The 57,269-nt window shown below is 72.7% G+C and carries 48 protein-coding genes, 1 pseudogene and 1 riboswitch (2 of these 50 only partly in view); of the genes and pseudogenes, 17 read left to right on the top strand and 32 right to left on the bottom strand.

Annotated features, from left to right (window positions below; genetic code table 11):
* Window positions 1-85: the 3' portion of a M23 family metallopeptidase gene (locus tag M6G08_RS12250; protein ID WP_272587172.1), read on the top strand. The gene continues 1,541 nt to the left of window position 1, outside the view; only the last 85 of its 1,626 coding nucleotides appear in the window; its start codon lies off the left edge, out of view; its stop codon occupies window positions 83-85.
* 77 nt (window positions 86-162) lie between these two features.
* On the opposite strand, the gene pcrA is transcribed toward M6G08_RS12250, so the two are convergent.
* Window positions 163-2,658: a DNA helicase PcrA gene (gene pcrA / locus M6G08_RS12245; RefSeq protein ID WP_272587171.1), complete on the bottom strand. Its 2,496-nt coding sequence runs from the start codon at window positions 2,656-2,658 to the stop codon at window positions 163-165.
* A gap of 230 nt (window positions 2,659-2,888) precedes the next feature.
* Window positions 2,889-3,068, top strand: a riboswitch (cyclic di-AMP (ydaO/yuaA leader).
* Window positions 3,069-3,075: 7 nt separating this feature from the next.
* Here pcrA and M6G08_RS12240 point away from each other — a divergent pair.
* Both M6G08_RS12240 and M6G08_RS12235 read left to right on the top strand, forming a co-directional pair.
* Window positions 3,076-4,266 carry a C40 family peptidase gene (locus tag M6G08_RS12240; RefSeq protein WP_272587170.1) on the top strand — a complete coding sequence of 397 codons (1,191 nt, stop codon included), beginning with the start codon at window positions 3,076-3,078 and terminating at the stop codon, window positions 4,264-4,266.
* Between the two features lie 27 nt (window positions 4,267-4,293).
* Entirely contained in the window at window positions 4,294-5,325 is a 1,032-nt protein-coding gene (locus M6G08_RS12235) for a tellurite resistance/C4-dicarboxylate transporter family protein (protein WP_272587169.1), read from the top strand.
* Here M6G08_RS12235 and M6G08_RS12230 read toward each other — a convergent pair.
* A complete protein-coding gene (locus M6G08_RS12230; protein ID WP_073724938.1) occupies window positions 5,303-5,656 on the bottom strand; it encodes a hypothetical protein in 354 nt (117 codons plus the stop codon). The genes M6G08_RS12235 and M6G08_RS12230 overlap by 23 nt on opposite strands.
* A 312-nt stretch (window positions 5,657-5,968) precedes the next feature.
* On the opposite strand from M6G08_RS12230, the gene M6G08_RS12225 reads away from it, so the two are divergent.
* Window positions 5,969-7,024, top strand: a complete 1,056-nt coding sequence (locus M6G08_RS12225) for a C40 family peptidase (protein WP_272587168.1) — start codon at window positions 5,969-5,971, stop codon at window positions 7,022-7,024.
* A 53-nt stretch (window positions 7,025-7,077) separates the two neighbouring features.
* Here the strand turns inward: M6G08_RS12225 and M6G08_RS12220 are convergent, their stop codons facing one another.
* Both M6G08_RS12220 and M6G08_RS12215 read right to left on the bottom strand, forming a co-directional pair.
* Window positions 7,078-7,821: a LuxR C-terminal-related transcriptional regulator gene (locus M6G08_RS12220; RefSeq protein WP_272587167.1), complete on the bottom strand. Its 744-nt coding sequence runs from the start codon at window positions 7,819-7,821 to the stop codon at window positions 7,078-7,080.
* Window positions 7,818-9,110 carry an ATP-binding protein gene (locus M6G08_RS12215; protein ID WP_272587166.1) on the bottom strand — a complete coding sequence of 431 codons (1,293 nt, stop codon included), beginning with the start codon at window positions 9,108-9,110 and terminating at the stop codon, window positions 7,818-7,820. Before M6G08_RS12215 ends, M6G08_RS12220 begins: the two co-directional genes overlap by 4 nt.
* A gap of 180 nt (window positions 9,111-9,290) precedes the next feature.
* On the opposite strand from M6G08_RS12215, the gene M6G08_RS12210 reads away from it, so the two are divergent.
* The 3 genes from M6G08_RS12210 (at window position 9,291) to M6G08_RS12200 (ending at window position 11,652) form a co-directional block, all read left to right on the top strand.
* Entirely contained in the window at window positions 9,291-10,718 is a 1,428-nt protein-coding gene (locus tag M6G08_RS12210; RefSeq protein WP_272587165.1) for a PspC domain-containing protein, read from the top strand.
* Window positions 10,705-10,947 (top strand): hypothetical protein, encoded by a 243-nt coding sequence (locus M6G08_RS12205; RefSeq protein WP_272587164.1) that lies wholly within the window; start codon window positions 10,705-10,707, stop codon window positions 10,945-10,947. The genes M6G08_RS12210 and M6G08_RS12205 overlap by 14 nt, the downstream gene beginning before the upstream one ends.
* Before the next feature lie 186 nt (window positions 10,948-11,133).
* Window positions 11,134-11,652, top strand: a complete 519-nt coding sequence (locus M6G08_RS12200) for a DoxX family membrane protein (protein ID WP_272587163.1) — start codon at window positions 11,134-11,136, stop codon at window positions 11,650-11,652.
* 31 nt (window positions 11,653-11,683) lie between these two features.
* On the opposite strand, the gene M6G08_RS12195 is transcribed toward M6G08_RS12200, so the two are convergent.
* Window positions 11,684-12,979, bottom strand: coding sequence for a hypothetical protein (locus M6G08_RS12195; RefSeq protein WP_272587162.1), 1,296 nt, complete (start codon window positions 12,977-12,979; stop codon window positions 11,684-11,686).
* 362 nt (window positions 12,980-13,341) lie between these two features.
* On the opposite strand from M6G08_RS12195, the gene M6G08_RS12190 reads away from it, so the two are divergent.
* Window positions 13,342-13,851, top strand: a complete 510-nt coding sequence (locus M6G08_RS12190; RefSeq protein ID WP_272587161.1) for a pyridoxamine 5'-phosphate oxidase family protein — start codon at window positions 13,342-13,344, stop codon at window positions 13,849-13,851.
* Between the two features lie 10 nt (window positions 13,852-13,861).
* Here the strand turns inward: M6G08_RS12190 and guaA are convergent, their stop codons facing one another.
* Window positions 13,862-15,442, bottom strand: coding sequence for a glutamine-hydrolyzing GMP synthase (gene guaA / locus M6G08_RS12185; protein ID WP_272587160.1), 1,581 nt, complete (start codon window positions 15,440-15,442; stop codon window positions 13,862-13,864).
* A 389-nt stretch (window positions 15,443-15,831) separates the two neighbouring features.
* Here guaA and M6G08_RS12180 point away from each other — a divergent pair, with 389 nt between their 5' ends.
* Window positions 15,832-16,119, top strand: a complete 288-nt coding sequence (locus M6G08_RS12180; protein ID WP_272587159.1) for a chorismate mutase — start codon at window positions 15,832-15,834, stop codon at window positions 16,117-16,119.
* Window positions 16,120-16,738: 619 nt separating this feature from the next.
* Entirely contained in the window at window positions 16,739-17,977 is a 1,239-nt protein-coding gene (locus M6G08_RS12175; protein ID WP_272587158.1) for an ICP22 family protein, read from the top strand.
* A gap of 84 nt (window positions 17,978-18,061) precedes the next feature.
* Here M6G08_RS12175 and M6G08_RS12170 read toward each other — a convergent pair whose 3' ends face one another.
* The 8 genes and pseudogenes from M6G08_RS12170 to M6G08_RS12135 all read right to left on the bottom strand — a co-directional run bounded on the left by M6G08_RS12170 (window position 18,062) and on the right by M6G08_RS12135 (window position 33,267).
* On the bottom strand, window positions 18,062-19,879 hold the full coding sequence (locus M6G08_RS12170; RefSeq protein WP_272587157.1) for a GMC family oxidoreductase: 1,818 nt from the start codon (window positions 19,877-19,879) through the stop codon (window positions 18,062-18,064).
* Window positions 19,880-19,930: 51 nt separating this feature from the next.
* Window positions 19,931-21,544 (bottom strand): succinic semialdehyde dehydrogenase, encoded by a 1,614-nt coding sequence (locus M6G08_RS12165; RefSeq protein WP_272587156.1) that lies wholly within the window; start codon window positions 21,542-21,544, stop codon window positions 19,931-19,933.
* A gap of 213 nt (window positions 21,545-21,757) precedes the next feature.
* Window positions 21,758-23,515, bottom strand: a complete 1,758-nt coding sequence (locus tag M6G08_RS12160; protein WP_272587155.1) for a serine/threonine-protein kinase — start codon at window positions 23,513-23,515, stop codon at window positions 21,758-21,760.
* An 82-nt stretch (window positions 23,516-23,597) separates the two neighbouring features.
* Window positions 23,598-24,624: pseudogene (locus M6G08_RS12155) on the bottom strand (serine/threonine-protein kinase).
* Window positions 24,625-24,749: 125 nt separating this feature from the next.
* Window positions 24,750-26,477 carry a serine/threonine-protein kinase gene (locus M6G08_RS12150; RefSeq protein ID WP_272587154.1) on the bottom strand — a complete coding sequence of 576 codons (1,728 nt, stop codon included), beginning with the start codon at window positions 26,475-26,477 and terminating at the stop codon, window positions 24,750-24,752.
* Between the two features lie 155 nt (window positions 26,478-26,632).
* The gene (locus M6G08_RS12145; RefSeq protein WP_272587153.1) at window positions 26,633-29,227 is read right to left on the bottom strand and encodes a serine/threonine kinase C-terminal domain-containing protein; all 2,595 of its coding nucleotides are present in this window, start codon (window positions 29,225-29,227) and stop codon (window positions 26,633-26,635) included.
* Between the two features lie 152 nt (window positions 29,228-29,379).
* Window positions 29,380-31,416, bottom strand: coding sequence for a serine/threonine-protein kinase (locus tag M6G08_RS12140; RefSeq protein ID WP_272591318.1), 2,037 nt, complete (start codon window positions 31,414-31,416; stop codon window positions 29,380-29,382).
* Window positions 31,417-31,560: 144 nt separating this feature from the next.
* On the bottom strand, window positions 31,561-33,267 hold the full coding sequence (locus tag M6G08_RS12135) for a glycerol-3-phosphate dehydrogenase/oxidase (RefSeq protein ID WP_272587152.1): 1,707 nt from the start codon (window positions 33,265-33,267) through the stop codon (window positions 31,561-31,563).
* Between the two features lie 303 nt (window positions 33,268-33,570).
* Between M6G08_RS12135 and M6G08_RS12130 the strand changes: the two genes are divergently transcribed.
* Window positions 33,571-34,779, top strand: a complete 1,209-nt coding sequence (locus tag M6G08_RS12130) for a nucleotide sugar dehydrogenase (protein WP_272587151.1) — start codon at window positions 33,571-33,573, stop codon at window positions 34,777-34,779.
* Window positions 34,780-34,847: 68 nt separating this feature from the next.
* Here the strand turns inward: M6G08_RS12130 and M6G08_RS12125 are convergent, their stop codons facing one another.
* The 4 genes from M6G08_RS12125 to M6G08_RS12110 all read right to left on the bottom strand — a co-directional run bounded on the left by M6G08_RS12125 (window position 34,848) and on the right by M6G08_RS12110 (window position 39,208).
* Window positions 34,848-35,972, bottom strand: coding sequence for a GuaB3 family IMP dehydrogenase-related protein (locus tag M6G08_RS12125; RefSeq protein WP_272587150.1), 1,125 nt, complete (start codon window positions 35,970-35,972; stop codon window positions 34,848-34,850).
* A 115-nt stretch (window positions 35,973-36,087) separates the two neighbouring features.
* Window positions 36,088-37,593: an IMP dehydrogenase gene (gene guaB, locus M6G08_RS12120; protein ID WP_272587149.1), complete on the bottom strand. Its 1,506-nt coding sequence runs from the start codon at window positions 37,591-37,593 to the stop codon at window positions 36,088-36,090.
* Between the two features lie 140 nt (window positions 37,594-37,733).
* Window positions 37,734-38,321: a sigma-70 family RNA polymerase sigma factor gene (locus M6G08_RS12115; RefSeq protein ID WP_019329587.1), complete on the bottom strand. Its 588-nt coding sequence runs from the start codon at window positions 38,319-38,321 to the stop codon at window positions 37,734-37,736.
* Between the two features lie 275 nt (window positions 38,322-38,596).
* The gene (locus M6G08_RS12110; RefSeq protein WP_003948568.1) at window positions 38,597-39,208 is read right to left on the bottom strand and encodes a response regulator transcription factor; all 612 of its coding nucleotides are present in this window, start codon (window positions 39,206-39,208) and stop codon (window positions 38,597-38,599) included.
* Window positions 39,209-39,596: 388 nt separating this feature from the next.
* Between M6G08_RS12110 and M6G08_RS12105 the strand changes: the two genes are divergently transcribed.
* Window positions 39,597-39,935 carry a WhiB family transcriptional regulator gene (locus M6G08_RS12105; protein WP_272587148.1) on the top strand — a complete coding sequence of 113 codons (339 nt, stop codon included), beginning with the start codon at window positions 39,597-39,599 and terminating at the stop codon, window positions 39,933-39,935.
* 78 nt (window positions 39,936-40,013) lie between these two features.
* On the opposite strand, the gene M6G08_RS12100 is transcribed toward M6G08_RS12105, so the two are convergent.
* Window positions 40,014-40,934 carry a LysR family transcriptional regulator gene (locus M6G08_RS12100; RefSeq protein ID WP_272587147.1) on the bottom strand — a complete coding sequence of 307 codons (921 nt, stop codon included), beginning with the start codon at window positions 40,932-40,934 and terminating at the stop codon, window positions 40,014-40,016.
* 81 nt (window positions 40,935-41,015) lie between these two features.
* Here M6G08_RS12100 and M6G08_RS12095 point away from each other — a divergent pair, with 81 nt between their 5' ends.
* The 3 genes from M6G08_RS12095 to M6G08_RS12085 all read left to right on the top strand — a co-directional run bounded on the left by M6G08_RS12095 (window position 41,016) and on the right by M6G08_RS12085 (window position 44,076).
* Complete coding sequence (locus tag M6G08_RS12095; RefSeq protein ID WP_272587146.1) at window positions 41,016-41,684, top strand: MOSC domain-containing protein; 669 nt, start codon at window positions 41,016-41,018, stop codon at window positions 41,682-41,684.
* A gap of 108 nt (window positions 41,685-41,792) precedes the next feature.
* Window positions 41,793-42,566, top strand: a complete 774-nt coding sequence (locus M6G08_RS12090; RefSeq protein WP_272587145.1) for an SDR family NAD(P)-dependent oxidoreductase — start codon at window positions 41,793-41,795, stop codon at window positions 42,564-42,566.
* Window positions 42,567-42,981: 415 nt separating this feature from the next.
* Complete coding sequence (locus M6G08_RS12085) at window positions 42,982-44,076, top strand: hypothetical protein (RefSeq protein WP_272587144.1); 1,095 nt, start codon at window positions 42,982-42,984, stop codon at window positions 44,074-44,076.
* A gap of 303 nt (window positions 44,077-44,379) precedes the next feature.
* On the opposite strand, the gene M6G08_RS12080 is transcribed toward M6G08_RS12085, so the two are convergent.
* The 5 genes from M6G08_RS12080 to M6G08_RS12060 all read right to left on the bottom strand — a co-directional run bounded on the left by M6G08_RS12080 (window position 44,380) and on the right by M6G08_RS12060 (window position 48,888).
* Entirely contained in the window at window positions 44,380-44,691 is a 312-nt protein-coding gene (locus tag M6G08_RS12080) for a cold-shock protein (RefSeq protein WP_272587143.1), read from the bottom strand.
* A gap of 149 nt (window positions 44,692-44,840) precedes the next feature.
* Window positions 44,841-46,466, bottom strand: a complete 1,626-nt coding sequence (groL, locus tag M6G08_RS12075; RefSeq protein WP_272587142.1) for a chaperonin GroEL — start codon at window positions 46,464-46,466, stop codon at window positions 44,841-44,843.
* A 118-nt stretch (window positions 46,467-46,584) separates the two neighbouring features.
* Window positions 46,585-46,893, bottom strand: a complete 309-nt coding sequence (gene groES / locus M6G08_RS12070) for a co-chaperone GroES (RefSeq protein WP_010986397.1) — start codon at window positions 46,891-46,893, stop codon at window positions 46,585-46,587.
* A 337-nt stretch (window positions 46,894-47,230) separates the two neighbouring features.
* Entirely contained in the window at window positions 47,231-47,950 is a 720-nt protein-coding gene (locus tag M6G08_RS12065) for a polysaccharide deacetylase family protein (RefSeq protein ID WP_272587141.1), read from the bottom strand.
* Window positions 47,947-48,888 carry a polysaccharide deacetylase family protein gene (locus M6G08_RS12060; RefSeq protein WP_272587140.1) on the bottom strand — a complete coding sequence of 314 codons (942 nt, stop codon included), beginning with the start codon at window positions 48,886-48,888 and terminating at the stop codon, window positions 47,947-47,949. The genes M6G08_RS12065 and M6G08_RS12060 overlap by 4 nt, the downstream gene beginning before the upstream one ends.
* Window positions 48,889-48,978: 90 nt before the next feature.
* On the opposite strand from M6G08_RS12060, the gene M6G08_RS12055 reads away from it, so the two are divergent.
* Window positions 48,979-50,172, top strand: coding sequence for a class I SAM-dependent methyltransferase (locus M6G08_RS12055; RefSeq protein WP_272587139.1), 1,194 nt, complete (start codon window positions 48,979-48,981; stop codon window positions 50,170-50,172).
* Here the strand turns inward: M6G08_RS12055 and M6G08_RS12050 are convergent.
* The 8 genes from M6G08_RS12050 to tsaB form a co-directional block, all read right to left on the bottom strand.
* Window positions 50,169-51,428, bottom strand: coding sequence for an RNA polymerase sigma factor (locus M6G08_RS12050; RefSeq protein ID WP_272587138.1), 1,260 nt, complete (start codon window positions 51,426-51,428; stop codon window positions 50,169-50,171). The two genes, M6G08_RS12055 and M6G08_RS12050, sit on opposite strands and share 4 nt — an antisense overlap.
* Window positions 51,429-51,472: 44 nt before the next feature.
* Window positions 51,473-51,829, bottom strand: coding sequence for a YciI family protein (locus M6G08_RS12045; protein ID WP_272587137.1), 357 nt, complete (start codon window positions 51,827-51,829; stop codon window positions 51,473-51,475).
* Window positions 51,830-51,948: 119 nt separating this feature from the next.
* On the bottom strand, window positions 51,949-52,983 hold the full coding sequence (locus M6G08_RS12040) for an LCP family protein (RefSeq protein ID WP_272591317.1): 1,035 nt from the start codon (window positions 52,981-52,983) through the stop codon (window positions 51,949-51,951).
* A gap of 140 nt (window positions 52,984-53,123) precedes the next feature.
* Window positions 53,124-54,176, bottom strand: coding sequence for a LacI family DNA-binding transcriptional regulator (locus M6G08_RS12035; protein WP_272587136.1), 1,053 nt, complete (start codon window positions 54,174-54,176; stop codon window positions 53,124-53,126).
* Window positions 54,177-54,288: 112 nt separating this feature from the next.
* Window positions 54,289-54,546 (bottom strand): hypothetical protein, encoded by a 258-nt coding sequence (locus M6G08_RS12030; RefSeq protein WP_272587135.1) that lies wholly within the window; start codon window positions 54,544-54,546, stop codon window positions 54,289-54,291.
* Window positions 54,543-55,652, bottom strand: coding sequence for a tRNA (adenosine(37)-N6)-threonylcarbamoyltransferase complex transferase subunit TsaD (tsaD, locus tag M6G08_RS12025; RefSeq protein WP_272587134.1), 1,110 nt, complete (start codon window positions 55,650-55,652; stop codon window positions 54,543-54,545). The genes M6G08_RS12030 and tsaD overlap by 4 nt, the downstream gene beginning before the upstream one ends.
* Window positions 55,645-56,130 (bottom strand): ribosomal protein S18-alanine N-acetyltransferase, encoded by a 486-nt coding sequence (gene rimI, locus M6G08_RS12020; protein WP_336299030.1) that lies wholly within the window; start codon window positions 56,128-56,130, stop codon window positions 55,645-55,647. Before rimI ends, tsaD begins: the two co-directional genes overlap by 8 nt.
* Window positions 56,131-56,177: 47 nt before the next feature.
* Entirely contained in the window at window positions 56,178-56,831 is a 654-nt protein-coding gene (gene tsaB, locus M6G08_RS12015) for a tRNA (adenosine(37)-N6)-threonylcarbamoyltransferase complex dimerization subunit type 1 TsaB (RefSeq protein ID WP_272587132.1), read from the bottom strand.
* A 181-nt stretch (window positions 56,832-57,012) separates the two neighbouring features.
* Between tsaB and M6G08_RS12010 the strand changes: the two genes are divergently transcribed.
* Window positions 57,013-57,269, top strand: partial view of a hypothetical protein gene (locus tag M6G08_RS12010; RefSeq protein ID WP_272587131.1) — the 5' portion only. Its footprint extends 298 nt past the window's final position; the window shows 257 of its 555 coding nt (coding positions 1-257); the start codon lies at window positions 57,013-57,015; its stop codon lies beyond the right edge, outside the window.

Below are 57,269 nucleotides of genomic sequence, written 5' to 3'. Positions count from 1 at the left end.
CCTGCACTTCGAGGTGCGCCCCTCGGGCGGTTCGGCCATCGACCCGCTCTCCTGGCTGCGCAGCCACGGCCTCAACCCGACGTAGCGGAGTAACGTCTCAGCAGCCCCGCCGAGCGGGGTCCGAGCCCTACGGCCCGGCCCCCCTGACCCGGACGCGACACCTCAGAGCTTCTCCACCGGCGCGTACCGCAGCAGCAGCCGCTTCGGCTTGGTGTCCCCGAAGTCGATCGTCGCCTCGGCGTTGCTCCCCGTGCCCTTGATCCCGACCACCGTGCCCAGCCCGAACTGGTCGTGCGTGACCCGGTCGCCCACGGCCAGCGACACCGCCGGCTGGTCGGCCGCGGCGGACCGGCGGGTGGCGAAGCCGGAGGCGCCCGACGCCGAGGAGCGGGAGCGGGACGACGACAGCGAGGCGGCCACCGCGGAGACCGGCGCGGCGGGCGCGGGCCCGTTCGCCCCGGTCCGCTTCCACTCCAGGTGGGGCGTGGGAATCTCCTCCAGGAAGCGCGAGGGCGGGTTGTACGACGGCTGGCCCCAGGCGCTGCGCAGTGTGGACCGGGTCAGGTACAGCCGCTCACGGGCACGGGTGATGCCGACGTACGCCAGGCGGCGCTCCTCCTCCAGCTCCTTGGTCTGGCCGAGGGCGCGCATGTGCGGGAAGACGCCGTCCTCCATGCCGGTGAGGAAGACGACCGGGAACTCCAGGCCCTTCGCGGTGTGCAGGGTCATGAGGGTGACGACGCCGTCGCCGTCCTCCTCGTCGGGGATCTGGTCGGAGTCGGCGACGAGGGCGACCTTCTCCAGGAAGTCCGCCAGGGTCCCGGTCTCCTCGCCCTCACCCTCACCCTGCTCCTGCTCGAACTCCAGAGCGACGGCCGCGAGTTCCTGGAGGTTCTCGATGCGGGTCTCGTCCTGCGGGTCGGTGGAGGCCTGCAGCTCGGCGAGGTAGCCGGTGCGCTCGAGGATCGCCTCCAGCACGGTCGCCGGTCCGGCGCCGGACTCGACGACGGTGAGGAGGTCCTCCATGAGGGTGTTGAACCGCTTGACGGCGTTGGCGGAGCGCGCGGCCATGCCGTACGCCTCGTCGACGCGCCTGAGTGCCTGCGCGAAGCTGATCTTCTCGCGCTGGGCGAGGGCGTCGATCATCGCCTCGGCGCGGTCGCCGATGCCGCGCTTGGGAACGTTGAGGATGCGGCGCAGCGGCACCGAGTCCTCGGGGTTGGCCAGCACCCGCAGGTAGGCCAGGACATCCCGGACCTCCTTGCGCTCGTAGAAGCGGACACCGCCGACGACCTTGTAGGGCAGGCCGACGCGGATGAAGACCTCTTCGAAGACGCGGGACTGCGCGTTGGTGCGGTAGAAGACGGCGACGTCTCCGGCCTTGGCCTCACCCGCGTCCGTGAGGCGGTCTATCTCGTCGGCGACGAACTGGGCCTCGTCGTGCTCGGTGTCGGCGACGTACCCGGTGATCCGCGAGCCGGCGCCCTGGTTGGTCCACAGGTTCTTCGGGCGTCGGGACTCATTGCGCTCGATGACCGCGTTGGCGGCGCTGAGGATGGTCTGGGTAGAGCGGTAGTTCTGCTCCAGGAGGATCGTGGTCGCGTCCGGGTAGTCCTCCTCGAACTGGAGGATGTTGCGGATGGTGGCGCCGCGGAAGGCATAGATCGACTGGTCGGCGTCGCCCACCACGCACAGCTCGGCGGGCGGGACCTCGGCCTCGGGCGGCACGTCGACGGGGTGTTCGGCGGGGGTGCCGACCAGCTCGCGCACCAGGGCGTACTGGGCGTGGTTGGTGTCCTGGTACTCGTCGACCAGGACGTGCCGGAAGCGGCGGCGGTAGTGCTCGGCGACGTCCGGGAAGGCGCGCAGCAGGTTGACCGTCGTCATGATCAGGTCGTCGAAGTCGAGGGCGTTGGCCTCGCGCAGCCGCGACTGGTACATGGCGTAGGCCTGGGCGAGCGTCTTCTCGAAACCGTCGGCCGCCTGGGCGGCGAAATCCTCCTCGTCGATCAGCTCGTTCTTCAGGTTGCTGATCTTGGCGCTGAAGGACTTGGGCGGGAAGCGCTTGGGGTCCAGGTCGAGGTCGCGGCAGACCAGGGCCATCAGGCGCTTGGAGTCGGCGGCGTCGTAGATCGAGAAGGACGACGTGAAGCCGAGCCGCTTCGACTCGCGGCGCAGGATGCGGACACAGGCGCTGTGGAAGGTCATCACCCACATCGCGTTCGCCCGCGGGCCGACGAGCTGCTCGACACGCTCCTTCATCTCACCCGCGGCCTTGTTGGTGAAGGTGATCGCGAGGATCTGGCCGGGGTGGACGCCGCGCTCGGCGAGCAGGTGGGCGATGCGGTGGGTGAGCACGCGCGTCTTGCCGGAGCCGGCACCGGCCACGATGAGCAGCGGGGAGCCGGAGTGGACGACGGCGGCGCGCTGGTTCTCGTTCAGCCCCTCCAGGAGCGCGGCCGGGTCCAGGGCGGGGCGGGGGGCGCCGTCCCGGTAGTACTGGTCCCGGTCCGGAGGCACGTCGAACTTCCCGCCGAACAGATCGTGCGGGACCGGCTCCGGTCCGTGATCGTCCTCGGGCGGCGGCGGAGGTTCTTCCTCGTGACCGCGGGGGGTCTGGAGGCTCGCCAGGAAGCTGTCGTCAAAGAGGCTGCTCATCGCTCTCCGAGTCTAGGGCGCCCCACCGACAACCGGTCCCCGCCCCGGAGAATGGCCGCGATCCCCGCACCGGACACGCGCCGCGACCGAACGGCACACCATGCGTGACCCTCTCACCGAAGGTCACGAAAATGTATCGGGCATATCACCCACCAACCTTCACAGCCGCCACACGAGTTGGCTACGGTGCGGGCAGGCCGCACGCCCCCTCCGGCGAACCTCGCCGGGCCGCGCGGCCTCCGCCGAGTCCGGCGTGCCCGCACGGCGCCCGGAGCCGGGGACCCAACCGAGAACCTCGGGGTGAATCGGCACACGCCCCCTCGTCGGGGCGCACGCCGTAGGGCAACCCTTCCGGATCCACTCCGCCCGAACCCGACAGCTAACCCGGTAGGCGGATCTTTGGAAGGAGTCGCCTCCTTGGCGTCGCACCGCAGGCCGCGCCCCACGGGTACGCGCGTCGCAGGCATACGGACCCCCGCCCTCGCCACGGCCGCCCTCACCTCCGTGGCCCTGCTGTCCCAGACGGCCGACGCCACGCCGTCGGACGAGGACAGACCGAGCCTCGAAGAGGTCGAGAAGAAGGTCGACGACCTCTACCGGCAGGCGGGGTCGGCGACCGAGAAGTACAACGCGGCCAAGGAGAAGACCGCCAAGCAGCGCAAGCGCGTCAACAACCTCCTGAACGACGTCGCCCAGCGCACCCAGAAGCTCAACGAGGCGCGCGAGGAGCTGGGGTCCTTCGCCTCCGCCCAGTACCGCACGGGCGCCGCGGTCCCGCAGACCGCGACCTTCCTGCTCGCGGACTCGCCGCAGGACTACTTCGACCAGAACCAGCTGATGAGCCGGCTCACCGGCCGCCAGAAGGACGCGGTCGACGACTACGTCACGCAGCAGTCCGAGACGATGAAGAAGCGCCGGGAGGCCACCGAGAGCCTCCAGACGCTCACCGATTCGCAGAACGACCTGAAGACGGCCAAGGCCACCGTCCAGAAGAAGCTCGCCAACGCCCGTGAACTGCTGTCGGAGCTGACCGCCGAGGAGAAGGTCCGGCTCGCGGCGATCGAGAAGAAGAAGCAGGAGGAGGCCGCCCGCAAGGCCGCCGAGCTCGCGAAGCAGCAGGCGGAGGAGCGGGAGCGGCAGCAGCGGGAACGGGAGCAGGCGGACCGGCAGGAGAGCGGGTCCGGTGGTTCCGGCGGCACCTCCTCGGGCACCGGCGCGACCGAGCCCTCCGCACCGGACGCCTCCCACGGCACCAAGGCGGAGAAGGCACTCGCCTTCGCCCGCGCCCAGATCGGCAAGCCGTACGTCTGGGGCGCCACCGGCCCCGGTTCCTACGACTGCTCGGGACTGACCCAGGCCGCCTGGAAGGCCGCGGGCGTGACCCTGCCGCGCACCACCTACGACCAGGTGGACGCCGGCACGACCGTCCCCGTCTCCCAGGCGCAACCCGGTGACCTGGTGTTCTTCTACGACGACCTCAGCCACGTGGGCCTCTACATCGGCAACGGCATGATGATCCACGCCCCGAAGCCGGGCGCTTACGTGCGCGAGGAGTCGATCTACTACGACGGCGAGGGGTCGATCCACAGCGTGGTGCGCCCGGCCTGACCCGCCGCGCTCTCTAGCATCGGCTGCATGTCATCCGGCGCCGCTCCCACCTCCCCTGCCGCCCTCCACCCTCTGCGCGCCTGGTGGGCGCAGCGTCCGCCGGCGGCCGGTGCCGCGGTGATGGCGACCGGCATCCTGTCGGTCGGCCTGCACCTCACCGGCCACGAGATCCTGTCCCGGCTCGCCCTGGTCCTGGCCGGCACCGCCTGGTTGACCCTGGCGGCGAACTTCGTCTACCTGCTGCTGGTCGAGCGTGCGCAGTGGTTGACGCGGGCGGGGACACCGGGCGCGCTCACCGCCGTGGCCGCGACGACCGTGCTCGGCACCCGTATCTCACTGCTCGGCTGGACGCCCATGGCTGCGGTGCTGCTGGCGCTGGCGGCACTGCTGTGGCCGGGACTGCTGTTCCTCGTCGTGCGGCACTGGGGGCGCCGGATGCCCGGCGCGGTGTTCCTGGGCTGCGTCGCCACGGAGGGGCTCGCCGTGCTCGGTGCCACGCTCGCGGCGGCGACGACCACGCCGTGGCTGGCGCACGCGTCCCTGGTGCCGTTCTGGCTGGGCATCGTGCTCTACCTGATCGCGCTGTTCCGCTTCGATCTCCGGCAGGTGGCCCGAGGCTCGGGGGACCACTGGGTGGCGGGCGGCGCGCTCGCCATCTCGGCCCTCGCCGGCGCCAAGCTGCTCGCCGCCGCCGGGACGGGCATGTACCTGTGGAACGCGGACGACCAGGCCGTACTGCACGACGTGACCGTCTTCCTGCTCGTCCTCGACCTGGCCTGGTACGCCGTCCTGCTCGCCGCCGAGATCGCGTGGCCGCGGCTCCGCTACGACGTGCGCCGCTGGTCGACCGTCTTCCCGCTCGGCATGACGGCGGCGGCGACGCTGTCCGTCGCCGCCGCCGTCGACGTGCCGTGGCTGGACGCCCCGGGTCAGGCGCTGCTGTGGGTCGCGGTCGCCGCGTGGCTGGCGGTCGCGGCGGGGGCACTCCTCCAGGGCCGGGCCGGGCTGCGGTCGGCCGGCGCGGGCCCGGCGGCTGTCAGGTCCACAGCACGGCGATGAAGATGTTCGCCACGGTCAGCAGCCCCACCAGCCCGAACAGCGGCTTCTCCACCTTCTCGTCGTCGCGCTTCACGTAGACCAGTCCGAGGATCACGATCAGCAGGGCGAGCTTCACACCCATCTTGATGTTGTCGACGGACTGGTCGTCGGCCTGGTTGAGGCCGATCAGGACGACACCGGTGACCAGCATCGTCAGCGCGCCGTGCAGCATCGCGGGAACGAAACGGGCCGTGCCCTGGCCCATGGCCTTCATCTGGGTCAGGAAGCCGCCCAGGAGCGACGCGATGCCGATGATGTGCAGACCGACGAAGATGTGGATGAGTACGTCCATGAGGCCGGAGCCTAATCAGGGGGCCGGACACGCTCCGACACCGGCCCGTCCGGACCGCGGCGCCGCACTCCGCGCTCCGGCGCATATATGCGTCCCCTAGCACCTCGCCTGCCCCTCCCGCCCCTGATCCGGCACATCGGTCATCACCCAGCGTGAAGACGACGGCCGCGGGACGGGCCCACGTTCACATACGGTCGCCCACCGGACCGGTACCGCCAGTTCCGCACAACCCGTCACCGGACCGTTACCGTCACGCCTAGCGTCCTCCCCCGGGCAGGCCCAGCCGAGTCGTACGGAAGGACGTGGAGCGCAGTGGGAAGGCACCGCAGGCCGCGACAGCGCATGACGGGCGGCGGAAGAGCCCGTACGGCGGCCACCATCACCCTGGCCGGTGCGGCCACCGCGACCGGCCTGGGCGGCGGCACCGGCCACGCCGAGCCGGAGCAGACACCGGCTCAGGTCAAGGCCGAGGTGGACAAGCTCTACCAGGAGGCGGAGGTCGCCACCGAGAAGTACAACGGCGCCAAGGAGAAGGCGGACGCCGCCGAGCAGCGCCTCGAGGAACTGCGGGACGAGGTGGCCCGCAAGGAGGACCGGCTGAACTCCGCGCGCGAGGATCTCGGCACGGTCGCGGCGGCCCAGTACCGGAGCGGAAGCCTCGACCCGGCGCTGCGACTCATGCTCTCCGCCGACCCCGACCGGTACCTCGACGGCGCCGCCTTCGCCGAGCGGGCGGGCAGCCGGCAGCAGGCCACCGTGGGCCGGGTGCGCAAGGAACTGCGGGAGATCAAGCAACTGCGCGGCGCCGCACGCGTCGAGGTGGCGTCGCTGAAGTCACGCCGGGAGGAGCTGAAACGTCACCGCGAGACGATCACCGGCAAGCTGGCGACGGCCCGCCGCCTGCTGTCCCGGTTGACCGCCGAGGAACGCGCCCGCCTCGGCGACGGCACCGGTGACCGTGCCTCCCGCTCCTCGCCCGGCCCCCGGGACGGCATCTCCGGCCCATCCCAGGCGCCCAACTCCCGTGCGGCGGCGGCCGTCGCCTACGCCTACCAGAAACTGGGCAGCCCTTACGTCTGGGGCGCGACCGGCCCCGACGCCTTCGACTGCTCGGGTCTCACCCAGGCCGCCTACCGCGCCGCGGGCGTCTCCCTGCCCCGCACGACCTACGCCCAGATCGACGCCGGCCGCCGCGTCGCCCGCTCGGAACTGCTCCCCGGCGACCTGGTCTTCTTCTACTCCGGCATCAGCCACGTCGGCATCTACGTCGGCGACGGCAAGATGATCCACGCCCCCAACCCGTCGGCGCCGGTGCGTGTGGCGCCCGTGGACCAGATGCCGTTCGCGGGCGCCGCGCGGGTGGCGTGACGCCCGGACGACGGTGGCGGCGTGCCCGTGCCGGGCCGGAGCGCCGAGGACGGTCAGACCAGCCGCCGCGCCGTCGCCCACCGCGTCAGCTCGTGCCGGTTGGACAGCTGGAGCTTGCGCAGCACCGCCGAGACATGGGACTCGACCGTCTTCACCGAGATGTACAGCTGCTTGGCGATCTCCTTGTACGCGTAGCCGCGGGCGATCAGGCGCAGTACCTCGCGCTCGCGCTGGGTGAGGCGGTCGAGGTCCTCGTCGACCGGCGGGGCGTCGGTCGACGCGAACGCGTCGAGGACGAACCCTGCCAGGCGCGGGGAGAAGACGGCGTCGCCCTCCTGCACGCGGAAGATGGAGTCGACGAGGTCCGTGCCGGTGATCGTCTTGGTCACATAACCCCGGGCGCCACCACGGATCACGCCGATGACGTCCTCCGCCGCGTCCGAGACGGAGAGGGCGAGGAAGCGGACGGGCCGCTCCGTGTCGCTCATCAAGGGGGTGCAGCGGCGCAGCACTTCGACGCCGCCGCCACCGGGGAGGTGGACGTCGAGCAGCACCACTTCGGGCCGGGTGGCGGTGATGACGGTGACGGCCTGGTCGACGTCGGCGGCCTCACCGACGACCTCCACACCGGTCTGCGCGGTCTGACCGATCTCGGCCTGGACGCCGGTGCGGAACATACGGTGGTCGTCGACGAGCACCACGCGCACGTGACGCTCCCCCGCGCCCGCGTTCGCCGGCTGTGCGGGCTCGGCCGCCTCTCCCGCCGCCGTTGCGTTCGCCTCGATCGGGTCGCTCATGACGTCTTCTCCGCCCTCTCCATCTCCAGCTCGACCTCCGTGCCGCCGTCCGGCACCGCGCGCAGCCGCGCCGTGCCGCTGTTGCGCTCCATGCGGCCGATGATCGATTCTCTGACACCCATCCGGTCGGCGGGTATCGAGTCGAGGTCGAAGCCGGGACCGCGGTCCCGGACGGACACGAAGACCGTCCTGCCCTCGACCTCGGCGTAGACCTGTACGGCGCCGCCCTCGCCACCGTACTTGGCGGCGTTCACCATGGCCTCGCGGCCGGCCTGCATCTGTGCCCCGATCCTCTCGTCGAGCGGGCAGTCGCCGACGACCACCACCTCGATGGGGACGCCGTGCTTGTCCTCGACCTCGGCCGCGTTGCGCTTGACGGCCTCGGCGAGGGTGGTGGGCTCGTCGTCCTCGTCCTTGCCGTTGCCCTCCGGTTTGTAGAGCCAGGCGCGCAGGTCCCGCTCCTGGGCACGGGCCAGGCGGCGCACCTCCCCCGCGTTCTCCGCGTTGCGCTGGATCAGGGTCAGGGTGTGCAGCACCGAGTCGTGGACGTGGGCGGCGACCTCGGCCCGCTCCTGCGCGCGGATGCGCATCAGCCGCTCCTCGGAGAGGTCCTGGGTCATGCGCACCAGGTAGGGGCCGGCGAGGAGCGTTATGCCGACGAGGACGGCGAGCGCGGCCTGGAGCACGGAGCCGAGGTGGGCGGCGGACCCCTGGAGGACGAAGATGCCGGTGACGCCCGCGGTCACCAGCAGGACGCCGGCCACGGAGCGCAGCAGGGTGACGGTCCGCCGGTGGCGTCCCACCTCGGCCCAGCGGGCCCGGCGGGCGTTGTCCGCCTGGCGCCAGACGAGGGCGACACCGGCACCGACGAGCACGGTCGGCCAGAGATAGGCCTTCGCTCCGCCGCCGAGGTCGACATTGCCCACGAAGACCAGTGCCACGACGACCATGAGGAGCAGGGCGACGATCTGGCCCTTGTCCGGCTTGCGGGCGACGAGTCTGCGCCGGCCGTCCGGCGCGGTCTCCGCGGCGACGAGGGACGACGGCTTCTGGGAGTCGACGCCGCCGACGCCCAGCGGCACGAAGAACCAGAAGGCCGCGTACAACAGCGCGCCGAGCCCGTCGGCCATGAACAGGCCGACGAAGGCGAACCGCACCCAGATGACGGGCAGCCCGAGATGTCCGGCGAGCCCCCGCGCCACCCCGCCGAGCCAGCGTCCGTCGCTGCTGCGGTAGAGCTTGCGCGGCGGCCGCGGTTCGACGAGGGGCGCTGCTGCGGCTTCCGGCATGACACTGATGGTCACACGGCCCCGGGAGTCGGAGCATCAGGGTCGGCCCCCTAGACTCCCCTGATCTTCGGACCGCGAGCCCTTCGAACGCTCCCCCGGCGCCGGCTCAGGGCCGATATCAGGGTCCGACCAGGGTCGAACCGACTGCCGCCCCGGCGCCGCGCCCGTCACCATGGACCCATGACAGATCACGAGCACGCCGCGACGGGTCCGGGACCCGGCCCCGGCCCGCGCCCACCGCAGGGCACCGGGCCGCAGGACGCCGCGCCCGCCGCGGATGCCACGGGTGCCGGAGCCGCCCCGGGCGCCACTGCCGGAGCCGAGGGCGACGCCCCCGGGCCGCCCCACCGGTTCCGGCGCGACCGGCGGCACAAGACGTTCGGCGGCGTGTGCGCCGGCCTCGGGCGTCAGTGCGACATGGACCCGGTGATCTTCCGGATCACGCTCGCGGTGCTCTCCGCGACCGGCGGCATCGGCCTCATCTTCTACGGCTTCGCCTGGCTCTTCGTCCCGTACGACGACGAGGAGGAGAACGAGTTGCGCAAGCTGCTCACCGGCCGAGTCGACGGCCAGGCCCTGGCGGCCGTGCTGTTCGCCCTGGTCGGCTGCGGGGTCTTCCTGACGATGCTGAACAACGGCGGAGTGCTGACCTTCGCCGTGGTGCTGTCCCTGGTCCTCGCGGGCGCCGGGTACTGGTCACGGCACCGGCGCACTCCCGACCCCGACCCCCTGGCCACCCAGGCCGTCGCCGACGCCCCGCCCGAGGCTCAGGCACCGCCGATCATGTACACCTGGCCCTCCTGGTGGCGCGACCCCATAGTCAAGGACGGCAGCCACGTCGGCGGGACCGGATATCTGTGGGGCCCGCCGGAGTCCGAGGACCGTGACATCGCGGCGGCCGTCAACATCGGCCGCGGTGTTCCGGGCGACCGCGCCCCGGTGGCCGACCGGCGCCCTCGTACCCCGCAGCCGCGCGGCCCTCGCGGCATCGGCGGCTGGGTCTTCCTCCTCGCGCTGCTCGCCGGATTCCTCGGCACCCGCCTGACGTGGGACGAGCAGCCGCTCGGCACCAGCCTGCAGACCGGCCTGGCCTGCGCGCTCGCGGTCTTCGGCGTCGGCATCGCGGTCAGCGCCTTCCTGGGGCGCACAGGGGCGGGTTCCATCTTCCTGGCGATCATCACGGCCGGCCTGCTGGCCGGCTCCGCCACCCTGCCCGAGGACGTCGGCACCGACTGGGTCCGAAGGACTTGGGAGCCCACGACCGTGGCCGGCGTGCACGAGCAGTACGACATCGGGGCCGGCACCGGGACCCTGGACCTGTCCCGGCTGGATCTGGCCGAGGGACAGACGGTGACCACCCGGGCCGACGTGGGGATGGGCCGAATACAGGTCGTGGTGCCGCCGGACGTAACCGTGCGGCTGAGCGTCGAGGTGGGCGTGGGCGACATCCAGTTGCCCGGCGACGACAAGAAGGACGTGGACGTGGCACCGGGCAAGCACAAGGAGGTCACCCTGCCCCCCACGGAGGGCGGCGAGAACGCCGGCACCCTCGACCTCGATCTCCAGGTCGGCGTCGGACAGGCGGAGGTGACCCGTGCTGCGTCATAGGTTCCAGCCCGGACGGCTGGTCGCGGGCTTCTTCCTGACCCTGGCGGGCGTCGTCTACGCGGGCGATGCGGGCGGGCTCTGGGAGACACCGTGGTTCGTCGTGATCCCCCTCGTGCTGGGCGGCCTCTGCACCGCGGGAGCGGTCGGCGTCCTGGCCCGGTCCGTGCACCGGCGCCGGGGAAGGCTCCGAGCCAAGGCGGACGGGCCGCGGGCGGACCTGCCCGGCTGACGGCCACCGACCTGCCACCCCGGCCGGTGCCGGCACCGGCATCCCGCCGGACGGCGATCTGTCGAAACCGACAGGAAGAAACCGGCCGAAGGAGGGTTGAGCGGCGTCTCGGCGTCGTACGTATGGACTGATGAGGGGGTCTCGGCACACGCGGGCGAGAGGCGGCTGGCAGTGATGACTCACGGCATGCGGACGGATGCGTACACCTCGCAACCGGACGGCGGCGGAGGCTGGCGGGACCAGGCCACGCGCTACGCCCTCCTGCCTCTGCGGATCTTCCTGGGCGTCACCTTCGTTTACGCCGGTCTCGACAAGCTCACCGACAGCGCCTTCATGAAGGACTCCGGGGCCGGCTCCGTCGGCGACATGATGCGGACGGTCCGCGACTCCTCGGCCGTCCCCGGGCTGGTCGACCTGGCCCTGAAGAGCCCCTCCGGGTTCGGTTACGCCATCGCCCTGGGCGAGCTGGCCGTCGGCATCGGCACGCTGCTCGGGCTGCTGACCCGGCTCGCCGCGCTCGGCGGCGCCCTGATCTCGCTGAGCCTCTGGCTGACCGTCAGCTGGGCCTCCGACCCCTACTACTACGGCAACGACCTCGCCTACCTCATGGCCTGGATCCCCCTCGTACTGGCGGGCGCCCCGCTGCTGTCACTGGACGCCGCGTTGCGCTCCCGGCGACACCGGAGGACGGGCGGGTACCGATAGCGCCATCCTCCCCTGCCCACGCCCGCGTCGGTCAGTCCGTCACGTCGATCGCGTACCGGTTGGTCTCCACCCCCGCGCTCGTGACGACCTGGACATCCACCCGGCCCGGTTCGACGTCCGCCGGGACGGGGACCGTCAGCAGGTCGTCCGTGGGGTTGCTGAAGCCGCCGGTGACCGGGACCAGGGGCACGTGGACGTTGACCGCGCCGATGCGGACGACCATGCGGGACAGGCGGTCCGCGCGCTGGGCACCCGGCGGTACGAAACCGGCACCGCGGATCTCGATGTCGTCGCCCGTGCGGATCGGCGCGTCCAGGTCGCCCGCCTCCCGGGCCCGGACCACGGAGAGGATCACGGGGCGCCCTCCCTCCGCGTACTTGCCGGCCACGTACGTCGCGGCCGACACCAGCACCACGACCGCCAGACCCCAGGGCAGGTCGGGCAGCTGGTCCGGACGCCGGGCCAGCCGTACCGCCGCGAAGACGAGGGCGACCGAGCTGATCACGACGTACTGGATGTCGGCGAAGGTGCCGCGTCCGGCGTCGTCCGTCAGGAGGTCACAGGCGCGCGGCCGGTCCGCCCGGACCTTCTGCAGTCGCTGGCCCAGGACCCGCAGCCCGACCACCCGCCGTACGAGGACGGCGATCCCGCACACCACCGCGAGCACCGTCACCGCGCCGGCTCCGCGGGCCAGGTCCAGCCCGGAGACCAACGCGTCGCGCCGGGCGTGCCCCGAGGCGAGGGCCAGTTGCCCGGCCAGGACGAGCACGGCGTAGGCGACGAACAGGACCCAGGCCGCCGCCACGGCGCGGGACGTGGAGAGGCGGTTGTCCTCACCGATCACCGGGGCCAGCGCCCCGCCCCGCGCCCGATGGAACCACGACGCAGCCGTCAGCGCCGCCGCCACCACCAGCGCCGCCGAGAGCCCCGCGGTCCGCGCGGCCGTCCAGCCGCCGCCGACGGCGGTGAGCGCCTGCACGAGGAGCAGCAGCACGACCGCGGCCCACACGACGGTCGCCGTGCGACGCCCGAGGCCCGCGAGCCACGCCTCACCCTCGGCACGGCCGCGTTCGGCGACTTGTTCCGCGGACTGGGTCAGCTCCTCCGAGACCCACTGCCGGGAGGCGGAGGGCGAGTGGGCCACCGCGGCGGGCAGCCCTTGCCCGGTCGCGAACTCGTCCCGCCGCGACAGGAACGCCGCGACCGCCCGGCGATGCCCCTCCCGGGCGCCGTGCGGGCAGCCCCCGCAGGTGCAGCCGCCCCCGTGCGCAGCCCCGTACGCGTCCCCGCCCGGGCCGCTCCCGTGTCTCGCCTCCTGCACCGCCACGCCCGACGCCCGCCTTCCCCGACCCCTGCGACAACCCCGCGCACACCGCGGTGGAACCCAGCAACGACACCCGCACGCCATGCGCGCGACGTCCGCACGACACCGGTCCGGGCGGCCACCGCACCGGCCGCGGCGGAAGCCCTAAGTCCCGTGGGACGAAAGCGAATTGTGCCGCACGGAGCCCCCTGCGCGCCCGCCGCCCCGGCCCGCACTGCCCAGCGCGGGTGACATGCGGCCCCGCCGTGTTGACCCGGCCGGGCAGGCAGGCGACCGGGCGACGCTGACGGGCGGACGGCGACAGACGAGGAGCCCGGGTGCGATAGCGGACACAGGATGTCGCCTTTCGGGGTCACACTCGCCGTATGACTGACAGCGCCGCACCGGCCGCCTCACCCGGCCCCACCGTGAACTGGTCGCACTTCGCCACCGCCGAACCCGCGCTCGCCGCCACCGTCGAGGCGCGCTTCGGCGCGTACACCCACCACGTCCTCGCCACCCTGCGCAAGGACGGCTCGCCGCGCACCACCGGCCTGGAGGTGCGCTTCCTGGGCGGTGAGCTGTGGCTCGGCATGATGCCGGGCTCGGTGAAGGCGCTCGACCTGCGCCGTGACCCGCGGTTCGCGTTGCAGGCGAACCCGGGGGACGGGACCGGGATGGGCGGCGGGGACGTGCGGATCGGCGGGCGGGCGGTAGAGGTCGAGGACGCCGCGACGCGGGCCCGGTACGTGAAAGAGGTGGAACCGCCGGAGCCGTTCCACCTCTTCCGAACCGAGCTGACGGAGGTCGTGCGGACCTACGTGGAGGACGACGCGTACCTCGCCGTCCAAGTCTGGCAGCCCGGCAAGCCCCTGCGTACCGTCCGGCGCGCCTAGCGGCTCTCGGTCACTCCCACTCGATGGTGCCCGGCGGCTTCGAGGTCACGTCGAGGACGACGCGGTTGACGTCCTTGACCTCGTTGGTGATGCGGGTCGAGATCTTGGAGAGCACGTCGTACGGCAGCCGCGACCAGTCGGCCGTCATCGCGTCCTCGGAGGAGACGGGCCGCAGCACGATCGGGTGGCCGTAGGTGCGGCCGTCGCCCTGGACGCCGACGGAGCGGACGTCGGCGAGCAGCACCACCGGGCACTGCCAGATGTCGCGGTCGAGGCCGGCCGCGGTCAGCTCCTCGCGGGCGATGGCGTCGGCCTCGCGGAGCAGGTCGAGCCGCTCCTTGGTGACCTCGCCGACGATGCGGATGCCGAGACCCGGACCCGGGAAGGGCTGGCGCTGGACGATCTCGTCCGGCAGGCCCAGCTCCTGGCCCACCATCCGGACCTCGTCCTTGAACAGCTTGCGCAGCGGCTCGATGAGCTTGAACTCGAGGTCCTCGGGGAGCCCGCCGACATTGTGGTGGGACTTGATGTTGGCGGTGCCGGTGCCACCGCCGGACTCGACGACGTCCGGGTAGAGGGTGCCCTGGACCAGGAACTCCACGGCCGGGCCCTGGTCGGCGATGATCTCGGCCTGGGCCTGCTCGAAGACCCGGATGAACTCGCGGCCGATGATCTTCCGCTTCTCCTCGGGGTCGGAGATCCCGGCCAGCGCCTCCAGGAACCGCTCCTCGGCGTCCACGACCTTCAGCTGCACGCCGGTCGCGGCGACGAAGTCCTTCTCGACCTGCTCGGTCTCGCCCTTGCGCATCAGGCCGTGGTCGACGTAGACGCAGGTCAGCTGGGAGCCGATGGCCTTCTGGACGAGGGCTGCGGCGACGGCGGAGTCGACGCCGCCGGACAGGCCGCAGATGGCGCGCTTGTCGCCGACCTGCTCGCGGATGGCCGCGACCTGCTCGTCGATCACGCTGCCCGTGGTCCAGTCGGGGGCGAGGCCCGCGCCGCGGTACAGGAAGTGCTCCAGCACCTGCTGCCCGTGCGTGGAGTGCATCACCTCGGGGTGGTATTGGACGCCGTAGAGCTTCTTCTCGTCGTTCTCGAAGGCGGCGACCGGGACGACGTCCGTGGAGCCGGTGACGGTGAAGCCCTCGGGGGCGGCGGAGCAGGCGTCGCCGTGGGACATCCACACGGCCTGCTCGGCCGGGGTGCCCTCGAAGAGGGTGGAGGAGTTCTTGGAGACGTGCAGATCCGTACGGCCGTACTCGCGGGCGCCGGAGTTGTCGACGGTGCCGCCGAGGGTCTGCGCCATCAGCTGGAAGCCGTAGCACATGCCGAAGACGGGAACGCCCGCCTCGAACAGGGAACGGTCGAGGGTGGGGGCGCCCGGCTCGTACACCGACGAGGGGCCGCCGGAGAGGATGATGGCCGCCGGGTTCTTGGCGAGCATCTCCTCGACCGGCATGGAGCTCGGCACGATCTCGCTGTAGACCCGCGCCTCGCGGACACGGCGGGCGATGAGCTGGGCGTACTGCGCGCCGAAGTCGACGACCAGGACGGTGTCGGGGGCGGCGGCAGCGGGAGTCGCTGATGACACGGGGTGCCTTCCGGCGGTCGGGCGGGGGTCTTGTGCTCCCGATTCTACCGAGGCGGACGGCCGCCCCGTCCCGGCCGCGGTGCCCGGCGCCGCCCCGGTGGCACGTCTCACCATGCGGATCACCTTCGGGTCAGCCTCGGATCACCATGCGAACCGGGTTGGCCACGGACCGTTCGCAGGGCATACTGGCGCCATGCGCAAGTACCAGGTGTTCAGCTTTACCTATGGCAACCGGCCCACCGGCTGCCATGGTCGTGCTGCTTGAGCAACTGACGAGCGACAACTTCCCAGGCGCCCCGGGCCGACAAGGCCCGGGGCGCCTGTCGTTTTCCGGGTCCTGCCGCCCCGGGGCACCGCCACCACCCCCTTCCCGGCGAGGAGCCCCCGACGTGACCGTCACCACCGCAGACAAGACCGGCGCCCGCACCGCAGAGGCCGCCGACGTGATCACCGGCGCCCGGGAGCGCATCGACGCGCTCGACGACCGGATCATCGGCCTGATCCAGGAACGGATGGCCGTGTCCGCCGTCATCCAGCAGGCCCGGATCGCCTCCGGCGGCCGGCGCGTGAATCTCTCCCGCGAGATGGAGGTCCTCGCCCACTACAGCGACGCGCTGGGCAAGCCGGGTACGTCGCTGGCGATGACGCTGCTGGAGCTGTGCCGGGGGCGTGTCTGAGCGTCGCATGCGAGTTCGGGCCACTTCTCACCCGTACGGCGCGTGACCGCCGCGCGGGACGCTTCGTTGGTCCCGGTGTCCGTGCCAGCCAGGGGCGGGCCCGAGAGAACCACGCGTGGCTCGCTGGGGCGATGAGACGTACGGATCGTGCCGTACGTCGTGGGACCTCGCCCCAGGAAGTGACCGGACGGCAGGGGACAGCAGCCCGGTCACCCATGAGAACGGCCGGCTCCGGGGACGCCCGGGGCCGGCCGACGGGAGATGCCCGGGCCCGGGACGCCCCTCCCCCGACAACCGCATGCTCGACAGACCAGCGGCGCACCCCCCCGGCGCCGCTCCGAGGCACCGGCGCAGCCCTGACGCCGGTGCTGGCTGAGGAAGGGCCCCGCGGCTGCAGAGCCGCGGGGCCCTTCGCGTTCGTCCGGAGCCGCTCTGCCCGGCGAGTGACGCAGGGCACATAAAGAAGACATCAGTTCGGGACAACCATTCACAGGCTTCACTGATCAAACACAGCGACTCTTCACCGAGACGCACGGGCACCCGCGCCCCACACGCGGAGGCCTCCCGCAAAACCTCCGTACTGCGGCAGAGCAGTACGCCCGAATTTGTCGAGGTCTTCATGAAGCTTCGCCGCGCCATGGTCACGGCCGCCGCCGCCACCGTCCTGGCACCGCTCGCCCTCGTGTCGGCACCCGCCGCGTTCGCGGCCGACGAGCCGTCCACGAGCACCTCGTCCGAGGAGCAGGCCTCCACCACGACGGATGCCGACCAGGACGCCGCGTCCGGCGAGAACACCACCGCCCCCGCGCCCCCCGGCGACTCCTCCTCCGAGGAGAAGCCCGCCGACGAGAAGCCGGCCGGGGATGACGCGTCCTCGGGCGACGAGAACGACCCGAGCACCCCGGCCGAGGGCCAGAACCCGCCCTCCGGGGACGGTGACACCACGTCCGGCGAGGAAAACCCGTCCGAGGGCCAGCAGCCTCCGGCTGAGGGCGACACCAAGCCCTCCGAGGACGGCACCAAGCCGTCGGAGGACGACACGAAGCCCTCGGACGACGCCGGCGAGCCCTCCGAGGACGAGGAGCCCCCCGCCGACGACGCCGTCTTCGACCCCTTCGAGGACTGCGCCGAATTCGACCTGGACGAGAAGCTCACCGCTTCCGTCTCCGGGCTGCCGAACAAGATCGTGGCCGGCTCCGGCTGGCACGACTTCGAGTTCGTCATCGACAACGACTCCGACAAGAACCTCAAGAACGTCTGGATCAACGCCTTCGCCGAGTACAGCGGCGAAGTCAACTCCGACGTCCTCCTCTCGCAGGACCTGGCCGAGCTGCAGGTGAAGCAGGACGGCAAGTGGACCAGCGCCTACCAGGAGACCTACGGAGAGGGCGAGGACGCGCTCACGTTCACCGGAAGCATCGTCGCCCTCCTGCCGACCCTGGACAAGAACTCCACGGCCACGCTCGACCTTCGCGTAAGGATCGCCGCCGACGCCCCGGCGGGCTCGGCGTTCTCCATGAGCCAGGCGGTGTACGCGGGCGAGGGACAGTCCTGCTACGGCAACGGTGAGTACTACGACTTCACCGTGCTCGCCGCGAACAGCGACCTCCCGGACGACGTCAACGACGTCAAGCCGAACGGCGAGAAGCCCAAGGGCATCGACAAGGACCTGCGTCCGCAGGGCGTCGACAGGGACCTGAAGCCGCAGGGCGGTGTCAAGCCGGTCACCGGCAGTCTCGCCGCCACCGGTTCCAGCTCCGCGCTGCCGACCATCGGTCTCGTCGGCGGACTCGCCGTCGTCGTCGGTGGCGGCGCGATGTACCTCGTCCGCCGCCGCAAGGCCGGTGCCCAGGCGTAACGACTGACCGGCACGGCCTGCCACAAGACGAGAAGGACCTGCGCTCGGAGGGGGGCGCAGGTCCTTCCCTTGTTTCGCGGGCCGTTACTTCTTCGGCGGCACCGCCGGCATCCCGAGGAACGGCAGCCGCAGCGCGCCGAAGGCCTCCGCCGGGACCGCCGGGGACTTGGGCTCGACGGGCGTCAGGCGCCGGTACTCCGTGCCCTGCGCCGGGCGCGGGTCCTCCTCGCCCTTGTTGGGCCAGTACGACATCGCGCGCTCGGCCTGCGCCGTGATGGTCAGGGACGGGTTGACGCCCAGGTTGGCGGAGACCGCGGCGCCGTCGACGACGGAGATGCCGGGGTGGCCGTAGAGGCGGTGGTACGGGTCTATGACGCCGGTATCGCGGGAGGCGCCGATGGGGCAGCCGCCCAGGAAGTGGGCGGTGAGCGGGGTGCCCATCAGTTCGCCGACGTTGGAGCCGGCGAAGCCGTTGATCTCGGCGGCGAGCGCGGCGGCGCCCTCGGTGGCGGCCTTGATCTGCTTGGGGTTGGGCGAGCCGTGGCCCTGGCGGGCGGTGAGCAGGCCCTTGCCGACGCCCGTCGGTTTCAGGTGGGTGGTCAGGGAGTTGTCCAGGGACTGCATCACCAGGCCGATGATGGTGCGCTCCGACCACTTGCGGTTGGAGAGCGAACGCAGGACCAGGAGAGGGTGCTTGGCCGCGTGCCCAAGGAAACCCAGGACGCGGGAGGTGCCGGAGGCGGTGTGGCCTGCGTAGGGGACCTGGAGGATGGACAGGCCGCCCATCGAGTTGGAGCCCTTGCCGTAACGGACCGGCTCGATGTGGGTGTTGGCGTCCGGGTGGATCGAGGACGTGATGGCGACGCCGCGCGTGAAGTCGGCGCGGGGTTCGCCGGTCGCCTTGCGGTAGCGCCGGTCGTCGGTCTGGGCGCCGACCAGGGCCTCGGAGTTGGTGCGGGTCAGCTCGCCGAGCCTGTCGGAGAGGTGCGGGAGCTGGCCGTTGGCCTTCATGCGGTGCAGCAGGGTCTGGGTGCCGTAGGTGCCGGCCGCCATGACGACGCGGCGGGCGGTGAAGGTGCGGCCCGCGCCCTTCTTCTTCCGGTCGGTGGGGAGCGTGGCCACGGCGAAGCCGCCGCGCGAGTCCTCGGTGACCGACACGACCGACGTCATGGGGTGCACGACCGCTCCCGCCTTCTCGGCGAGGTACAGGTAGTTCTCGTTGAGGGTGTTCTTCGCGCCGTGCCGGCAGCCGGTCATGCACTCGCCGCACTCGTTGCACGCCTTGCGGTCGGGTCCCGCGCCGCCGAAGTACGGGTCGGGTATCTCCTCGCCCGGCTTCGCCCTCGCCGTGCCGTCGGCGTCCTCGCCGTCGCCGAAGAAGACGCCGACCGGCGCCATGTGGAAGGTGTCGCCGACTCCCATCCGCTGGGCGGCGGCCTTCAGGTGGACGTCGGAGGGGGTCATGGTCGGGTTGAGGCGGACCCCGAGCATGCGCTTGGCCTGGTCGTAGTACGGCGTCAGCTCGTCCTGCCAGTCGGTGATGTCCCGCCACTGGGGGTCGTCGAAGAAAGGCTGCGGCGGTACGTAGAGGGTGTTGGCGTAGTTGAGGGAACCGCCGCCGACGCCCGCGCCCGCCAGGACCATGACGTTCCCGAGCAGGTGGATGCGCTGGATGCCGAACATGCCGAGCTTGGGGGCCCAGAGGTAGTTCTTGAGGTCCCAGGAGTTCTTCGGCAGCGACTGGCGGGTGAAGCGGCGGCCCGCTTCCAGGACGCCGACCCGGTATCCCTTCTCCGTCAGGCGGAGGGCGGACACCGAGCCGCCGAAGCCGGAACCCACGACGAGGACGTCGTAGTCGTACCCGTTCTCGTCCCGGGTCTGGACGGAGTTCTCCTGCGACACGTGCTCTCCTCGTTGAGAACGGGCGGTGGTCTCGGGGGTTGCGCGGGCGGGTCAGCGGAAGCGGAATGCCTTCATCAGTCGCAGGCTCCGGCTCATGAACGCCGCGTACTTCTCGTCGTCCATGCCGAGCGACGGCGCCATCGGCAGCAGCCGCTGGTGGGCGACCGTCTGGGCCTCGGTGTACTTGAGGATGCCCTCGGAGCCGTGCCGGCGGCCGAGGCCGGAGTCCTTCATGCCGCCCATCGGTGACTGGGCGCTGCCGTAGGCGGGGGCGTATCCCTCGTTGATGTTGACGGTGCCGGTGCGCATCCGGGCGGCGACCTCGTGGCCGCGCCGGGCGTCCTTCGTCCAGACCGAGGAGTTCAGGCCGTACGGCGTGGAGTTGGCCTGCTCGACCGCCTCGTCCTCGGTCTTGAAGCGGTAGACGGAGACGACCGGGCCGAAGGTCTCCTCGGTGCACACGGTCATGGGGGCCACGACGCCGTCGAGGATGGTCGGCTCGTAGAAGTACGGGCCGATGTCCGGGCGGGCGACCCCGCCCGCGACGAGCTTCGCCCCCCGCGCAACGGCGTCCGCCACGTGCGCCGTCACGGTCTGGAGCTGCCGCTCCCCCACCAGCGAGCCCATGTCGGCGCCGTAGGAGAGGGAGGTGCCGAGCCGCATGGCCCTGGTGCGGGCGGCGAAGCGGTCCAGGAAGGCGTCCGCGACCGACTCGTGGACGTAGAGCCGCTCGATGGAGATGCAGAGCTGGCCGGCCGAGGAGAAGCAGGCCCGCACGGCGCCCGCGGCGGCCTTCTCGATGTCGGCGTCCTCCAGGACCAGCATGGCGTTCTTGCCGCCGAGTTCGAGGGAGACGCCGACCAGGCGGGCGGCGGCGCCCTGGGCGACCTCGCGGCCGGTGCGGGTGGAGCCGGTGAAGGAGACGTAGTCGGCGTGCTTGACGACCTCGGGGCCGACGACCGGGCCCTCGCCGAGGACGACCTGGAAGACCTCGGCGGGCAGGCCGGCCTCGATGAGCAGGTCACGGGCCCACAGGGCGGTCAGGCAGGTCTCGGTGTCGGGCTTCATGACGACCGCGTTGCCCGCGACGAAGGCGGGGAGCGCGTCGCCGACGGACAGCTCCAGCGGGTAGTTCCACGGGGCTATCTGGCCGACGACGCCGCGCGGGTGCCGCAGTTCGGTGACCTTGGTGAGGGTCGGTACGGCGCCGGTGTGCCGCTTGGGGCGCAGGTACGCCGGGGCCTTGCGGCCGTAGTGCCGGGCGGCGACGGCGACGGCCTGGACCTCCTCGTGGGCGTGCAGGCGGGCCTTGCCGGTCTCCAGCTGGATGAGGTCGAGGACCTCGGCCTGGCGTTCCAGGACCAGGTCGTGGAAGCGGAGCAGGACGGCGGCGCGCTGCCGTACCGGTGTGCGCTCCCACACGGCCTGTGCGGCGCGGGCCCGCTCGAAGGCGCCGGCCACGTCCTCGGGCGTCGACTCGGGCAGGTCGGCGAGCTTCTCGCCGGTGAACGGCGTGTGGTTGGCGGTCCGCCCGGAACCGGCCACGCCCTTGGCGAGCTGGGCGACCAGCTCGGGCGTGACCACGTCCGCAGCGGTGCGGGCGCCCGCCGGGCTGGGGGCGAGGGGGTTGGTGCCGGTGAGTTCCGGGGCCTGCGCGTCCGTCATGAGCCGCAGGGTATGACGCCGCGACGGCTTTGTGTACCCGTCGGTAATCGGGATTCACCGAGTGCTCACACAATGCCAGTGATCGCTGGCAACAAACCCGCTGATCAGGGCGTTACGCGGATGGGTTGCACCTGACTGTTTCTTTTGGCGACAGGCCGCTCCCTGCGGCGCGCCCCGGGCCGCGGGCCCCCCGCACTCTGGTCGCGCGCCCCGTCAGGACTCCGCGACCTCCCAGTTGGTGATCACCGTGCGGGCGATCTCGCGTCCCTCGTCGGCGAAGTAGCCCTTGCGGGGGTAGTCGATCCACAGTCGGTACATGTCGCCGTTCGCGGCCCGGTAGTAGACGATGTGGATCTCGCGCTCGCGTGGCTCCCGCGCGTCCGTGGTCGTGTACGCGATGACGTTCTCGGCGGCCTTCTCGCCCCGGTACTCGGTCTCCTTCGGCTCCCCTTCGGGCGCGGGCTCGTCGGCGAGGTCCCAGGAGTACTCGCCGTCCTTGAGCGTGTCCCAGTCCGCCCAGGCGCCCGCGATCGCGGTGCCCGGCATGTCCCCGTCCTCGTCCTCGGCCTTGATGTCCCGGTCGACGTGGACGGTCACGGCGCCGCTCGGGTCGGCGAACGTCTCGTTGGTGCCGTCCCAGTCGTCGGGGTGCTCCTCCTCCTTCACGAACGAGGCCGGCAGGCCGACGCTCACCCCGGTCTTCCCGCTCAGCCGGTGCGTCTTCCACCCCTCGGGCAGCGGCCCTGCGAAGGGCTCCGCGATCACCAGGTACGACGCCGCGGCCGCCGCGACGACCGCCGCGCCCAGGGTGATCCACGCGTTGCGGCCCAGCCGCACGCCCCACTTGGAGCCGGCACCGGACGACCTGGCAAGACCCTCCGGACCGTCCGCTCCGCCGCCCCCGGCCACGCGGGTGGGTGCGGGTTCGGGCGGGTTCGCGGCGGCCTCCAGCAGGGCGCGGGTGCGGGCCGCGTCCGGGCGGCGGGCCGGGTCCTTGTCCAGCAGGCCGGTGACGAGCTCGGCGAGCGGCCCCTGCGCGGCGGGCGGCGCGGGCGCGGCGTTGAGCACGGACTGGAGCGTGGCGGGGGTGTTGCTGCGACGGAACGGCGAGACGCCCTCCGTGGCCGCGTACAGCACCACGCCCAGCGACCACAGGTCGCTCGCCGGGCCGGGGCGCCGGCCCAGCACCCGCTCCGGTGCGATGTACTCGGGCGAGCCGACGAATCCGCCGGTGTCGGTGAGGCTGGTCTCGCCCTCGATCTGTGCGATGCCGAAGTCGGTGAGGACGACCCGGTCGTGCCGGCCGAGCAGGACGTTGTCCGGCTTCACGTCCCGGTGCAGGATGCCGGCCGCGTGCGCGGCCTCCAGCGCGCCGAGCACCTCCAGGCCGATCCGGGCCGCCTCGCGGGCACCGAGCGTGCCCTCCTGCAACGCGTCGCCCAGCGAGCGGCCCCGCACCAGCTCCATCACGATCCACGGCTGGTCGTCCACCACCGCCACGTCGTACACGCCGACGACGGCGGGATGGTCGAGCCGGGCGGCGGCGCGGGCCTCGCGGCGCATCCGCTCGAAGGCGTTGGCCCGTTCGCGTTCGGGAAGGTGGTCGGGGACGCGGGGCTCCTTGACGGCGACCTCGCGGTCCACGGTCTCGTCCTTGGCCCGCCACACCGTGCCCATGCCGCCGTGCCCGAGCCTGGCGATCAGCCGGTAGCGGCCGGCGATGAGCCGACCGGCACCCGGCTCCGGCGTGCCCGTGGAGCGGGGCGGCCGCGGTGCCTGGTTCTCCGGCTCCCCCTGGACCTCCGGCTGCCCCTGAATCTCCGGCCGGGCCTGCGTCCGCGGCGGCACGACCTGGGTGGGCGCCGCGTACGGGTTGCCGGGACGGGGCACGGCCACGGGCGGGTTGGGTGGTTGCAGGCCGAAACTCGTGGGCTCGTCCGGCCCGTTGTGCGGCCCCCCGTTGCTGTTCATGGGTCCATGCATACCGCGCCGGCCGTGCCCGCATCCACCACCCGTGCGCGGCGGTCACAGAGCCGTGACGCACGGCTGCCGTTCAACTCCCGTTCGAGGGCGCCACGGAGGCCTCCGGGGGAGACGGGGACGCGGGCTGCGTCGTCGAGGTGGCGGACGGCGAACGCGTCGGCGCGCCACCCCCGTCGCCGCCGTCCCCGTCGTCGAGCAGGGCCGCCGCCGTGACGCCCGCGCCGATCGCCGCGACCACCAGCAGCACGGCGGTGAGCACGGCCCGTGGCCAGGAAGGCGCGCAGCATCCGCTCCGCCTCCGCCGCGTCCAGGCGTCGTCGCGGATCGCGTTCCAGCAGGCCCAGGACGACCGGGAGCAGCGGCCCGGCCTCGGCGGGCGGGCGGATCTCCTCGGTGACCACGGCGTGCAGGACACCCCCCAGCGAGTCCCGGTGGAAGGGCGAGGCGCCGCTGAGGACCGCGCACAGCAGCACGCCCACCGACCACAGGTCGGACTCCGGGCCCGTCCCGGCGCCCGACATCCGCTCCGGGGCGGTGTACTCGGGGGACCCCACGAAGGAGCCGGTCTCGGTGAGCGTGGTGGCGCCCGCGACCTGGGCGACGCCGAAGTCGGTGAGCACGACCCGGCCGTCCTCGGCCACCAGCACGTTGGACGGCTTCACGTCCCGGTGCAGGATGCCGGCCGAGTGCGCGGTGTGCAGGGCGCCGAGGAGGGCGATGCCGATGCGGGCGGCCTCGGCGGCGTCGACCGGACCCCGGTCGAGCACCCGGTCGGCGAGCGAACCGCCGTCGACCAGTTCCATGACCATGTACGCGCGTTCGTCGTCCTCGACGACGTCGTGCACGACGATGACGTGCGGATGGCTGAGCTGGGCGACCGCGCGGGCCTCGCGCAGGGTGCGTTCGCGGCGCCGCCGGGCCTCGGCCGCGGAGAGCGTCTCGTCGAGGGGGAGCGCCTTCACGGCCACCTCGCGGCCGAGCAGCTGGTCGGTGGCCCGCCACACGATGCCCATGCCGCCGCGGCCGAGCCGCTCGTGGAGCCGGTAACGGCCCGCGATGACACGCCCGCCCGCCCCCTCGGTCACCATGTGCCCCATCATGCCCCACCGGACGCACCGGCTCCGGGCCGCCGTCACCAGGGTGGCCGACAACCGACGGACATACGAACGCTGTTGCGACGATTTCCGGCCACCGTCCGCCCGCCGCCCCGGGGCGGGAGAGGTCAGGCGGTCCCGGTCTTCTCCTGCCAGCTCTGCAGCACCGTGCGGAACCGCTTCCGTGTGGTCTCCCAGTCGTCGGCGGGCCCGGACATGTTGAGGGCGTACTCGACGCCGTCCCGGGACATGTACGTCTGCGACACCGCGCGGCGCGGCCCGGGGAAGGGGGTGTCCTTGGCCAGCGCGGTCCAGGTGTACTCCCAGCGGGCGCTGTCGCGGTCCCGGTAGCCGCTCCGTTCCAGGACGACGCGCCGGTAGTCGACCAGCCGCTGGAGCTGCACCTCCAGGTCCAGCTGGTGCGCGTAGGGGTCGTTGTAGTCGGGAGCGCGGTCGACGGATATGCGCAGGACGTGCTCGCCGCCGTCGGGGGTGTAGTCGATCTGCCGGAGTTCTCCGCTGTCGCCGCCGAAGTCCGTGCGCTGCCAGTCCTCGGGCAGGTACAGGCTGAAACCCAGCGGGTCGTCCCGGCGCACCCAGTCGGCCGGAACGGAGCCACCGGGGCCCTTGCCCTGCGTGGCGGAGGGGGAGGCGGAGGGCGAGCCGGCGGTGTGCGGGCCGGCCGAGGAGCCCGTGTCGTCCCGCTGTTGCAGCACCACGGCGGTACCCGCGCCGATCAGCGCGGCCACGGCGACGACCAGTGCGAACGTACGCAGGCGGCGTCGGGGGCGTGGCGCGGTGCCGGCCGCCGCCGGCGAGTACCCCGCCGGCGTGGGGGCGGCCGTCGTGTGGCCGGCCGGCGCCGGACCGGGCGCGGCGTGGCCCACGGGTGCCGGGCCGACCACCGTCGGGCCGGTGGCCGTTCGGTACGGCGTCGCGGTGGTCCCACCCGCGGGCCCCGCGGCTCCCTGGTGGACCGTGCCGTCCTGCCGGGAGGAGCCCGAGTACCGCGTCGGCACATACGCCTGGGCGGACTTCGGCCGCCGTCCCTCCGCCGCCTCCGCGAGCATCTGCTCGGCCTCGGCCGCGTCGGGGCGCGTGGCCGGGTCCTTGCGCAGCAGGGCCTCGATGACGGGCGCGAGCGGACCGGCGTACCGGGGCTCGGTGGCCTCCTCCTCGACGACCGCCTGCATGGTGGTGAGCGGTGACGTGCGGCGGAACGGCGATCTCCCCTCCACCGCCGTGTACAGGGTCGCGCCCAGTGCCCACAGGTCGGAGGCGGGGCCCGGGTCGTGGCCGCGGACGCGCTCGGGGGCCAGGTAGTCGACGGAGCCGACGACCTCTCCGGTCCGGGTGATGGTGGAGTCGCCCTCTATCTGGGCGATGCCGAAGTCGGTGAGCAGTACGCGGCCGTCCTCGCCGAGCAGCACGTTGCCGGGCTTGACGTCGCGGTGCAGCACGCCCGCGGTGTGCGCGGCGCACAGGGCCCGCAGGACCCACAGGCCGATCCGGGCCGCCTCCCGGGGCTCGACCCGCTCCTCCTCCTTGACCGCGTCGGCCAGTGACCGGCCCTCGACCAGCTCCATCACGATCCACGGCCGGCCGTCGTGTTCGAGTACGTCGTGCACGGTGACGACGGCCGAGTGGTTGATCCGCGCGGCCGCCCGTGCCTCTCCCCGGGTGCGCGCCAGCAGTATCGCCTGGTCGCTCTCGGAGACGTAGAGCGCGGCGGTCAGCTCCTTGATGGCGACGGCCCGGTGCAGTACCTCGTCGTGTGCGCGCCATACCCGGCCCATGCCGCCGCTGCCGATGGCGTCACTGAGCCGGTAACGGCCCGCGACGAGCCGGCCCTGCATCTGATTCACGTTGCCCCGCAATGATCTGGTCAAAGGTCAGACTAGGGACCGCTCACCCCGCGGGGAACGGGTGGGGTGGTATGGAAACCGCTCTGTGACGGTTGTCGCCTCCCGACCGCGGCTCACCCCCCCCCCGGGGCCGAGTCCCTGGACGGTCAGCCGGTGTACCGGTAAGTGGCCGAGGCCTGTTCGAACAGCCGGGTCACCTCGTCCCGCCCCGACACCGGGCCGCGGACCTGGAGCACGTGGTACCGGCCGTCGACGAGCATCGCGAGATTGCGCACGTACAGCTCACCGTCCGCGCCGGTCCAGGTGAACTGGCCCTCGGCCATGGTCCGTCCGCCGACCTCGATGGTCTTCAGCCCGCTTGAGGTGGCCCAGCTGGAGGCGCGGTACGACGCCAACTCGGGTTCGGAGTCGCGCTGGTAGGCCATCGGGTCGTCGCCGTACTCGGCGGCGCGGTCCCGGCCCGGTACGACGATCAGTTCGAAGTCACCCTCGCTGTAGACGACCTGCCCGCTGCCGTTGCGGGGCGTGCGCTCCCAGCCCTCGGCGACGGCGACGCGGAAGCCCTCGTCGTCCTCGCGCAGGGCGAACCCGTCGGCCACGGCGGGGGTGTCGCCCTGCGTCTCGGTGGCGCCGGACGCCGACCGGGAGGGGGCGGGGTCCTTCTCCGGTGACGTCTGCTCCGGGCGGGGCTCGGCGCCGCCGTCCGGGGTCCGCTCGGGCGGCGCCTGGCTCGCCTCTCCGGCGGCACCCGTGCGGTCGGCGGCGCCGTCCGTGCCGCTTTTGGGCATGAAGAACATGGCGTACGCGATCGCGCCGGCCAGGGCGAGCAGTATCAGCAGGAGCAGGGTGCGGCCGAGGCTGCGCGGGGAACGGGTCTTCTCCCGCCGGTCGCGTTTGTGCCGTCCGTGGTGTGCGGGCAGCCCGGCGCGCCGCTTGCGCACGAGTTCGCCCCGGCGGCGCACGATGGGCAGACGGCCGGTCTCGGCGGGCGGTGCGGAGACGACGTGCAGTCCGGCCTCGGGCTCGGGCGCCGACCTGACCAGGGAGCGCAGCCAGCCGCGCAGTTCCTCGAAGTCGAGACGTTCGGTGGGGTCCTGACGCAGCAGCGACTCCACGACCGGACGCAGCGGCCCGCACTCCTCGGCGAACGCCGGCGGCTCCGCGCAGACGATCTGCACCAGTTCGGCCGTGGACTCCTCCGGGTACGGCGCGTGCCCCTGTACTGCGCGGAAGAGCAGCGCGCCCAGGGCCCACAGGTCGGTGGCGGGTCCGATGGGCGCGGCCAGCTGCCAGTTCTCGTGCACGGGCCCGGCCTGCTCCGGGGCCCAGCGCTCGGTGACCGGTCCGACCACGGCCATCCGGGTCTGCCGGGCCCGTTCGGCGGCGAGCGCGGTGGCCGGGCCGCGCGGGGCGGGGGTGCGGGCGGCCGGGGCGTCCCACTGACCGTGCCCGCCGGGCCCGGCCGCCGGGGCGGGGGCGGGTGGTTCACCGGTGGCGCGGGGGGTGGCGCCGTGCCAGGAGGTCGTCGTGCGTACGCCGTAGGGGTCGGCGATCCGTCCCGGCGGGGCGGCGGCCGGTGCGTCCTGTGCGGCTGCGGCGGCGTCGGCGGGCCGGGGGACGGCGAGGTGAGGGCCGGGGGCGCGGGCGCCGGGCTCCGCGTCGTGGCCGGCGGGGTGCGGGGGCCGGTCCGGCGCGTACGACGGCCGTCCCCGGTCGGTGCCGGTGCCGTCGTCGGGGGCGGGGCGGGCGCCGGGCAGGGCCGCGCGGCCGTTCCTCCCCTCCTGGACCCGGGCGGCGGCACGGGCGCCCGCGCGGTAGGCGGCGATGGCTCCGGCGCGCGCGGCGCGGACGTCCCCGCTGGTCTCCAGCGGCGCGGGCGCGAGCCCGGGGGCGGTGTCCCCGGGGCCCTGGGGGACGGGCAGCCCGCCCGCGTCCCGTGCCTCGATGGCGGCCCGCCGGGCGGCCTCGGGATCGCCGCCGCCCGCCCCGGAGATCCCGGGCCGCGCACCTTCCGGACCGACGCCGGCCACCTCGGCGCCACCGGACCCGGCGCCCCGACCGAAGGTCCCGTCGGGAGCGACCCGAGCGCCGCCGCCCTCCTCGCCGTCGGGGGTCGGCACCGGGTCGTACCCGCACAGCGCCTCCTCCGCCGCCCCGACCGCCAGGCCGGTCAGCACCACGCGCCCGTCGTCGCAGACCAGCACGGTGCGGGCGGTGATGTTGCGGTGCACCCAGCCGTACGTGTGCAGCACCCGCAGCGCCAGGAGGATGTCGGAGGCCACCTCGGCCGCCCGGTAGGGCGTCAGCGGCTCCTCGGCGAGCAGGGCGGCCAGCGGTCGCGCGGCCACCAGCTCACTGACGATCCACAGCGAACCGCCCTCGGCGAACACGTCGAAGACCTGGTCGAGACGCGGATGGTCGGGTACGGCCGCCGCGGCCTGCGCCGCCTCGACGGCACGGCGCACCACCGGGTCCGCGGGCCTGCGGGAACCGCCGCGCGCTGCCGCCGAACGGCCGCCGGCGTGCCGGAAGCCGCCGTCGCGGGCCGTGAACCCGTCGGGCAGGCCGTCCGCGTCGAGCACCTCTGCCTCGACCACCTCGGGCAACGGCACCTGCCTGACCAGGACTTCCTGTCCGCTGTAGGTGTCGAAGGCCCGGGTCTCGGTGAGTTCGTACTCGTCGGACGGCGGCAGCGGCAGGCGGTAGCGGTCGGCGAGCACCCGACCCGCATAGTCGTCCACGTCGCCACCCCCGGCAGCCCGTCGGTCAATTCCGTTCGCCCGGCGGGCCGTTCCGGCTGCGTACGGTCCGCGAGCACTCACGATACGTGCCGGAGGCAACCCGCAAAGAGGGGATGCCAGATCTCGGACCGAGCGAACCCGGCCCGTCCGGTTCAGGACTTGGGTTCGAACGATTTCGTCAGTGTCCGCCAGGTGTCCCGGCGCAGGTCGCTGCCCCAGTCGTCGGCCTTCGCGGTGTACATCAGCGCGTAGCCCTGGTGGTCGTTGACGACGAAGCCCCGGTCCACGGTGCGGTACTTGGTGCCGTCGTCCGTGTAGGTGAACTCCCAGTCGGCCGCGTTCCAGCCGCGGTAGCCCACCTTCTCTATGCGGATCTTCTCGTACTGGGAGCGGACCATGTACCGCTCCTGGTTCTTCCAGTCGGCGACCGGGTCGTCCTTGGGCGTGGACGTCCAGGCGACGAGCAGTTTCTGTCCGTTCGGACCGGTGAAACGGTCCCCCGCCGAGGCCTTGGTCTGGTACTTCCAGCCCTCGGGCAGCCCGATGGAGTAGCCCTGGGCGCCCTGGTGGGTGGCCGCCGCGCCCTCGTCGTCGGCCTTGTCGTCGGCCTTGCCCTCGTCGCCCGGGCCGGTGCCGTCCGCCCCGGTGTCGCCGGACGCGCTCGCGCCGGAGTCCGGCGCCCCGGCCGAGCCCCCGTCCGCGGCCTCCTGCGACGCGGAGCCGTCGGTGCGGGCCCCGCCCTCGTCGTCCTGCTTCGTGTCGCCGCTCGCGCCCGCGGTGGCGACGGGCTTGTCGCCGTTCCCGCCCTGGGCACCCTTGTCGTCGTCGCCGCCGAGCGCGAGGGCCAGTACGGTGCCGAGCACGGCGAGCGCCACGACCACCGCTATGACGACCAGCGTCCGGCGCGGCACCACGTCGGTGAGGGGCGCCCGGGGCGCGGGCCGGGGCGGCAGGTCCGGGGGCGGCACGACGGGCCAGCCGGAGCTGCGGGTGCCGGCGGGCGCGTGTGCCGTCCCGGAACCGGCACCGGCACCAACACCCGGGCGGGCAGCGGACGTCGCGGCCGTACCGGCGGTCGCCGAAGCGGTGGCCGGACCGGCGGCGCCCGAGGCGTCCCGGCCGGTTTCGCCCTGCTTGGCGCGGGAGGCGGCCGCGGCACCGGCCGCACCCGCCCCGACGGCGGCCTTGCGCACGGAACGCAGCGCGCCGCGCAGTCGCTCCCCGGCCTCCTCGCCGCGCTTGCCCGCGCCCGCCGAACCGCCCCTGCGGGACCGCTCGTCCGGCTGGGCGGGCAGCGGCACGACCTTGGTGGCGTCGGCCGGCTCGTCCGCCGGGTCGGGGGCGTGGATCACCTTGTTGAGCAGCGCGCGGGCGCCCGCGTCGTCGAGCCGCTGGGCGGGGTCCTTGTTGAGCAGGCCGTAGATGACGTCCCGCAGCGGTCCGGCGTTCTTCGGCTCCTCCAGGTTCTCCGTCATCACCGCGGTGAGCGTGGCGATGGCGGAGCCCTTGTCGTAGGGCGGCGCCCCCTCGACCGCCGCGTACAGCAGTCCGCCGAGCGACCACAGGTCGGCGGCCGGGCCGGGCTTGTGGCCGCGGGCGCGCTCCGGGGAGATGTAGGAGGGGGCGCCGACGAGCATGCCGGTGGAGGTGATGGACGGGTCGCCCTCGACCTGGGCGATGCCGAAGTCGGTGAGCACGACCCGGCCGTCCTCGGCGATCAGCACGTTGGACGGCTTCACGTCGCGGTGCAGGATGCCCTCGCGGTGCGCCGAGCGCAGCACGTCGAGGATGGCGAGGCCCACCTCGGCGGCGCGCCTCGGCTCCAGCAGGCCGTCCTCACGGATGGCCTCGGCGAGCGACTTGCCCTCGACCAGTTCCATCACGATCCACGGGCGGTCGTCCTCCTCGACGACGTCGTAGACCGTGACGGCGCTGTTGTTGCGGATCCGCGCGATCGCCTTGGCCTCACGCAGGGTCCGCGTGATCAGGCGCCGCTTCTCCTCCTCGTCGATGTTGCCCGGGAACCGCAGCTCCTTGACGGCGACCGTGCGTCCGAGGGTCTCGTCCTCCGCCCGCCACACCGTCCCCATGCCGCCGCGGCCGAGCACGTCTCCCAGCCGGTACCGCCCGGCGAGGAGACGTGCGCTCTTGTCCGTACGGGGTGTCCCCGCCCGCTCCGCCTCCGACATGCGTCCCCTCATGCAACCCGCCCTGACAGAGCCTTCATTGTCCCTCACCCGACAAGTGCTCGACGCCCAGGGTGCCCCTGGCGCCGGCCGGGCGGGCGGGCGGCACGGCGGGGTGACCCTGCGTCACACCCGCCCCGGCGGCCCCTACCGTGGCACGATGTCCGGCGCCCCCAGCCGGGCCGCGTCGGCCGTCAGGTCGTCGGGCTGGCGCTGCGACTCCCGCTCGGCCTCGACCCGCTTCTCGTAGTGCTGGACCTCCCGTTCGACCTGGTCCTTGTCCCAGCCGAGCACCGGCGCCATCAGCTCGGCGGCCTCGCGGGCGCTGCGGGTGCCCCGATCGAAGGTCTCGATGGAGATGCGGGTGCGCCGGGTCAGTACGTCGTCCAGGTGGCGCGCGCCCTCGTGCGAGGCGGCGTAGACGACCTCGGCCCGCAGGTAGTCGTCGGCGGCGTGCAGGGGTTCGCCGAGGGAGGGGTCGTCGGCGATGAGCCCCAGCACCTCCTCCGTCAGCGCGCCGTACCGGTTCAGCAGGTGCTCGACGCGCACGACGTGCAGGCCGATGCGTGCGGCGATCCGGGCCCGCGCGTTCCACATGGCCCGGTAGCCCTCGGCGCCGAGCAGCGGCGTGTCCTCGGTGACGCAGTCGGCGACCCGCATGTCGAGCCCGTGCACCGTCTCGTCGACGGCGTCCTCGGCCATCACCCGGTACGTCGTGTACTTGCCGCCGGCCACGACGACCAGGCCGGGCACCGGGTGCGCGACGGTGTGCTCGCGCGAGAGCTTGCTGGTGGCGTCGGACTCGCCGGCCAGCAGCGGGCGGAGCCCGGCGTAGACGCCCTCGACGTCGTCGCGGGTGAGCGGCACGTGGAGCACCGAGTTGACGTGCTCCAGGAGGTAGTCGATGTCCGCGCTTGAGGCGGCCGGGTGGGCCTTGTCGAGGTCCCAGTCGGTGTCGGTGGTGCCGATGATCCAGTGCCGGCCCCAGGGGATGACGAACAGCACGGACTTCTCGGTGCGCAGGATGAGCCCGGTGGTGGAGTGGATGCGGTCCTTGGGGACGACCAGGTGGATGCCCTTGGAGGCCCGGACGTGGAACTGGCCGCGCTCGCCCACCATCGACTGGGTGTCGTCGGTCCATACGCCGGTCGCGTTCACGACCTGCTTGGCGCGGATCTCGTACTCGCCGCCCGCCTCGACGTCCTGCACCCGCGCCCCGACCACGCGCTCGCCCTCGCGGAGGAAGGAGGTGACGCGCGCGCGGTTGGCGACCTGGGCGCCGTACGCCGCCGCCGTGCGCACCAGGGTCGTCACGAACCGGGCGTCGTCCATCTGGGCGTCGTAGTACTGGAGCGCGCCGACCAGCGCGTCCTTCTTCAAGGCGGGGGCCACCCGCAGGGCGTGACGGCGGCTCAGGTGGCGGTGCGTCGGCAGGCCCCGGCCGTGTCCGCGGGCCATCGACATCGCGTCGTAGAGGGCGACGCCCGAGCCGGCGTAGAGCCGCTCCCAGCCCTTGTGCCGCAACGGGTACAGGAACGGCACGGGCTTCACGAGGTGCGGTGCGAGCCGCTCCAGCAGCAGCCCGCGCTCCTTCAGCGCCTCCCGTACGAGGGCGAAGTCGAGCATCTCCAGGTAGCGCAGGCCGCCGTGGATCAGCTTGCTGGACCGGCTGGAGGTGCCCGAGGCCCAGTCCCGTGCCTCGACCAGGCCGGTGGACAGGCCGCGGGTCACCGCGTCGAGGGCGGTGCCCGCGCCCACCACGCCCGCGCCCACCACCAGAACGTCCAGCTCGCGCTCGGCCATGGCCGCGAGCGACTCGGCGCGCTGCGCCGGCCCCAGGGTCGCTGTCCTCACTGCTGCCTCCCGCTGTCGGTCGCGTCGGCCGCGTCCGCCGGGCCAACACACCCGTCGGGCGAAGCCCGGTTCCTGGTACCCACCATGCCCAGATTCTGACCCGCTCGCCCGACATCGGCCGTCGCGCGGCCCCAGCCTGTGGACAACCTCCTCGCGGATCCCCGTCGACACTCACCGAAACCAGGCCGACCAATCCCGCAAATCGGTCATATTTACTCCTAGTCTGACGTTGTGCTCGCCCATCCTGTCCACCGGGCTTGCGCACCTGTCCCGCTTCGGCTACTGGGAAGGACGGCTTACGCCATGCCCGCAGACCTCGCCGTCATCGGACTCGGCCCGTACGGCCTGCCCCTGGCCCAGGCCGCCGTCACCGCAGGCATCCCCACCCTCGGCTACCGCACCGGCCCCGAGGCCGACCCGCTCACCCCCGCCGAGGTCCGCCGGATGCTCGCGACGGGCTTCCGCACCCCCGCCACACCGGCCGAGCTGGGCCGGGTCCGCACCGCCGTCATCTGCGCGCCCACCCCGCCCGCCCCGGACGGCGGCCTGGACCTCACCCAGGTGGAGGCCGCCGCCCGCACCCTCGCCGCCCACATGCGCCCGCACACCACGGTCATCCTGGAGTCGCCGGTGCGGCCGGGGACGACGGAGGAGTTCCTGCGCCCGGTCCTGGAGCAGGGCTCCGGACTGCGCGCCGGCCGCGACTTCCACCTCGCCTACTCCCCCAGCCGCGTCGACCCCGGCAACCGCGAGCACACCCCGGCCAACACCCCGAAGGTCATCGGCGGCCTCACCCCCGCCTGCACCGAGTCCGCCGCCACCTTCTACGGCCGCCTCACCGACAAGGTGGTCCGCGCCCGCGGCCCGCGCGAGGCGGAGACGGTCCAGCTCCTGGAGACCAACTTCCGGCACGTCAACATCGCCCTCGTCAACGAGATGGCCGTCCTCTGCGACGACCTCGGCGTCGACCTGTGGGACGTGCTGCGCTGCGCGGAGACCAAGCCGTACGGCTTCCAGGCGTTCCGCCCCGGCCCCGGCGTCGGCGGCCACTCCGTCCCCCAGGACCTGACCGGCCGGGCCCCGCACAGCCTGCGCATGGTGGAACTGGCCCAGCAGGTCAACGGCCAGATGCCCCGCTACGTCGTCCAGCGCGCCGCAGCCCTCCTCAACGAGCACGGCAAGTCCGCGCGCGGCGCCCGCGTCCTCCTGCTCGGCGTCACCTACAAGGCCGACCTCGCCGACCAGCAGGCCACGCCGGCCGAGGAGATCGCGACCCGCCTGATGTCGATGGGCGCCGCCGTCAGCTACCACGACCCGCACATCCCGTCCTGGAACGTCGCCGACCGCCCCGTCCCCCGCGCCGACTCCCTCTACGAGGCCGCCGCCGACGCCGACCTCACGATCCTCCTCCAGCAGCACCGCACGTACGACCTCCAGGGCCTGTCGGTGAAGGCCCAGCTGCTGCTGGACACGCGGGGGGCGACGCCCACGGGGGCGGCGCACCGGCTCTGACCCGGCGCCCGGACACGCCGAGGGGCCCGGAGCGATCGCTCCGGGCCCCTGCTACTGCGTACGGGTGACTACCGCCGGTGCTGCGAGTCCGCCACGGTCACCTCGACGCGCTGGAACTCCTTCAGCTCGCTGTAGCCGGTGGTGGCCATCGCGCGGCGCAGGGCGCCGAAGAAGTTCATCGAGCCGTCGGGGGAGTGGGACGGGCCGGTGAGGATCTCCTCGATGGTGCCGACCGTGCCGAGGTCGACCTTCTTGCCGCGGGGCAGCTCCTCGTTGACGGCCTCCATGCCCCAGTGGTTGCCCTTGCCCGGCGCGTCGGTGGCGCGGGCCAGCGGGGAGCCCATCATCACGGAGTCGGCGCCGCAGGCGATGGCCTTGGGCAGGTCGCCGGACCAGCCGACGCCGCCGTCGGCGATGACGTGCACGTACCGGCCGCCGGACTCGTCCATGTAGTCGCGGCGGGCGGCGGCCACGTCGGCGACCGCGGTCGCCATGGGGACCTGGATGCCGAGCACGTTGCGCGTGGTGTGGGCGGCGCCGCCGCCGAAGCCGACGAGGACGCCCGCGGCGCCGGTGCGCATCAGGTGCAGTGCGGCGGTGTAGGTGGCGCAGCCGCCGACGATCACCGGGACGTCCAGCTCGTAGATGAACTGCTTCAGGTTCAGCGGCTCGTGCGAACCGGAGACGTGCTCCGCCGAGACCGTGGTGCCGCGGATGACGAAGATGTCGACGCCCGCGTCCACGACGGCCTTGGAGAACTGGGCGGTGCGCTGCGGGGAGAGCGCGGCGGCGGTGACGACGCCGGAGTCGCGCACCTCCTTGATGCGCTGCCCGATCAGCTCCTCCTTGATCGGAGCGGCGTAGATCTCCTGGAGGCGGCGGGTCGCGGTCTCCGGGTCGAGGCCGGCGATCTCGTCGAGCAGCGGCTGCGGGTCCTCGTGCCGGGTCCAGAGCCCTTCCAGGTTCAGGACGCCGAGGCCGCCGAGCTCGCCGATGCGGATGGCGGTGGCCGGGGAGACGACCGAGTCCATGGGAGCGGCCAGGAACGGCAGCTCGAAGCGGTAGGCGTCGATCTGCCAGGCGATCGAGACCTCCTTCGGGTCCCGGGTACGGCGGCTGGGGACGACGGCGATGTCGTCGAAGGCGTACGCCCGGCGGCCGCGCTTGCCGCGCCCGATCTCGATCTCAGTCACGTCTGTGGCCTTTCCCTGATGCGTTGCAGCGCCTTCCAGTATCCCCGACGGGCACGGCGGGGCACCGCAGAGGGCGGCCCCGGATGGTCCGGGACCGCCCTCGGAAGGCTGCCTCTTACTTGCTGCGGCTGTAGTTCGGTGCCTCGACGGTCATCTGGATGTCGTGCGGGTGGCTCTCCTTGAGGCCCGCGGAGGTGATCCGCACGAAGCGGCCCTTCGACTCCATCTCCGCGATGGTGGCGGCGCCGACGTACCCCATGGTCTGGCGCAGACCGCCGACGAGCTGGTGCAGCACGTTGGCCAGCGGGCCGCGGTAGGGCACCTGACCCTCGATGCCCTCGGGCACGAGCTTGTCGTCGGAGGCCACCTCGGCCTGGAAGTAGCGGTCCTTCGAGAAGGACCTGCCCTGGCCGCGGGACTGCATGGCGCCCAGCGAGCCCATGCCGCGGTAGGACTTGAACTGCTTGCCGTTGATGAACTGCAGCTCGCCCGGCGACTCCTCGCAGCCCGCGAGGAGGCTGCCCAGCATCACCGTGTCGGCGCCGGCGGCAAGCGCCTTGCCGATGTCGCCGGAGTACTGCAGGCCGCCGTCGCCGATCAGCGGGACGCCCGCGGCGCGGGCCGCCAGGGACGCCTCGTAGATGGCGGTGACCTGCGGGACGCCGATGCCGGCGACGACGCGGGTGGTGCAGATGGAGCCGGGGCCGACGCCGACCTTGATGCCGTCGACGCCGGCGTCGATCAGGGCCTGGGCGCCGTCGCGGGTGGCGACGTTGCCGCCGATCACGTCCACGCCGACGCTGGACTTGATCTTCGCCATCCAGCTCAGCGCGTTGCTGTTGTGGCCGTGCGAGGTGTCGACGACCAGGAAGTCCACGCCGGCCGCGGCCAGCGCCTGGGCGCGCTCCAGGGCCTCGGGGCTGGCGCCGACGGCGGCGCCGACCAGCAGCCGGCCCTCCGCGTCCTTGGCGGCGTGGGGGTACTGCTCGGCCTTGACGAAGTCCTTGACCGTGATCAGGCCCTTGAGGACACCGGCGTCGTCGACCAGCGGAAGCTTCTCGATCTTGTGGCGGCGCAGCAGCTCCATGGCGTCCACGCCGGAGATGCCGACCTTGCCGGTGACCAGCGGCATCGGCGTCATGACCTCGCGCACCTGGCGCGTGCGGTCGGACTCGAAGGCCATGTCGCGGTTGGTGACGATGCCGAGCAGCTTGCCCGCCGGGTCGGTGACCGGGACGCCGCTGATGCGGAACTTGGCGCACAGTGCGTCGGCCTCGGCCAGCGTGGCCTCGGGATGGACCGTGATCGGGTCGGTCACCATGCCGGACTCGGAGCGCTTGACCAGGTCGACCTGGTTGACCTGGTCCTCGACCGACAGGTTGCGGTGGAGCACGCCGACGCCGCCCTGGCGGGCCATGGCGATGGCCATGCGGGACTCGGTCACCTTGTCCATCGCCGCCGAGAGCAGCGGGATGTTCACCCGGACGTTGCGGGAGATGCGGGACGAGGTGTCGACCGCGTTGGGGAGCACCTCGGATGCACCCGGCAGCAGCAGCACGTCGTCGTAGGTCAGCCCGAGTGTCGCGAATTTGTCGGGCACTCCGTCGACGTTGGCAGTCATGACACCTTCCCCAATGGCCTTGCTCGGTGCGGATGTCCATGCTAACGGGAAGCGGAGGTGTCTCATTCCACGATCAAGCATCCCACCGGCGTTCATATCTTCCTACGAGCAGAACGCGCCGCCCGTTCATCCCCTCGGTGCTACTGCTCCGCCAAGGCCCGCAGCCGGCTCAGCGCACGGTGCTGGGCGACCCGGACGGCGCCGGGTGACATTCCCAACATCTGGCCCGTCTCCTCGGCCGTGAGGCCCACCGCGATGCGGAGCAGGAGCAGCTCTCGTTGATTCTCCGGCAGGTTGGCCAGCAGTTTCTTGGCCCAGGCGGCGTCGCTGTTGAGCAGCGCGCGCTCCTCGGGGCCGAGGGAGTCGTCGGGGCGTTCGGGCATCTCGTCGGACGGGACGGCCGTCGAGCCCGGGTGCCGCATCGCGGCGCGCTGGAGGTCGGCGACCTTGTGGGCGGCGATGGCGAAGACGAACGCCTCGAAGGGGCGGCCGGTGTCCTTGTAGCGGGGCAGCGCGAGCAGCACCGCCACACAGACCTCCTGGGCGAGGTCCTCGACGAAGTGCCGGGCGTCGCCGGGCAGGCGGGACAGTCGCGTGCGGCAGTAGCGCAGCGCCAAGGGGTGGACATGGGCGAGCAGGTCGTGCGTGGCCTGCTCGTCCCCGTCGACGGCGCGGTGCACGAGCCCGCCGACCGTCCCTTGATCAGGGGCCGCCTCGTCGTCACGCATCGGTCCATGGTGCCTTGCGGCCGTCCGATCCGTGGCTTCGTGCCCGTTGTTGTGCACCGAAGCGTTATGAGCAGGTGCGCCGGAACTCATCCCCTGCGCCCTCCCCTTCCGCTCGACCGACTCGTCCCCGAGGAACTCCACACCTCAAGGATGCGGCATCCGCGCCGAAACGAGCAGTGGGCACCCGGCGGGTCGCCTTGTCACCCCCGCTCACCTCGCGATAAGCGGGGATCGCCGCTCCCCCGACGGGCCCCTTCGGACTCCGTCGCACGGTCTCAGCGGACCAGGCCCCATCGGAAGCCGAGCGCCACCGCGTGTGCCCGGTCCGAGGCGCCGAGCTTCTTGAAGAGCCGCCGGGCGTGGGTCTTGACGGTGTCCTCGGAGAGGAACAGCTCGCGGCCGATCTCCGCGTTGGAGCGGCCGTGGCTCATGCCCTCCAGCACCTGGATCTCACGCGCGGTGAGGGTGGGCGCGGCGCCCATCTCGGCCGAGCGCAGCCGGCGCGGGGCGAGCCGCCAGGTCGGGTCGGCGAGGGCCTGGGTGACCGTGGCGCGCAGCTCGGCGCGCGAGGCGTCCTTGTGCAGGTAGCCGCGGGCACCGGCGGCGACCGCGAGGGCCACGCCGTCCAGGTCCTCGGCGACGGTGAGCATGATGATCCGCGCGCCGGGGTCGGCGGACAGCAGCCGCCGGACGGTCTCGACGCCGCCCAGACCGGGCATGCGCACGTCCATCAGGATGAGGTCCGAGCGGTCGGCACCCCAGCGGCGGAGGACTTCCTCGCCGTTGGCGGCCGTCGTCACGCGCTCGACACCGGGCACGGTCGCGACCGCGCGGCGGAGCGCCTCTCGGGCAAGCGGGGAGTCGTCGCAGACGAGAACGGAAGTCATGGCCGTCCTCCGCAGCTCTTGCGCGTCACGTTGAGCCTCCAGGCTGGTACGAAATCGTCACCTGTGCGGTCGACCGTCCCGGACGCCCGCCCGAGCACTTGTTCCTTCAACCGCCTCCGCACTCTCAACGACGGTCACTCGAAAGAGTTACGGGGCTGTGTGTCGTCTTCGGCACTCTACGTGAGGGGGCGGCCACGCAGCAGACATGCGCGTCGGACCCGCCCCGTTTCATCACATCCCGTGCCCCATTTAGCCGCTTTTCTTCCGCTTCGCTGGTGTCTGCGGCTAGATTCGCAATGAGTCATATTTTCATCTCCTTAGATCGTAGTTGTACGGTTGCGGACGCTGTATCCCACATCTACCCATATCGGCTACAAGGGGTCACGCAATGGCAGATTTCTCCCGCCTTCCAGGACCGAACGCGGACCTGTGGGACTGGCAGCTCCTGGCTGCGTGCCGCGGGGTGGACAGCTCGCTCTTCTTCCACCCGGAGGGCGAACGGGGAGCGGCGCGGAGTGCTCGCGAGAACTCGGCCAAGGAGGTCTGCATGAGGTGCCCGGTCCGCGCCGAGTGTGCGGCGCACGCGCTGGCGGTGCGCGAGCCGTACGGCGTGTGGGGCGGACTGACGGAGGACGAGCGCGAGGAGCTCATGGGCCGGGCCCGCCACCGCCTGGTGGCGGCGACGGCATCGGCGTCGGCCGGCGGGGAGGCGGCCGCGCATCACTGAAGGAACGTTTCTCTACGAGGGCGGGCGCGTAGGTGAGGTGCGCGCCGCTCCCAGCGCGCCGCTCTCAACGCACGGCTCTCAGCGCGCCGCCGACTGGCGCGCCCCCGCCCGCGCCAGCTCGTCGAGCGTCGCCGTCACCGCGGGCACCTGCGCCAGGTCGGGCAGGGTGAGCGCGACGATCTCCCGCCGCACCGCCGGCTCCAGCGTCACCGTGCGCGCGCCCCGTGGCCGTACGGACTCGACGGCGAGCTGGGGCAGCACGGCCACGCCCAGGCCGGCGCCGACCAGGCCGACGACCGCCGGGTAGTCGTCGGTGGCGAAGTCGATGCGGGGCGTGAAACCGGCCCCCTCGCAGACCTCGACCAGCTGGCCCCGGCAGCGCGGGCAGCCCGCGATCCAGGGCTCCCCCGCCAGCTCTCCGATGGCCACCGAACCGGCGGCCTCCGTGCGCGCGAGCCGGTGGCCCTCCGGCACCAGCGCCACCAGCCGGTCGGTCAGCAGCGGCCGTACGACCAGGTCGTCCCACTCCTCGGCGCCCGCCGCCCCCTCGTAGCGGAAGGCCAGCGCCACGTCGCAGTCGCCCTCGCGCAGCAGCTCGACGGACCTCGGCGGCTCGGCCTCCTCCAGGGAGACCCGGGTGCCGGGGTGCGCGGCGCGCAGTGCGGCCAGCGCCGTCGGTACGAGGGTGGAGCTGCCGCTGGGGAAGGAGACCAGGCGGACCCGTCCGGCGCGCAGCCCGGCGATGGCGGCGACCTCCTCCTCGGCGGCGGTCAGCCCGGCGATGATCCCGGCGGCGTGCCGCACCAGCGCCTCTCCGGCCTGGGTCAGCCGCATCTCGCGGCCGGTGCGCACCAGCAGCGGGGTGCCGACGGAGGCCTCCAGCGCCTTCATCTGCTGGCTGACGGCGGGCTGGGTGCAGCCCAGCTCGCGCCCGGCGGCGGAGAAGGAACCGGTCGATGACACGGCGCGCAGTACACGGAGATGACGAGCCTCGATCACACCCCCGAGGATAAGCGACCCTTTGACCCGATGGCGAATAATGCGTCGACGCTTTGATGAGGGCTGTCCTACCGTTCGGCCATGAAGCTTCTCTCTGTCAATCTGGGCCGCGCGAAGGCGGTGCCGTACACGGACCAGCCGCAGGGCGTCACCGGTATCGACAAGCGGCCGGCCGACGGGGCCGTGCGGGTGACCGCTCCCGGGCCGAAGGGCAGCGGGGCGAGCGGGCTGGCCGGGGACACGGTCTGCGACACCCGGTACCACGGCGGTCCCGACCAGGCGGTCTACGCGATGGCACGCGAGGACCTGGACGACTGGGAGCGCGAGCTGGACCGCCCGCTGCCGAACGGCTCCTTCGGCGAGAACCTCACCACGACGGGCGTGGACGTCTGCGGCGCCTTGATCGGCGAACGCTGGCGCGTGGGCAGCGACCTGGTCCTGGAGGTCACCTCAGGCCGCATCCCCTGCCGCACCTTCCAGGGCCACCTGGGAGAGGAGCGGTGGGTGAGGCGCTTCACGGAGAAGGAGGCGCCGGGCGCGTACCTGCGGGTGATCGAGCCCGGGGAGATACGGGAGGGCGACCCGGTCGGGATCGTCCACCGGCCCGGCCACGAGGTGACCGTCGCCCTGCAGTTCCGGGCGGTGACGACCGAGCGGGAGCTGCTGCCCCGACTGCTCGCGGCGGGCGACGCGCTGCACCCGGAGGCGCTGGCGACGGCGCGGAAGTACGTGGCGGGGTGGTCCTCCTGATCTCCTTCTGATGCCCTTTCATCAGGCACCGTTCACCGGTTCTTCACGATCGGCGCTCACGGTGTGAGCGAAGCGGACGTGCCCGGTCCGGCCCCATAACCTTGCGCCATGACAACGGCATTGATTACGGGATCGACGGCGGGCATCGGCGCCGCGTTCGCGCGGCGGCTGGCGGCCGACGGGCACGACCTGGTGCTGGTGGCCCGCGACACCGAGCGGCTGCGCGAGCAGGCCACCGAGCTGCACGACCGGCACGGCATCGAGGCGGAGGTGCTGACGGCCGACCTGGCGACGGACGCCGGCATCGACGCGGTGGCCGCCCGGCTGGGCGAGCGCAGGAACCCCGTCGACCTGCTGGTCAACAACGCCGGCTTCGGCAACAAGGGCCGTTTCCTCGACGTCTCCATGGGCGACGAGCTGACCATGCTCAAGGTGCACTGCGAGGCGGTGCTGCGGCTCACCTCGGCGGCGACGGAGGGGATGCGGGAGCGGGGCCGCGGCGGCGTCGTCAACGTCGCCTCGGTCGCCGCCTTCGTCCCGCGCGGCACCTACGGCGCCTCCAAGGCGTGGGTCGTGCAGTTCACGCAGGGCGTGGCGAAGGACCTGGCCGGCAGCGGGGTGCGCCTGATGGCCCTGTGCCCCGGCTTCGTGCGCACGGAGTTCCACGCGCGGGCGGGCATGGGCACGGACAACATCCCGGGCTGGATGTGGCTCGACGCGGACAAGGTGGTCGCGGCGGCGCTGGACGATCTGGCGCGCGGCAAGTCCCTGTCGATCCCCGACCCCCGCTACAAGGCCCTGATGGGCGCGGCGAAGCTGGTGCCGCGGGGGGTGCTGGGCGGGATCACCTCGCGGACGGGGCGGAAGTACGGGCCGCAGTGAGCACCGGGGCCCTACGTGCGGGCTGGGATTCCTTCCTGCCTGTCGTCGAGCGGGTCTCGGGCAGTAGCTCCCGCCGCGCGGGAACGCTGGTTCCAGCCGCGGAGGTCCGGCTTCCGTCGGGAGCGGGAAGGGCTCGACCCGTGTGGTGCGGCTGGCCACGGTGCCTCTCGCGCGGGCAGGCCATCACCCGAACGTGTGGTCTATCCCGGTCCTTGCTCGGCGAGGCGCCCGTGCGTCTTAGCGTCGGGTGGCTGCGCCCGCAGCGGGCGGGAGGTCGCAGGTACGGCGAGGGAGAGGGCGGCATCGCGTGAACGCGGGCACTGGTGACCGGGGCGAAGTGTTCGTCGACGGCACGGACAGGGGACGTACGGACAGGGGGAGGACGGGCCGGGGGCCCGTGGCCGGGGGTGGGACGGTGTTGTTCTCCGACGCTCCCGGCTGTGGAGTGCCGTCGGCGGCCCCGGCCTCCGTCCCGCCCGCCCGGCCCGCCCCGCGTCCCCGGTCCGGCGGTGTCCCCGCCCGGGCCCGGAAGGCGGGGCGGGGTGCCACGGTCGCGCAGCGGATCGTGCCGGACGGTCTCCAGCCCGAAGAGCTGCGCGTGGAGCTGACCGAACTCGGGGACGCGTTCCGCGCGTACCAGCGGCGGCCCGAACCGGACCTTGCCGTGCTCGCCGATCTCCACGACCGCAAGGCCCGCGCCTTCGCCCTGTGGGCCGAGGTAACCGGCGACGCGTCCCTGCGGGAGGAGGCGGACCGGGCCGCGACGGCCGCGCGGACCACCCGCGAGATGGACGCCAACCGGCGCGGCCTGCTGGTGGACGGGGCAGGGCCGGTCCAGCGGCTGCTGACCCGGGGCCAGGGAGTCCACGCCCGCAACGTGCTGGAGCACGTCCGCGCCGCCTCCCCGCTCCCCGGGGCCGAGGCGCGGCTCGCCGTGCTGATGCTCACCCTGCGGGCCGCACGCACCGGCACCGGGAACGTCACCGGGCAGGACCTCAGCGGCTGGTTGGCGTCGGACGCCGAGCGGGTGTTGCAGGAACTGGCCGACGCGGGCTGGCTGGTGCTGCCGGAGGACGTCACCGCCGACGATGCGCTGATGTCCCGGCCCGAGGAACCCACCCAGATCACGGTGCCCACGCTGATCCCCACCCTGCCCCGCCCGTTCTTCTTCGGCAAGGTCACCCGGGCGCGGCTCTCGGGGTGGGCGCAGAAGGTGGTGGGCGACCGGAAGCTGCGGAAGAAGAAGGCCGGGCCCGCCACGCGGCTCCTCGCCGTGTACACCGCCGCGCACAGCCGTCCTGACGGGCGCCTGGGAGGTGGCGGCGAGGAGGGTGACGGGCTCGCTCTGGACGTGGTCGCCTCCTTCTGCGGGCTGCGGCCCGAGGACGTCGCCGAGCACGTCGGGCCGCTGGTCGCCGCGGGCTGGCTCGCGGAGGAGGCCGACACCGCCGGGGAGCGGCTGCGGGGGCGGCTCGCCGAGCGGGCGCTGCCGCTGAGCGGGCTGCTGTGACGGCTCCTCGGTGAGCCGGCACCTGTGTGCGGTGGAGCGGCCGGACTGCCGCCGGTCCGACCGCCCGTAGGACGGGGCAGGCATCTTGAAGGTGTGCCTGGCCTGGTGACCCCCGCTTCGGCCGGCACAGTACCCACGGCGAGGACAGCGGCGGAGGCTGAGGAGCCGACGACCGCTGCCCGCCTGGTGGTTACGGTGTTGTGGAGAACTGAGGAATCCTGTGTGCGCACACGCCCGGCGGCAGAGACCACCCGGCCGCCGGGCGCGGATGAGAGGACCGATTCGGCGGTGGCCGACGTGCGGTCAGGAATCGAAGTCGATGTCCAGGCCCGACGAGTAGCCCGGCCCGCTCTCCTCGTCCGGACGGCGGTGCGCGGCGGTCCTCGGCCAGACGGACGCGGCGCGCCAGTGGTACACGTCCTGCTCGGCCGGTTCGGCCGTGAACACGACCCACTGGCCTGCGGTCAGTTCACGGAAACCCTCGGCCCCGACGACCGAGAAGTGCGCCCACACCCGTTCCGGAAGGGCATCGCACGCCAGTACGCCCCAGCCCTCTTCGCTGTGCCACTCCAGCACGCGGCCGGTGAACGCGTCGCCGGGCGGGTTCTCGGGCATTCTTCCTCCCCCTTGCTCACTGGCTCGTCGCCGCTTCGGCACACGCTGTGGTCAGCAGCGCTCAGCCGAATCGATCATGACGCTAACGGACGCGCCAACGAAAAGTCCCGGCACCCTGGTGGGTGCCGGGACTTCTACGAGCGTGTCGCTCAGTGGGCGTGGCCGTGGCCGTGGCCCGCGGCGGCCGGCTCTTCCTCTTCCTTCTTCTCGACGACCAGGGTCTCGGTCGTCAGCAGGAGGGAGGCGATGGAGGCCGCGTTCTCCAGGGCGGAGCGGGTGACCTTGACCGGGTCGATGACGCCGGCCTTGACCAGGTCGCCGTACTCGCCGGTGGCGGCGTTGAAGCCCTGGCCCTTGTCGAGCTCGGCGACCTTGGAGGTGATGACGTAGCCCTCCAGGCCGGCGTTCTCGGCGATCCAGCGCAGCGGCTCGACGGCGGCCTTGCGGACGACCGCGACACCGGTGGCCTCGTCGCCGGTCTTGCCGAGGTTGCCCTCGAGGACCTTGACGGCGTGGACCAGCGCGGAGCCACCGCCGGAGACGATGCCCTCCTCGACCGCGGCGCGGGTCGCGGAGATGGCGTCCTCCAGACGGTGCTTGCGCTCCTTCAGCTCCACCTCGGTGGCGGCGCCGACCTTGATCACGCACACGCCGCCGGCCAGCTTCGCGAGGCGCTCCTGGAGCTTCTCGCGGTCCCAGTCGGAGTCGGTGGACTCGATCTCGGCCTTGATCTGGGCGACGCGGCCCTCGACCTCGTCGCGCTTGCCGGCACCGTCGACGATCGTGGTGTCGTCCTTGGTGACGGTGATGCGGCGGGCGGTGCCCAGCACCTCGAGGCCGACCTGGTCGAGCTTGAGGCCGACCTCCTCGGAGATGACGGTGGCGCCGGTGAGGACGGCCATGTCCTGCAGCATCGCCTTGCGGCGGTCGCCGAAGCCGGGGGCCTTGACGGCGACCGCGTTGAAGGTGCCGCGGATCTTGTTGACGACCAGGGTCGACAGGGCCTCGCCCTCGACGTCCTCGGCGATGATCAGCAGCGGCTTGGAGGAGTTGGTCTGGATGACCTTCTCCAGCAGCGGCAGCAGGTCGGTGATGGAGGAGATCTTGCCCTGGTTGATGAGGACGTACGGGTCCTCCAGGACGGCCTCCATGCGCTCCTGGTCCGTCACGAAGTACGGCGACAGGTAACCCTTGTCGAAGGCCATGCCCTCGGTGAAGTCCAGCTCCAGGCCGAAGGTGTTGGACTCCTCGACGGTGATGACACCGTCCTTGCCGACCTTGTCCATCGCCTCGGCGATCAGCTCGCCGACCTGCTGGTCCTGGGCGGACAGCGCGGCCACGGCGGCGATGTCGGACTTCTCGTCGATCGGGCGGGCGGTGGCGAGGAGGTCCTCGGACACGGCGGCGACGGCCGCGTCGATGCCCTTCTTCAGCAGCGCCGGGGAAGCACCGGCGGCGACGTTCTTCAGGCCCTCGCGGACCAGCGCCTGGGCCAGGACGGTGGCGGTGGTGGTGCCGTCACCCGCGATGTCGTTGGTCTTGGTCGCCACCTCCTTCACCAGCTGGGCGCCGAGGTTCTCGTAGGCGTCCTCGATCTCGACCTCACGGGCGATGGTGACGCCGTCGTTGGTGATGGTCGGGGCGCCGAACTTCTTGTCGATGACGACGTTGCGGCCCTTGGGGCCGATCGTCACCTTCACCGTGTCGGCGAGCTTGTTGACGCCGCGCTCGAGGGCGCGACGGGCGTCCTCGTCGAACTTCAGGATCTTCGCCATGGGAGCGTGAGCCCTCTTCCGGAAATCTTGGGGTTATACGGCACTGCGCCCCGGGCGCCCGGCTTTTTATGGTCGCGGGAGCCAGGGGCGCAGCTGAACTACTGGGTGCTTCGGTGAACTACTTCTCGACGATCGCGAGCACGTCGCGGGCCGACAGGACGAGGTACTCCTCGCCGTTGTACTTCACCTCGGTGCCGCCGTACTTGCTGTAGAGCACGACGTCGCCGACGGTGACGTCGAGCGGAAGACGGTTGCCGTCCTCGAAGCGGCCCGGGCCCACGGCCAGGACGACGCCCTCCTGGGGCTTCTCCTTGGCGGTGTCCGGAATGACCAGGCCCGAAGCCGTGGTCTGCTCGGCGTCGAGCGGCTGGACCACGATGCGGTCCTCGAGCGGCTTGATGGCAACCTTGGAGCTGGCGGTCGTCACGATCCGACCTCCCCCTTCGGAGATCTCACGGGGTTAACTGTCTGAGGTGGCGACCAGGTCGATCCGTCGTCGCGGGTGCCGGACCTGCCCGTCGCTGTGTTGGCACTCTCCTAGGGGGAGTGCCAGAGCCGAGACTATGACTGCGATTAGCACTCGGTCAAGCGGAGTGCCAATGCCGGCGGCGCGTCGGCGGATTTTGACGGACGCCGGTCCAGGTGGGCACCCCGCGTCGGGGCCGGGCTCGCTGGGGGCTGCGCCCCCAGACCCCCTTTCGGCCTGGACGGCCTCGTCCTCGAACGCCGGACGGGCTGGATCCCTCTCAGAGGTAGTCCCCCAGTCAGAGGTAGTCCCCCAGATCCGCCACCCTCAGGCCCTGCTCCCCGATCGTCTCCAGCAGCGCTTCCGTGCGGGCGCTCAGGCCGGTGCCCGTCGGGTGGTCCGGGGTGACGGCCACGATGTCGCCGGGGTGCAGGCGGTGTTCGCCGCGGGCGTAGGTGAGGTCGCCGTCGGCGTTCAGGGCCGCCCGCCACAGGACGACGGCCGTGATGCCGCAGTCGGCGGCGGCGCGCAGGGTCGCGGTGTCGTACCTGCCGTAGGGCGGGCGGAACAGGTGGGGGCGGACGCCGAAGCGGGCGCGGAGCTTGGCCTGCTGGCCGCAGATCTCCGCGCGCTGGCCGGCGTAGGGCAGGCCGCGCAGGGAGCGGTGGTCGAGGGTGTGGTTCTGCAGGCTGGCGCCGACCGAGCGCAGCCGGGCGAAGTGGCCGTACGCGGGCCCGGCGACGGTGTCGGTGAGGAAGAGCGTGACCGGGAGCCGGTGTTCGCGGACCGTGTCGGCGAAGTGCGGGTCGCGCTCGGCGCTGTCGTCGAAGGTCAGGAAGACGACCGGGTCGGTGGTGCGGACGTGGTCCACGACGGGCGGCAGGCCCTGCCCCCGGTCGCCGCCCTGGGCGGGCTCCACGCCCGCCGTGGGCTGCGCGGGCCCGGCGAACTGGGCGCAGCCGGTGAGCAGTACGGCGGCCAGGGCGGCCCCGGCCGGCCGGAACCGCCCGCGCCTCACAGGTAGTCCTCCAGCCGGGCCACGGCGTATCCCTCGGCGGTGACCTTGTCGAGGAACTCGCGGACCATGTCGCGCATGGTGCCGTCCCAGTCGCCCTCGCCCCGGAAGTGGGTGAGGACGATGTCACCGGGGTGGATCTTCCGGTCCCATTCGCGGTAGTCCCAGTGGTCGGCGAAGACCTCCTCGTTCCAGATGGGGGCGTACTCGATGCCGCAGGCCTTGGCGGCGCGCAGGGTGTCGCGGTCGTAGTTGCCGTAGGGCGGGCGGAAGACGGTGGGACGCTTGCCGTAGCGCTTCTCGATCACGTCCTGCATGCCGCAGATCTCGCGCTTCTGCTCGGCGTAGGACAGGCCGGGCAGGTAGGGGTGGTTGAGGGTGTGGTTGTTGAGGGTGACGCCGCGGTCCTGCATCTTCTTGAAGTAGCCGTAGTCCTCCTTGACCAGGTAGTCGCTGAGGAAGGCGGTGTACGGGACCTTCAGCTCGCCCATCATCCGCAGGAACGCCGGGTCCTTCTCGGCGCCGTCGTCGATGGTGAGGAAGACGATCTTCTCCTCGGTGGGGATCGAGGTGAAGACCGGCGGGAGGTTCTCCTGGCCCGCCACCTCGAAGCCCTTGCGGGCCTTGATCTCCGGCTTCTTCGCGGGGGGCGGCGGGGCGGTCAGCGGGACCTTCTTCAGCTTCCAGCGCTTGGCGGCGGCGACCCGGGCGGCGTGCGCCGCGCCCAGCTTGGAGGCGTAGGCGTCCAGCGCGCGGGCCGGGGGCGCCTGGAGGGGCTGCTGGCCGGCGGCGCCGCGCGCCTCGGAGGCGTCCTGCGCACAGCCGGAGGCGAGGGCGGCGACCGCGAGGGCCGCTGCGCCGCCGCGCGTCCGGAGCCTCGCGGACGGCGCCCGATACGCCCTGAACACCCGGCTCTTGTCATTTTGTACGACTGCTCGCATGGTGCGGGATCCTCGCAGTCCCCGGCCCCCGGACCCGGCCCGACACCGCACCGGACGCACACCATCCACCGACTGGCCCACAATGTTCCGGTGAACGACCTCGACGCCCTCCTCGCCCTGCTCACCCCCGAGGGCCGCGCCCTCCTCGACGAGGTGCGCGACACCGACCCGGCGCGGGAACTGGCGGTCGCGACCCGGTTGCGGCGCACGCACCCCGCGGAACTGGTGTCGGCGGCGCTCGGACAGGCGCGGCTGCGGCAGCGGGCGGTGGCGAAGTTCGGGGCCCAGGACGCCGCGCGGATGTTCTTCACGCCCAACGGGGTCGAGCAGTCGACACGGGCGAGCGTCGCGGCGTACCGCGCGGAGTGCCTCCGGGCGGTCGGGGTGCGGTCCGTCGCCGACCTGTGCTGCGGGATCGGCGGCGACGCGGTGGCGATGGCCCGCGCGGGCATCCGGGTGCTGGCGGTCGACCGGGACCCGGCGACGGCCGCGGCGGCCCGTGCCAACGCGGAGGCGCTGGGGCTGGGCGACCTGATCGAGGTGCGCGAGGCCGATGTGACGGAGGTGGACACCGCCTCGTACGACGCCGTGTTCGTCGATCCCGCGCGGCGTTCCTCCAAGCGTGGCCGGATCTTCGATCCGGAGGCCTACTCCCCTCCCCTGTCCTGGGCCGTGTCCGCCGCGCTCGGGGCGCCGCTGGGCCTGCTGAAGATCGCGCCCGGCATTCCGCACGAGGCGATCCCCGCGGAAGCGACGGCCGAGTGGGTCTCGGACGGCGGGGACGTCAAGGAGGCCATGCTGTGGTTCGGCCCGGAGGTGACGCCCGGAGCGCGGCGGGCGACGCTGCTGCCCGCCCACGCGGGCATCTACGTGACACCCCAAGCCATGCTCCCCGACCCCGAGGTCCGGGAGGTCGGAAGGTACCTGTACGAGCCGGACGGCGCCGTCATCCGAGCCCATTTGGTGGCCGAGGTCGCCGAGGAGCTGGACGGCGGGCTGATCGACCCGACCATCGCCTACGTCACCGCGGACGAACTGCGCCACACGCCGTACGCCGGCGCCTACGAGATCACCGACCGGATGCCCTTCAACGTCAAGAAGCTGAAGGCGCTGCTGCGGGAGCGCCAGGTCGGCACGCTGACGGTGAAGAAGCGGGGCTCCGCGGTCGAGCCGGAGGAGTTGCGCAGGAAGGTCAAGCCGCAGGGGCCGAACGCGGCGACGGTGTTCATGACCCGGGTCGCCGGGGCGCCGACGATGCTGATCGGGCACCCCGTCCGCCGCTAGGCGGTGTCCGTCTCCCGTGCCCGGCGCGCCAGGAGCGCGCGTTCGCGTTCGTTGCGGGTGAGGGACGCGGCGCGGTCGAACTCCGCGCGGGCCTCGGCCCTGCGGCCCAGGCGGAGCAGGAGGTCGGCGCGGACGCTGGGGAGCAGGTGGTAGTCGCGCAGGGCCGGTTCGGCGGCGAGGGCGTCGACGAGGGCGAGGGCCGGGGCCGGGCCCTCGGCCATCGACACGGCGACCGCGCGGTTGAGTTCGACGACCGGTGACGGGGCGCGGGCCGCGAGCAGGCCGTAGAGCGTGGCGATGCGCGGCCAGTCGGTGTCCTCGTAGGTGTACGCCGTCGCGTGGCAGGCGGCGATCGCGGCCTGGAGGGTGTACGGGCCGGGCAGACCGACGTCCCTGCTCGCGTGGGCGTGGTCGAGGGCGGTGACGCCGCGGGCGATGAGCATGCGGTTCCAGCGGCGGCGGTTCTGGTCCTTCAGGAGGACGGGCGTGCCGTCGGGGCCGGTGCGGGCGGCGGTGCGGGAGGCCTGGAACTCCAGCAGGGCGGTCAGGCCGTGGACCTCCGGCTCCTCGGGCATCAGCGCGGAGAGTACGCGGGCCAGGCGCAGGGCGTCCTCGCACAGGGCCGGGCGGAGCCAGTCGTCGCCGGCGGTGGCGGCGTAGCCCTCGTTGAAGATCAGGTAGATGACCTCCAGGACCGAGCCGAGGCGGGCGGCGCGGTCCGGGCCGTACGGCACCTCAAAGGCGACGTTCTTGCGGGCCAGAGTGCGTTTGGCGCGGACGACGCGCTGCGCCACCGTCGGTTCCGGGACGAGGAAGGCGCGGGCGATCTCGGGGGTGGTGAGGCCGCCGAGCAGGCGCAGGGTGAGGGCGATGCGGGCCTCGGCGGACAGCACCGGGTGGCAGGCGGTGAAGACCAGGCGCAGCAGGTCGTCGTCGATGTCCTCCGGGTCGGCGGGCTCCTCGGGCGGCGGCGTGGCGGTGGGCAGGTCGCGGCCGATCTCCGCCAGCTTGCGGGCGTAGTTCTCGCGGCGCCGGATCAGGTCGACGGCGCGGCGCCGGGCGGTGGCCATGAGCCAGGCGCCCGGGTTGTCGGGCACGCCGTCCCGGGGCCACTGCTCCAGGGCCGCGACCATCGCGTCCTGCGTGAGTTCCTCGGCGATGCCGACGTCCCGGACCAGGCGGGCGACGCCGGCGATGACGCGCGGGGACTCCAGGCGGAAGACCGTCTCGACGGCCTCGGTGGGCTGTGGTCGCACAGCCCACCATGCAACACCGCCGGGCCGCCGGGACCAAACGGAACTCAGCCCTCCATCAGCTCCCGCACCTCGCAGGTCACCGTCCAGTACTCCTCGTGCACCTTGAGGAAGCGCTTGGTCCACTCGACGGCCTCGGCCTTGTCCTTGGCCTGGAGGAGCGCGTAGCCGCCGACGACCTCCTTGGACTCGGTGAACGGCCCGTCGGTGACGGACAGCTGCCCGCCCTCGTAGTGGACGCGGGTGCCCTGGGCGGTCGGGGTCAGCCCGGCGGTGTCGAGCAGCACGCCGGCCTTGGTCATCTCCTCCATCAGCTTCTCCATGCGCTGCACCAGCTCGGGGCTGGGGCCGCCGGAGAGGGCGTCGTTCTCCTCGATGCGGATCAGCGACAGGAAGCGGGGCATGGTGACTCCTCGGGTGGTCCGGGCCGGGTCCGTCCCGGCCTCTCACCCGTGCGTCGAACGGGCGGGGCGTGGATCGACACGTGTCCCGGGATTCTCGCCGGTTTCCTTCGGGACTTCTCTCAGCGGAGCGATTCCCACAGCTCACCGGCGTCCGGCTCCAGGGCGACCACCCGGTTGGTGTCCCAGGGGGCCGGTACGACGGGCATCGTCACGGTGCGTACGTCGTCCGCCGACAGGCCGCCCAGGCTGCGGCCGAGGCTCATCAGCTCGCTCAGCGAGTCCAGGCCGGTGTCGGTGGTGAGGCTGCCGGTGACCGCGTCGGCGACCTGGTAGAGGCGGGCGGGGTCGGTGAGCAGGTCGGTGGCGGAGATCTGCTCCAGCAGCGCCTTGACCAGCTTGTGCTGGAGCTCTATGCGAGCGAGGTCGCTGCCGCCCGCCAGGCCGTACCGGGTGCGGGCGAGGCCCAGGGCCTCGGTGCCGTCGAGGTGGTGGGTGCCGGCGTCCAGGTGCAGGTGGCTCTTGTCGTCGTCGATGTCCACGTCGGTGGTGACCGTGACCCCGCCGAGCGCGTCGACGAGGTCGGCGAAGCCGGAGAAGTCGATCTCCATGTAGTGGTCCATGCGGACACCGGTGACCGACTCGGCGGTCTTGACCGCGCAGACCGGCCCGCCCACGGCGTAGGCGGTGTTGAACATGGCGCCGCTCGCCTCGGGGGTCGTTCCGCCGGACGGCAGCGGGCAGGAGGGGCGGTCGACGAGCGTGTCGCGGGGGATGCTGACGACGGTGGCGGCGGTCCGGCCGGCGTCGAGGTGGACGACCATCGCCGTGTCGGAGCGGGCGCCCTCGCTGTCGCCGCCGCCCAGCTCCCGGTTCTTCTCGCCGCCGCGCGAGTCGGAGCCGAGGACCAGGATGTTGAGGGCGCCGGTGGGCACCGGGGACGCGGAGGGGACGGCGACCGGCCTCGCGGGGCGGTCGCCGCCGAGCGCGCCGTCGATGTCGACGCTTGTGATGTTGTCGTTGAGGTGCCAGTAGGCCCAGCCCGCCGCGCCGGCCCCGAGCAACAGGGCGCCGGCCAGGGCGAGACCGGCGGCCCGGAGCCCTTTGGAGCGCCCGCTCGGCCTCTGCCGCGCGTCCTGCCCGTCCCGCCCCGCCATGCGTCCGCCCCCGCTCGTGCCGGTGCCGTGCCCGGCTCCGTTCGCGTCCCCACCCGAATGCCCCGTCGACAGGAACATACGTCTGAATTGTTGAAATCAGGAACATGCGGGACGGGATTCTGCGGGAATTCTCAGACTTCTCAGCCCGCCGCAGGCGCCGCCGTACTGCTGCGCACCTCCAGGCTGGTGGCCAGCTCCACCCGGGTCGCCGCCGCCGAGCCGTCGTCGCGCCCGAGGTCCAGGACCAGCCGGGCCGCCGCCTCGGCCATCTCCGTCAGCGGCTGCCGTACGGTCGTCAGCGGCGGGCCCACCCACCGCGCCACCGGCAGGTCGTCGAACCCGACCACACTCAGGTCCTGCGGGATGCGCAGCCCCAGTTCGCGCGCGGCCTCGTACAGTCCGAGCGCCTGGAGGTCGTTGCCGGCGAAGACGGCGGTCGGCCGGTCGGGGCGGCGCAGCAGCTCCAGGCCCTGGCGGTAGCCGGCCTCGTGGTGGAAGTCGCCGGTGACGATCAGGCCGGGGTCGACCGGCAGCCCCGCCGTCTCCAGGGCGGCCCGGTATCCGTCGACGCGGGCGCGGCTGCACATCATCCGGGTGGGTCCGCTGATCGCGCCGATGCGGGTGTGCCCGAGGTCGACCAGGTGCCGGGTGGCGGCGAGTCCGCCCTGCCAGTTGGTGGCGCCGATGGACGGCACGTCGGCGCCCGGGTCGCCGGCCGGGTCCATCACCACGAACGGGATGGAGCGGCTGGTGAGCAGGGCCCGCTGGGACTCGTCGAGGCCGGACAGGACGAGGATCACGCCGTGCGGGCGGCGGGCGGCGACCTGGTCGGCCCAGCTCCGGCCGGGGGTGAGGCGTCCCGCGCTCTCGGAGAGCACGACGCTGAGCCCCGCGTCCCGCGCCACGTTCTCCACGCCGCGGATGACCTCCATCGCCCAGGCGCTCTCCAGTTCGTGGAAGACCAGGTCGATCAGGGGCGAGCGGCTCGCCTCGGCCCGCCTGCGCCGGTACCCGTGGGTGCGCAGCAGTTCCTCCACCCGGGACCGGGTGGCGGGCGCGACGTCGGCGCGACCGTTGAGAACCTTCGAAACAGTCGGCGCCGACACGCCGGCCTCCCGCGCGATCTCGGCGAGGGTCGCGGTCTGCGCGGAACGCCTTTGCGTCCGGGTTTCAGCGGGCTGCGGGGATGTCATGGCGGCGATCGTAACCCTGCGGGCCCTCTTGACGCAGTCCTCGGACAGCGACGGAGCATCGGCACATTCGCCATATGCTCCGAAACATTCTGTCAATCACGGAGAGCAGTCGTCAGTCAGCGGCCACCGACTCGAACCGCCATCGGTGCACCGCGCGTGTGACCAGACCGGCGTCCGGTTCGGGCAGTTCCGGCAGTTTGGCGTCGTAGGCGGCGTCCCACCAGGTGATGACGAGGACCCGGTCCTGCGGGGCGCGCAGGGTCTCCCGGCGGACCGGCGCGCCGGCGAGCGGCTGCGCCCGCGCCCAGGCGAGCAGTTCCTCGCCCCGGCCGGGCACCGCCCGCGCCTCCCACATCAGCGCGACCGTCACGAGTACAGGTTCTCCTTGCTGACCTCGTGGACGTGGTCGTGATCGTGGCCGTGCGGGTGCCCGTGCCCCGGCACGTGCGGGTCTGTCACCGGCAGCGAGGAGTCCGCCGACAGGTCCCAGTCGGAGGCGGCCCGGCCCCGGGCGACCATCTCGGCGCCGAGGGCGGCCACCATCGCGCCGTTGTCCGTGCACAGCTTGGGGCGCGGCACGCGCAGCCGGATGCCGGCCGCCTCGCAGCGCTCCTGCGCCAGCGCCCGCAGCCGGGAGTTGGCGGCCACGCCGCCACCGATCATCAGGTGGTCGACGCCCTGGTCCTTGCAGGCCCGCACCGCCTTGCGGGTGAGCACGTCCACGACCGCTTCCTGGAAGGAGGCCGACACGTCCCGCACCGGCACCTCCTCCCCCGCCGCCCGCTTGGCCTCGATCCAGCGGGCCACGGCCGTCTTCAGCCCGGAGAAGGAGAAGTCGTACGCCGGGTCGCGCGGGCCGGTGAGCCCGCGCGGGAAGGCGATGGCGTTCGGGTCGCCCTCGCGCGCGTAGCGGTCGATGACCGGGCCGCCGGGGAAGCCGAGGTTGAGCACGCGGGCGATCTTGTCGAAGGCCTCGCCGGCCGCGTCGTCGATGGTGGCGCCCATCGGGCGGACGTCGGAGGTGATGTCGGAGGAGAGCAGCAGGGAGGAATGGCCGCCGGAGACCAGCAGGGCCATCGTCGGCTCGGGCAGCGGGCCGTGCTCGAGCTGGTCGACGCAGATGTGCGAGGCGAGGTGGTTGACGCCGTACAGGGGCTTGCCGAGGGCGTAGGCGTACGCCTTCGCCGCCGAGACGCCGACCAGCAGGGCACCGGCGAGGCCGGGTCCGGCGGTGACGGCGATGCCGTCGAGGTCGCGGGCGCTGACCCCCGCTTCCCTCAGGGCGCGGTCGATGGTGGGGACCATCGCCTCCAGGTGGGCGCGGCTCGCCACCTCGGGGACGACACCGCCGAAGCGGGCGTGCTCGTCGACGCTGGAGGCGACGGCGTCGGCCAGCAGGGTGGTGCCCCGGACGACACCGACACCGGTCTCGTCGCAGGATGTCTCGATCCCCAGGACCAGAGGTTCGTCAGGCATGGTTGTCGGTTCCTCGTTCGGTTCCCGGTACGGAGGTGGAAGGGTCGGTCAGGCGCATCACCAGGGCGTCCACGTTCCCCGGCTGGTAGTAGCCGCGTCTGAAGCCGATGGGTTCGAAGCCGAAGCGCTCGTAGAGGCGCTGGGCGCGGGTGTTGTCGACCCGGCACTCCAGCAGCACCTCGGCGCACTCGAAGGCGGTCGCCGCCCGCAGCAGTTCGGTCAGCAGCCGCGCGCCGAGGCCGGTGCCCCACTGGTCGCGGGCGACGGCGATGGTCTGCACGTCGGCCTGCTCGCCGGAGGTGACCAGGCCCGCGTAGCCGACGACCCGCCCGTCCGTCTCGGCGACCAGGTAGCGCCGGCTCGCGCCGGGGCCGCGCGCGTGGGCCAGCTCGGACCAGAACATGCCGCGGGACCAGGCGTCCTCCGGGAACAGCTCCCGTTCCATCCGCAGGACGGGGTCGATGTCCCACCAGCGCATCTCGCGCAGTGCGGCGGCGGAGGGGCCGGCGGCGGTGGCTGACTCGGTCACTTGGGGGTGACCACCTTGTAGTTCTTGGGGACCTGGGCGTCGGGCCGGCGCAGGTACAGCGGCCGGGGCGCGGGCAGTTCCTCGCCCGCCGCGAGCTTCTCGGCGGCCAGGCACGCGAGGGCGGCGGCGGACACGTGCTCGGGTTCGTGGGCCTTCGGGAAGGTCTCCGGGTACAGCAGCGCGCCCGCGCCGACGGCCGGGAGCCCGGCGACCCGCTCCGCGATGTCGGCGGGGCGGTCGACCGCCGGGTCGGTGAGGCGGGTGCGGGAGTCGGCGTACCGGGCCCAGTAGACCTCCTTGCGGCGGGCGTCGGTCGCCACCACGAAGGGCCCCTCCAGGTCGGCCGCGTAGGCGAGGCCGTCCAGCGTGCACACGCCGTGCACGGGGACGCCGAGGGCGAGCCCGAAGGTGTCCGCGGTCATCAGTCCGACCCGCAGCCCGGTGTACGGGCCGGGGCCGGTGCCGGCGACGATGCCGGTGACCGCGTCGAGGCGCAGTCCGGCCTCGGCGAGCACCCGGTCGACGGCGGGCAGCAGCAGCTCACCGTGGCGGCGGGCGTCGACCTGGCTCGACGAGGCGATGACGTCCGTACCGTCGTGCAGCGCGACGGTCACGGCGGGCGTGGCGGTATCCAGAGCGAGCAAGAGCACGCAAACAGCCTACGGCGCCGCGGGGCCCGTGTCGGACGCCGGTGGGCGGTGCGCGGGGGACGGCGGGCCGACCCCGACCGCCCCCCTCGTGTCGCGCAAAGCGGTCATACGGTCACGTACTGCTACCTTCGCCGGTGACGAACGCACCAACGCACGACGTACGACGACGAGGTGGTCGCCAGTGGCAAGCAGCAGCGCCGGTTTCGTCGCCGGACTCACGGCGGCGGCGCTCGCGACGATCGGCTACCTCGCCCACCAGGCCTCGGTCGCCGCCCCGCACGACCTCGGCCGGGCGCACGCGAGCAGCACACCCGCCCCCGGCGCCTCCAAGGCGCCCCGCGACCGGCGGCACCCGGAAGCGCTGCCCGCGGGGACCGGAAGGGGTGAACGGGTGGTGTACTCGGTGGACGACGACCGCGTGTGGCTGGTCGGCGCGGA

Origin of the sequence: Streptomyces sp. M92, assembly GCF_028473745.1 — a bacterium.
Lineage (GTDB): Bacteria > Actinomycetota > Actinomycetes > Streptomycetales > Streptomycetaceae > Streptomyces.
Note: the sequence above shows the minus strand (reverse complement) of the source record. Positions and strands in the feature narration are given on the sequence as shown.

Excerpts from the sequence above, each read along its gene's own strand:
- M6G08_RS12175 (WP_272587158.1), top strand. The coding sequence starts at position 16,739 with ATGAAGCTTCGCCGCGCCATGGTCACGGCCGCCGCCGCCACCGTCCTG.
- M6G08_RS12035 (WP_272587136.1), bottom strand. The coding sequence starts at position 54,176 with ATGACATCCCCGCAGCCCGCTGAAACCCGGACGCAAAGGCGTTCCGCG.
- M6G08_RS12190 (WP_272587161.1), top strand. The coding sequence starts at position 13,342 with ATGACTGACAGCGCCGCACCGGCCGCCTCACCCGGCCCCACCGTGAAC.
- M6G08_RS12115 (WP_019329587.1), bottom strand. The coding sequence starts at position 38,321 with ATGCGTGACGACGAGGCGGCCCCTGATCAAGGGACGGTCGGCGGGCTC.
- pcrA (WP_272587171.1), bottom strand. The coding sequence starts at position 2,658 with ATGAGCAGCCTCTTTGACGACAGCTTCCTGGCGAGCCTCCAGACCCCC.
- M6G08_RS12220 (WP_272587167.1), bottom strand. The coding sequence starts at position 7,821 with ATGAGCGACCCGATCGAGGCGAACGCAACGGCGGCGGGAGAGGCGGCC.
- M6G08_RS12095 (WP_272587146.1), top strand. The coding sequence starts at position 41,016 with ATGAAGCTTCTCTCTGTCAATCTGGGCCGCGCGAAGGCGGTGCCGTAC.
- tsaD (WP_272587134.1), bottom strand. The coding sequence starts at position 55,652 with ATGCCTGACGAACCTCTGGTCCTGGGGATCGAGACATCCTGCGACGAG.
- M6G08_RS12045 (WP_272587137.1), bottom strand. The coding sequence starts at position 51,829 with ATGCCCCGCTTCCTGTCGCTGATCCGCATCGAGGAGAACGACGCCCTC.
- M6G08_RS12165 (WP_272587156.1), bottom strand. The coding sequence starts at position 21,544 with ATGACGGACGCGCAGGCCCCGGAACTCACCGGCACCAACCCCCTCGCC.
- M6G08_RS12235 (WP_272587169.1), top strand. The coding sequence starts at position 4,294 with ATGTCATCCGGCGCCGCTCCCACCTCCCCTGCCGCCCTCCACCCTCTG.
- groL (WP_272587142.1), bottom strand. The coding sequence starts at position 46,466 with ATGGCGAAGATCCTGAAGTTCGACGAGGACGCCCGTCGCGCCCTCGAG.
- M6G08_RS12080 (WP_272587143.1), bottom strand. The coding sequence starts at position 44,691 with ATGCCCGAGAACCCGCCCGGCGACGCGTTCACCGGCCGCGTGCTGGAG.
- M6G08_RS12090 (WP_272587145.1), top strand. The coding sequence starts at position 41,793 with ATGACAACGGCATTGATTACGGGATCGACGGCGGGCATCGGCGCCGCG.
- M6G08_RS12040 (WP_272591317.1), bottom strand. The coding sequence starts at position 52,983 with ATGGCGGGGCGGGACGGGCAGGACGCGCGGCAGAGGCCGAGCGGGCGC.
- guaB (WP_272587149.1), bottom strand. The coding sequence starts at position 37,593 with ATGACTGCCAACGTCGACGGAGTGCCCGACAAATTCGCGACACTCGGG.
- M6G08_RS12105 (WP_272587148.1), top strand. The coding sequence starts at position 39,597 with ATGGCAGATTTCTCCCGCCTTCCAGGACCGAACGCGGACCTGTGGGAC.
- M6G08_RS12230 (WP_073724938.1), bottom strand. The coding sequence starts at position 5,656 with ATGGACGTACTCATCCACATCTTCGTCGGTCTGCACATCATCGGCATC.
- M6G08_RS12060 (WP_272587140.1), bottom strand. The coding sequence starts at position 48,888 with ATGCGAGCAGTCGTACAAAATGACAAGAGCCGGGTGTTCAGGGCGTAT.
- M6G08_RS12215 (WP_272587166.1), bottom strand. The coding sequence starts at position 9,110 with ATGCCGGAAGCCGCAGCAGCGCCCCTCGTCGAACCGCGGCCGCCGCGC.
- M6G08_RS12210 (WP_272587165.1), top strand. The coding sequence starts at position 9,291 with ATGACAGATCACGAGCACGCCGCGACGGGTCCGGGACCCGGCCCCGGC.
- rimI (WP_336299030.1), bottom strand. The coding sequence starts at position 56,130 with ATGCGCTGGTGGGACATCGACCCCGTCCTGCGGATGGAACGGGAGCTG.
- M6G08_RS12130 (WP_272587151.1), top strand. The coding sequence starts at position 33,571 with ATGCCCGCAGACCTCGCCGTCATCGGACTCGGCCCGTACGGCCTGCCC.
- M6G08_RS12150 (WP_272587154.1), bottom strand. The coding sequence starts at position 26,477 with ATGCAGGGCCGGCTCGTCGCGGGCCGTTACCGGCTCAGTGACGCCATC.
- M6G08_RS12110 (WP_003948568.1), bottom strand. The coding sequence starts at position 39,208 with ATGACTTCCGTTCTCGTCTGCGACGACTCCCCGCTTGCCCGAGAGGCG.
- M6G08_RS12200 (WP_272587163.1), top strand. The coding sequence starts at position 11,134 with ATGCGGACGGATGCGTACACCTCGCAACCGGACGGCGGCGGAGGCTGG.
- M6G08_RS12140 (WP_272591318.1), bottom strand. The coding sequence starts at position 31,416 with ATGTCGGAGGCGGAGCGGGCGGGGACACCCCGTACGGACAAGAGCGCA.
- M6G08_RS12160 (WP_272587155.1), bottom strand. The coding sequence starts at position 23,515 with ATGAACAGCAACGGGGGGCCGCACAACGGGCCGGACGAGCCCACGAGT.